This is a genomic window from Pseudomonas sp. B6001, from assembly GCF_013386015.1.
GTDB lineage: Bacteria > Pseudomonadota > Gammaproteobacteria > Pseudomonadales > Pseudomonadaceae > Aquipseudomonas.
This window is the reverse complement of sequence record NZ_JACAOX010000032.1, coordinates 1-56,892: the sequence shown is the minus strand read 5'-3', so window position 1 is coordinate 56,892 and position 56,892 is coordinate 1. Positions and strand designations below refer to the sequence as shown.

The window sequence follows — 56,892 nt, the reverse complement described above, 5'->3', positions numbered from 1 at the left end:
AGCGAGCGCCACGTCGGGCGCAACCAGGGTCATCCGGTCAGTTTGCAGGGTTGTGGGCAGCGGCGCCTGCTGTTCAATGGTTTGCACCCACACGAATCCTTCGTCTTCACTGGGTGGCTCGAGCATGCTGAACACGCTTTTCAGCGCGTCCTCCGGCACCTTTTTGTCGGCATTGCGTTGGGCATTTCGCGATAACGCCAGCTCCAGCGGTGCGCTCACCAGGATGCCGATCACCGGGACTGCATAATCCCTCGCGATGGACAGCAGCTCCTGCCGATGACGCCGCGCCGGCAAAGCAGCATCGAAGACGATTGCGCCGTGCCCCAACCGCTCAAGGTTTTCCGCCACCCAGCGAGACTTGCCCGCCCCCTGCACGCCCATGACCACGTACACATGAGTGCCCTTTGCCGCCTGTGACAGCTCGTGCCTCAACCGCGCATACGCGAGCTGCCATGCCTGTCGATTTCGTTCAGGCGTGAATTCCCTGCCGAACTCGGTTTCCAGATAGTCGTCAGGGTTGATCACCAAGGGCAAGTCCATCGACCGATCCTCCATCAAAAAGGCACGTCACCCAAAATCGTCGCGCGGTGCATCACCCGCCTTTGCGGTCGGTAATCATCAATCGCGTAATGCTGGGTAATGCGGTTATCCCAGAACGCTACATCATTCGCCTTCCATCGCCAACGCACGGTGAATTCCGGACGGCTCACGTGGCTGAACAATAACCGCAACAACGCATCACTTTCCGCCGCCTCAAGCTCATTGATCCGCGTGGTAAAGCCTTCATTCACAAACAACGCCTTGCGCCCGGTGGCAGGATGCGTCCTGACCACCGGGTGTGACAGCGGCGGGTGATCCTTCCGGGCTTTTTCGTAGCGCGCCAATGCTTCGGGCGTGCTGCCGAAGCGCTCGGTGGGAAATGATTTGGTCAATTCGTGGGTGGCGGTCAGGCCGTCGAGCAGTTGCCTGACGGGGGCCGATAACCCTTCAAACGCAGCCACGCCATTGGCCCACAACGTATCCCCGCCGAACGCAGGCACTTGCCTGGCCGCCAACACGGAGCCCATCGCCGGTGCGGCGAGGAAGGTCACATCGGTGTGCCAGATGGCGTTGTCGCGGACATCGGTCACGGCGGTGTCGATCAGCAGCAGTTCCGGGTGCCGGTCAACGTGCGGGTAAATCGGATGCCGGTGCAAATCACCAAACCGCGCGGCAAATGCCACGTGCTGCCCGGGGGTAATGGCCTGGTTACGGAAGAACAACACCTGGTGCTGCAGCAGTGCTTGCTCCACCCAGTCGTGTTGTTGATCCGTCAGAGGCAGGGCCATATCCAGCCCCTCAACCTCCGCGCCGATGGTAGGGCCAAGGGGATGAAGCGTCAGGCCCATGATTATTCTCCGATGAACTTGTCGCTGACGAAGGCGGAATAGTCAGGCAGGACCTTTTCGATTTTTCCCTGCTCTTTCAGAAATTCGGCGGTCTTGCCGATTTCCCTGGCGGTGCCACCGGCGAGGTATTGCGCGCTTTTTTGTTCGGCGGCTGTCGGGAACGACGAGCCTTCGAGCAGCTCGGGAATGTCCGCAGCGTTGGCGCCTGTGAGTCGGGCGATGCTCTTCACGGGGGCAGAATCAGCGGTCCAGTCTTTTTTATGCGCGGCGTAATCGGCAATCGCCGCCAGGCTGACCCTGGCAAAATCGGCAACGACCTTCGGATTCTTTTCAGCGAAATCCTTGTGCGCTACCCACACCTCAAAGGTCGGGGCGCCCCAGTTGGAAACTTCGGCAGCATCCGTGAGGATCTGGCCGGTCTTACGGATTTCACCCAGGGCAGGCGACCAGGTAAACGCCCCGTCGATATCGCCACGGGCCCAGGCGGCGGTGATTTGTGCCGGTGTCAGGTTGACGATGTTGACTTTGCGCGGGTCCAGGTTCCAGTGCTTCAGCGCGCCCAGCAGGCTGTAATGGGAGGTCGACACAAAGGGCACGGCGATGGTTTTGCCGATCAGGTCATCAGGGGTCTTGATCCCGCTGCCGTCGCGAACCACCAGGGCCTCGGAACTGCGAATCTGCGCGCTGACAATGAACGCCACCAGCGGCATGTTTCGCGAAGCCGCCGCGGCCAACGGGCTGGAACCCAGGTTGCCGATCTGCACATCACCGGAAGCCATGGCGGCCAGGACGGCCGGGCCCGCGTCGAATCTGCGCCAATCGATCTTCTGGCCGATACCTTTTTCATATTCGCCATCGGCGATGGCGCGTTTGATCGGGTCGATGCCGTTGATGTAGCCGATGGTGAGGTCAGCGGATTGAGCGCTTAGGGAGAGGACAGCGAGGCCCACGGCCGAGAGGAGGTTGCGGGCCAGTTTCAGCGTGTTCATTTTTATAGATTCCTGAGCGGATAAGACTTGAACAGCGCGGACTCCGGCTCTCCAAGGGTCAACTCAGTTAGATGATATTGATCTATAAAAAATAAAATAAATAATTTTATGGAATTAGCTTAGAGCTTCTGCAGGAGCGATCAAGCTCGCTCCTGCAGGGTCATGTCACTCTTGAACATCCATGAACTCTTTGGCCCAGCTCACGTAGGTGTCGGGGAACGTGTAGGTGTGGGTCAGTTCGCTGGCGGTCAGGTTTGACGTGCTGCGCGTGAGGTTGCGCTGTTCGCGAAGGCTGTCGTAGGTGGCCTTGATCGAGGCGAAGTACGCGCCGTGCCCGGCAACCACAATCCGCACACCCAATTTGGCCAGGCGTTCGTTGTCATTGAGATGCGGGTTGGCGTAGGTCACCAGCATCAACGGGACCGTCAGGCCTTCGGCGATCTGTTCAAGGTGGTCGAAGTCACGGACACCCACCATGCAGATGCCGTCTGCACCAGCTTCTTGATACGCCTTGGTGCGATGGATAACGTCTTCCACTGGCAACACGGCGGCGTTGGTCCGGGCGATGATCGAAAGCTGCGGATCGACCCGTGCCTCCAGGGCCGCCTTGACCTTGCCCACGCCCTCTTCCGTGCTGATGAGGTCGGTGGATTTGCGCCCGAACTGCGCGGGCAGCAGGGTATCTTCAATGGTCAGCGCCGAGACGCCAGCACGCTCCAGTTCCTGGACGGTGCGCATCACGTTCAGTGCATTTCCGTAGCCGTGGTCGGCGTCGGCGATCACCGGAAGCTGCGCCACCCGGCCGATGCGGGTGGCCTGCTCGACGAACTCACTCAGGGTAATCAGCGCGAAGTCCGGTGCAGCCAGGACCTGTAATGACGCCACCGAGCCTCCCAGGATGCCGACTTCGAAGCCCAGGTCTGCAGCGATCCTGGCGGACATCGGGTCGAACACCGAGGCGGTGTGAAAGCAGTGTTGGGAGGCCAGCAGCTCGCGAAACGAGCGCCGTAGATCCTGGTGGGAAATTTTCGACATGTTCACTCCTCACTGTCGCCGTATACGCGGGAACGACCAGTGCCAATTCAAAAGTAAGGCTAGCGTATCACGCCGGAAAAAGATGGTTGATGACGTTTGAGAAACTTATACATCACGCTTGGCGGGGGGAAGCCCGCCGCCATTATTTCAACCGTCCCGCCTCACCCAGCCAGGTTGACGCGCCCTGTTGCAACCATTCGGTGGCGGCGGGATTGTGTTTGACCCGGCTATCCAGGAACGCCACACCCATGGCCTGAATCGCGGCCACCTGCTTGGGGTCCGGCGCCGGTTCGCCCGCCATCGGGCCGCCGCCGCCAGGTTTGGCGCCGTGCTTGTGCCCTCGACCCTTGGGCGCGTCGCCAGACGAAGCACTGCCCTTGTCGGCCTTTTTCGCCGGCCGGCTGAACAGCTCGCTCCCGGACAAGGTCTTGTGCGTCGCACTGTTCAACTCCAGCTGAACACTGCCCGCCGCTGTCACCGACTCGCCCAACACCTCTCGCTGACGGTAAGAGCTGACCCAGTTGAACGGGTCTTCATCCTGCTGGCCGGTCATCGACAGCACGGGCGCCGTTATCCGGGCAAACACGTCCGGCCGGGCATCGGCGTCCACATAAGGGCTGAGCAGCAACACCGCCTTGGGTTGAATCCCGACGCCCGGGGTGGCCCCGGGCTCCAGCGCCCCGGCGAGTGCTTCTGCGGTCTGCGCGCCAAAATCAAAGCCGGCCACCACCACCTGGTTCCAGTCGATGGCCGCCAGTTGCGCGTCGCCTTTGGCGGCCCGTGCCCGAACTTCGTTCAGGACTTTCTGCAAGGTCGACAGCCTGTCACGCAGGGCGGCGGCGGAGTAATGACTGCTCGCCATCCCACGAAAGTCACCATATACCGCCTGCTGCGAGGCAAAGATCGACTGATCATGGGCGGGCTCCTGAACCGACAGCACCGCATAACCGGCCTGCGCCCAAGCCTTGCGCCACGCCACCCCGCCCGAGGCCGGCTCACCCAAACCCGGCAAGTAGATAATCAGCGGCAGGCGCTCATGGGTCACCGGTGCCAGCCACGCAACGTTCACCGATTGCTTGTCGAGCTGCCAGGTCGCGCCCCAGCCGGACGTTTCATAATGGGACGGTTGATACGCGGTGCTCAGTTCCTTGTTGACCCGCTCGCTGAATTCGGCCCGCGGGTTTGGCGGATCGCCCGCACACCCCGCAATCAATCCCAGGCTGCCCACCAGGGCGCTCACCGCCAGCCAGTACCGAGGTTGAAGGTTCATTCGATTCACACCGCCGTTCAGTTCAAGGTAACTGGCAGCCTAACCGACCCGCCGGCGAACGCAGCACCCGCGCAGGTAAAGAATGGGTAAAGCGTGACGGCACGATGGCCCTCTTCGCGGGTCTTTGTTTTATCAAAGCCGGAAAAATTTCAAGGAGACGCCTGTGAGCATCAGAGACAATCCCGAGGACTATCAGGATCTCAAGCGGGCCGTCGGTTTGCTGGAGTCACCCTCCCTGACGGCCAGGCTGTCCGGCATGATCGGCTCCCCGATTGAAAGCGCGGTAAAGGCATTGCCGGGGGTGGTTTCCAAACAGATCAATGGCGCGGTGGCGGCAGCGCTGCATTCATCCGCCGGCGCGGCGCTGAAAAGCCTGGACAACAGTCCGAGAAAACCGGCCTCGACCCGGCTGCACAAGGCTTTTGCGGCCACCTCGGGCGCCATCGGCGGGGCCTTCGGTTTCGCGGCGCTGTTTATCGAGCTGCCGATCTCCACCACCATCATGATGCGCGCGGTCGCCGACGTGGCGCGCAGCGAGGGTTTCGACCTGGGCGACTTTTCGACCAAACAAGCCTGCATCGAGGTGTTTGCCATGGGTGGCACCAGCCAGGCCGACGATGCAACGGAGACCGGTTACTACATGACCCGCAGCTTCACCACCCAGGCCATGCAACAACTGTCCAAGGAACTGGCGGGGATCGCCGCCAAGCAGGGCTCCAAGGCCATCAGCAGCTTGTCCCCGGGCCAAGCCGGGAAATGGCTGGCGATCCTCATCGATAAAGTCGCGACACGTTTTGGCTTTACCATTTCCAGCAAGTTCGCAGCCCAGGCCGTTCCGGTGATGGGCGCCTTTACCGGGGCGACGATCAATACGCTGTTCACCCACTTCTACCAGGACATGGCGCGGGGGCACTTCATCGTGAAACGGCTGGAAGAGAAATATGGTTTTGAGCCCATCAAGGATGCGTACATGGCCATCAAGGCGGCGCCCCGGGTGAACTAAAAGCGCGGAAATGCCGGAAAAATTTTTAATGCCGTGCATCCACTTCGCTGCCCCGCGCGTACATTCATCCGCAGGGCGCAAGAATTAGGGAGATACGCAGGAAGAGATCACCCGGACGCCATACCCTTGAGCTATCTGATGAATAGAAAAACAACATCATAATGATGGCACTGTCTGATACCTTGTTGTACGAACATAACCACTTTGAGGATTGTCATGGGCGAAGGCGCTCCTATTCCGCCGAATGAAATTGAACGGCTAAAAGAGGTCGCGAAATTTTGTCCAACCGACAGCGATAGTGATGATGTATTTGAAAAGATCGTCGAGATGGCGTCTGCCTATTACAACGCCCCCATCGCACTGATTTCAATTGTCGATAAACACCGGCAATGGTTCAGGGCACGGGTGGGAATTACAGAAACGCAGACACCGCGAGAAGTGTCTTTTTGCGCCTACTCTACCCTGGACAACGCCCTGCTGGAGGTGTCGGACGCAACGCTGGATGCCCGCTTCAAAGACAATCCCCTGGTCACGGGGCCGCCGCATATTCGTTATTACGCGGGCGCGCCATTGATCACGGAGGATGGCTTTACCCTGGGAAGTCTCTGCATCATTGATACCGTCCCCCGCCCTCCCATGAGCGAGCGTGACAGTGCAATGCTCAACGACTTTGCCGAGCTGGTCATGATGCGCATACAGGGCATGCGGTCCCGCAACTTCGTAGACCAACCGACTGGGCTATTCAATCGACTCAGGCTTGAGGAAGATATACGTCAAGCGCTTAAGCTTGAAAACGCGTGCCATGTGTACGCAGTTGACATTATTTCGCCAAAGTTTCTCAACGATATTGTAAAGGCCCTGGGCTACAGCTTTGCCGGAGACCTGGTTCTGGCGATCAAATCTCGCCTGCAAAACCTGTTACCCGCGCAGTGCCTGCTTTACAAAATCAGCCCGACGCGGTTTGGCTTCATCCTTGAGGAGAATCAAACCACCGAGCACATCTGCGAAAGTATTCTCAAGGACTTCAAAAAGCCTGTTGAATGCCACGGCATCCCCATCCTCATGCAAGTCGGGATTGGCGTGCTGCCCATTCACCACTCCGGCCAGCAAGACTGGCTGCGCCTGCTGGTGAGTGCGGCAGATGAGGCGCGTGACCGCAAGCTGGGCTGGTCTCTTTATGAACCCCAGTTTGATGCAGCTCAACAACGCGCGTTCATGTTGCTGAGTTCGTTGCCGGAAGCGGTCAGCTGCGACAAACAGTTCAGCCTGGTGTATCAGCCCAAAGTCAAACTGCCCTCGGGAAGCTGTGATTCGGTAGAGGCATTGCTACGCTGGACCCATCCGTTGCTTGGCCCCATCAGCCCTGCCGAGTTCATCCCCCTGGCCGAAAAAACCGCGTTGATACCGTCCGTTGGATTATGGGTGCTCAACGCAATCATCCGGCAAGCCGCAGCCTGGAAAGCACAAGGCGTGCGCCTGCGAATAGCGATGAACATTACCGTCAGCGATCTGGAAAGCTCCGAGTTCGTGGACGCGATGATTCATGAGCTTCACCGGCATGACCTTGACCCTGCCGACTTTGAACTTGAGTTTACCGAAAGCATGTTGATGACCAACCCTGAGGAAGTCATCCGGCAACTGCAGCGCGTTCGGCAGATTGGCATAGAGGTCGCGGTTGATGATTTCGGCACGGGCTACAGTAACTGGGCGTACCTGAAGGAACTGCCGGCCACTACCGTCAAGCTGGATCAATCATTGATCAGCGGGCTGGGCAGCAATCAAAATGACAAGCAGTTGGTTAAAACCCTGATAGGCCTGGCGAAAGGGCTCGGCTACCGAGTCGTTGCCGAAGGCGTAGAAAACCAGGAAATCCTCGACCTCTTGATACAGTGGGGATGTTCCGAAGCGCAGGGCTACCTGATAGCAAAGCCCATGACCGCAACGGACCTGGAAACCTGGATAAGCCCAGGCCGCTAGCGAACAGGCCCACAGCGTGGGCCTGTAAACGTCAGGCGCCAGTGTCAGGCCAGTTCAAAGCGATCCAGGTTCATCACCTTGGTCCAGGCCGCCACGAAGTCCTCGACGAACTTCTCCTCGGCGTCGGCACTGCCATAGACTTCGGACAGCGCCCTCAACTGGGCATGCGAACCGAACACCAGGTCGACCCGGGTGCCCGTCCACTTGATGGCACCGGTCTTGCGGTCATGCGCCTCAAAGGTATCGTGGCTGCCGGTGACTGGCTTCCATTCAACGCCCATGTCCAGCAGGTTCCTGAAGAAGTCATTGGTCAGGGTTCCCGGGCGCTCGGTGAACACCCCGTGCTTGCTTTCCCCGACATTGATACCCAAGACCCGCAGTCCGCCCAACAGCACCGTCATTTCGGGTGCGGTCAATGTCAGCAGTTGCGCCTTGTCGATCAGCAACGCTTCGGCCGACACCTTGTAGTGCCCCTTCTGGTAGTTGCGAAAGCCATCGGCGACCGGTTCAAGGAAACCGAACGACTCGACATCCGTCTGCTCCTGGGAAGCATCCGTGCGCCCTGCCGTGAAAGGCACCGTGGTCTGGCGGCCGGCATTTTTGGCCGCCCGCTCAACCCCCACGCTGCCCGCCAGCACGATCAGATCGGCCAGGGAAATCCTTTTGCCTCCCGTCTGTGCGGCATTGAAGTCGCCCTGAATAGCTTCGAGACGCTTCAGTACGCCCGACAGTTGCTCAGGCTGGTTGACCGCCCAGTCCTTCTGCGGAGCCAGGCGCAGGCGCCCGCCATTGGCTCCCCCGCGTTTATCGGAGCCGCGGAAGGTGGACGCCGCTGCCCATGCCGTCGAAACCAGCTGCGAGACCGTCAGCCCCGCGGCGAGAATCTTTTGCTTGAGCGCCGCCACATCCTGCTCATCCACCAGTGGATGATCGACCGCAGGAATCGGGTCCTGCCACAGCAACTCTTCCGCGGGGGTTTCCGGGCCGAGATAACGCGCAAGCGGGCCCATGTCGCGGTGGGTAAGTTTGAACCAGGCACGGGCAAAGGCGTCTGCCAGTTGGTCCGGGTTGGCCAGGAAACGTCGGGAGATCTGTTCGTACGCCGGATCGAAACGCAGCGCCAGGTCCGAGGTCAGCATGCTCGGCGCATGCCGCCTGCCGGCGTCATGGGCATCCGGAACCTTGCCGGCGCCGGCACCGTTCTTCGGCGTCCACTGGTGGGCGCCCGCTGGGCTCCTGGTCAGTTCCCATTCAAAGCCGAAGAGGTTTTCGAGGTACTCATTGCTCCATCTTGTCGGCGTCGAAGTCCAGGTCACCTCCAGCCCGCTGGTGATGGTGTCACCGCCCTTGCCACTGCCGAAGCTGTTTTTCCAGCCCAGCCCCTGCTCTTCCAGGCCAGCCGCTTCCGGTTCCGGGCCGACGTTATCCGCCGGACCTGCGCCGTGGGTCTTGCCGAAGGCGTGACCGCCGGCGATCAGGGCTACGGTCTCTTCGTCATTCATCGCCATGCGACCGAAGGTTTCACGGATATCCTTCGCCGAGGCGACCGGATCCGGAACACCTTCAGGCCCTTCCGGGTTCACGTAGATCAAGCCCATCTGCACAGCGGCGAGGGGATTTTCCAGGTTGCGCTCACCGCCCCCGGTGCGGCTTTCTTCGTTGCCATGGTTCTGCGGTTCAGCCACCAACGGACCATCACCCGGCTGCTGCATTTTCTTTTGCACGCCGTAACGCTCTTCTCCCCCCAGCCACGTGGTCTCGGCGCCCCAGTAAACGTCCTCGTCCGGCTCCCAGACATCCGGGCGACCACCGGAGAACCCGAAGGTCTTGAACCCCATCGACTCCAGCGCAACGTTACCGGTGAGTACGATCAAATCGGCCCAGGAAATCCGCCGGCCGTACTTTTGCTTGACCGGCCAGATCAGGCGACGCGCCTTATCCAGGCTGACGTTGTCAGGCCAGCTGTTGAGCGGTGCAAAGCGCTGCTGACCGGAACCGGCACCGCCGCGACCGTCGGCGGTACGGTAGGTCCCGGCGCTGTGCCAGGCCATGCGAATGAACAGCGGGCCGTAATGGCCAAAGTCCGCAGGCCACCAGTCCTGGGATTGCGTCATGACATCGCGCAAATCCTGCTTGACCGCTTCGAAGTCAAGGCTCTTGAACGCCTTGGCGTAATCGAAGCCCTGACCCATGGGGTCGCTGAGGGAGGAATGCTGATGCAGGATCTTCAGGTTCAGTTGCTGGGGCCACCAGTCTCGGTTCGTGGTGCCGCCACCCGCAGCGTGGTTGAAAGGGCATTTCGATTCAGTTGACATGCTTGGCACACCTTTTAGTGACGTTTTCAAAGATTAGCCTCGTTCGCAGAAAACTCTAATAGCTGCAACGTTATCCCCTGATAGACCTGTTCTTGGGATTGAAAGCCGTCCTGGGGCCCCGCCCTGCATAAGAGCCACTGGGATCTCAAGACCAGAAAAAGCCATCCGCTCGACCTTTTATCGCGCGAACCCATCTTCAGTTTGCTTGCAGCTCTTGCGCTTGCGGTATTATGGTATACCATCATACATAAACCAATCAGCACCCAGGTGGAGCAGCCATGAGTTTTGAAATCCGCAAGATCGTCAGCTATGTAGAAGAAACCTTTATTGAAGGCGGCAAGGCCTCCGACACGCCAGTGACTATGGTGGGCCTGGCTGTCGTCCTGAAAAACCCGTGGCTGGGTCGCGGTTTTGTCGAAGACCTGAAACCGGAAATCCGTGCCAACTGCTCGGATCTCGGCGCACTGATGGTGGAGCGCCTGATTGGCATTATCGGTGGTGCAGACAACATCGAAGCCTATGGCAAGGCCGCCGTGGTCGGTGCCGACGGTGAAATCGAACACGCCTCGGCAATCATCCATACCCTGCGCTTTGGCAACCACTACCGCGAAGCGGTCAAGGCCAAGAGCTACCTGAGTTTTACCAACAAGCGCGGTGGCCCGGGCACATCGATTCAAATCCCGATGATGCACAAGGATGACGAAGGGCTGCGCTCGCACTACATCACCTTGGAAATGCAGATAGAAGATTCCCCGCGTGCCGACGAGATCGTGGTGGTCCTTGGGTGCGCCGACGGCGGCCGCCTGCACCCACGCATCGGCAACCGTTACATCGACCTGGAAGAGCTGGCAGCCGAGAAAGCCCAGTAAGCAAGACCGGTCACCCAAACAAAAAATATGCAGGAGCGCTCCATGATTCAGCTCACCGCTGATCGCACCCCGGCTGGCACCAGTTATCTGGCGACCGGCCAAGGCCAGCCTGTGGTTTTGATCCACGGCGTGGGCCTGAATAAAGAAATGTGGGGCGGGCAAGTCGTTGGCCTGGCCACGAATTATCGCGTGATCACCTATGACATGCTGGGCCATGGCGCCAGCCCACGCCCGGCTGCCGGCACCCCGCTGCTGGGGTATGCCGACCAGTTGCTGGAACTGCTCGACCACCTGCAACTGCCTCAGGCAACGGTGATCGGGTTTTCCATGGGCGGCCTGGTTGCGCGGGCGTTTGCCTTGCATTACCCCGAACGCCTGCAAGGCCTGGTGGTGCTCAACAGTGTGTTCAACCGCAGCGCCGAACAGCGTGCCGGGGTGATCGCACGCACTGCCCAGGCCGCCGAGCATGGCCCGGATGCGAATGCCGAAGCCGCGCTGTCACGCTGGTTCAGCCGCGAGTACCAGGCAGCCAACCCGGCGCAGATCGCTGCGCTGCGTGAAACCCTGGCGGGCAACGACCCCCAGGGCTACCTCACCACGTACGAGCTGTTCGCGACCCAGGACATGTACCGCGCCGACGACCTCAAGGGTTTGCGCGCGCCGACCCTGGTCGCCACCGGTGAACTCGACCCGGGCTCGACCCCGGAGATGGCCCGGCAACTGGCCGATCGCATTCCCGGTGCGACGGTTGCAGTGCTGGCCGAGCAACGGCATATGATGCCAGTGGAATCGCCGCGGCTGGTCAACCAACTGCTGCTGGGCTTTCTTGACACGGTGTACACCCAAAAAAATCCAATAAAGGGGATCGTTGCATGACACTCGCACGCTTCCAGATGTGCATCGGCGGTGAATGGGTCGATGCCCTGTCCGGCAAGACTTTCGACAGCCTCAACCCGGCCCTGGCCGAACCCTGGGCGCAACTGCCCGACGCCGACGAGACGGATGTGGAGCGCGCCGTGCAGGCCGCGCAAAGCGCCTTCGACAGCCCGGCCTGGCGTGGCCTCACCGCTACCGCGCGGGGCAAACTGCTGCGCCGCCTGGGAGATTTGATTGCCGAAAACAAGGAACAACTGGCACAGCTCGAAAGCCGCGACAATGGCAAGCTGATCCGCGAGACACGCGGTCAGGTCAGTTACCTGCCGGAGTTCTTCCATTACACGGCAGGCCTGGCCGACAAGCTTGAGGGCGGCACCCTGCCGCTGGACAAGCCGGACCTCTTCGCCTACACCGTGCACGAAGCCATGGGCGTGGTGGCCGCGATCATTCCATGGAACAGCCCGCTGTACTTGACCGCGATCAAACTCGCGCCGGCCCTGGCAGCGGGTAATACCATCGTGATCAAACCGTCGGAGCACGCCTCGGCGACCATCCTCGAACTGGCGCGCCTGGCCCTGGAGGCTGGCATTCCGCCGGGCGTGGTCAATGTGGTGACTGGCTACGGCCCAAGCACCGGCGCCGCCCTCACCCGCCACCCTTTGGTGCGCAAGATCGCCTTTACCGGCGGCGCAGCCACGGCGCGGCACGTAGTACGCAGCAGCGCCGAGAACTTCGCCAAGCTGTCGCTGGAACTGGGCGGCAAGTCACCGAACATCATCTTTGCCGATGCCGACCTCGACAGCGCCATCAATGGTGCGATTGCCGGGATATACGCGGCGTCGGGGCAAAGCTGTGTGTCTGGCTCGCGCCTGCTGGTGCAGGATGAAATCTACGACGAATTCGTCGAGCGCCTGGTAGAGCGCGCCAAACGCATTCGCATCGGCAACCCGCAGGACGACGCCAGTGAAATGGGCCCCATGGCCACCGCACAGCAACTGGCCGTGGTCGAAGGCCTGGTGGCGGATGCCATCGCTGAAGGTGCGCGCCTGCGTACCGGTGGCAAGCGTCCGCAGAACCTGGGCGAAGGCTGGTTCTATGAGCCGACCCTGTTCGAGTGCGACCGCAACTCGATGAAGATCATGCAGGAAGAAGTGTTCGGCCCGGTGGCCTCGGTCATCCGTTTCAAGGACGAAGCCGAAGCCCTGGCCATCGCCAACGACTCTCAGTTCGGCCTCGCCGCCGGCATCTGGACCCGCGACCTCGGTCGTGCCCACCGCCTGGCCCGCGACGTGCGTTCGGGGATTATCTGGGTCAACACCTACCGCGCCGTCTCGGCCATGGCGCCCATTGGCGGCTTCAAGAACAGCGGCTATGGACGTGAAAGTGGCATCGATTCGGTACTGGCTTACACCGAGCTGAAGACGGTGTGGATCAACCTTTCCCAGGCGCCCATGCCTGATCCTTTTGTGATGCGTTAAGAGACCCCGACCATGATCGAACCCGGCATTTACAAAGACGTCATGAGTTCATTCCCGTCCGGGGTGACGGTCGTCACTACCCTCGACCCGGATGGCGGCATCGTCGGCATCACCGCCAGCGCATTCAGTGCGCTGTCGATCGACCCGGCACTGGTCCTGTTCTGCCCCAACTATGCATCGGACACCTATCCGATCCTGCGCGACAGCAAGCGCTTTGCGATTCATTTGCTGTCCGCCGACCAGACCGCCGAAGCCTATGCCTTTGCCAGCAAGGGCAAGGAAAAGGCCAAGGGCATCGAGTGGCACTTGAGCGAACTGGGCAATCCGCTGCTGGCCAAGGCCACGGCGATCATCGAGTGCGAGTTGTGGCGCGAATACGACGGTGGCGATCACGCGATCATCGTCGGAGCGGTGAAAAACCTGATCCTGCCCGAGCAACCGGTCACACCGATGATCTACCACAAGGGCAAGCTGGGCCCGCTGCCCACCCTGGCCTGAGGAGCTGATTGATGAGCGACGACAAGTACCAACGGGGCCTGAAAATCCGTACGCAAGTGCTGGGCGAAGCCTATGTGCAACGTTCGATCGAGAACGCCGACGACTTCACTCGCCCCCTGCAGGAGATGGTCACCGAATACTGCTGGGGCCATGTGTGGGGCCGTGAGGGTTTGTCGCTTAAAGAACGCAGCATGATAAACTTGGCGATGATTTCGGCCCTCAATCGGCCCCATGAACTCAAGCTGCACGTGCGCGGCGCCTTGCGTAACGGGCTGAGTCGTGAACAAATACGCGAAATTCTGCTTCAGGTCGGCATTTATTGCGGGGTTCCCGCCGCCGTGGACAGTTTCCGACTGGCCCGTGAAGCCTTCGCCGAAACCGACGCCGAGGCCTCCAGTTAACCGCAACATTCAGAGCAGCCCCCATGAAACGCCTGCCACTCGACGACAGCTTCAAGGTCAATCACAACCCGGTCACCCTGCGCGAAATCGTGCTGGCAAAACTGCGCAGCGCCATCATGAACTTCCAACTGCTGCCGGGTGACCGCCTGGTGGAACGCGACCTTTGCGACCGCCTCGGCGTCAGCCGCACCTCGGTGCGCGAAGCCTTGCGCCACCTGGAGTCCGAAGGCCTGGTGGAGTTCGCCGATGCCAAGGGCCCGCAAGTGGCGATCATCACCCTGGCCGATGCCGTCGACATCTATGAACTGCGTTGCGTGCTCGAAGGCTTGATCGTGCAGTTGTTCACCCTGCGCGCCAAGGCCAAGGACATCAAGGCACTGGAAAAAGCCCTCGAGGAAAACCGCAAGGCCCTCAAGGACGGTGAGCTGCAACAGGTCATTGATTCGGTACAAGGATTCTACGACGTGTTGCTCGAAGGCTCCGGCAACCACGTGGCGGCCACCCAACTGCGTCAGTTGCAGGCACGTATCAGCTACTTGCGCGCGACCTCGGTATCCCAGGAAAACCGTCGCGGTACCAGCAACCAGGAAATGGAGCGTATGGTCCAGGCGATCAAGAGCGGCGACCCGCTCGCCGCCCACCAGGCCTGTGTCGACCACGTGCGCGCCGCCGCCGCCGTGGCCCTGGATTACCTCAAGCGCAAGCAGGAAGAGACCGGCAAGATCCCCGAGATCACACTGCCCATCGCCCTCAAAGAACCGCGCATAGGTCACTGACCATGCCCAGCCCCAGTTTTTGCCCGACATGTGGCAGCAGTGACCTCGGTCACCAGCTGCCACCGGGTGATACCCATGAGCGCCTGATGTGCCGGGGCTGCGGCTACATCCACTACATCAACCCGAAGATTATCGCCGGCTGCATCATCGAGCAGGACGGCAAATATCTGCTTTGCCAGCGGGCCATCCCGCCGCGTCCTGGCACCTGGACGCTGCCGGCCGGCTTCATGGAAGGTGGCGAAACCACTGAACAGGCCGCACTACGCGAAGTCTGGGAAGAAAGCGGCGTACGCGCGGAGATCCTCTCGCCCTACTCGATTTTCAGCGTGCCGAAGATCAGCGAGGTGTACATCATCTTCCGCGCCATCGCGCTGCAGATCACCGGCCAGTTCGGGCCGGAGACCCTCGACTACAAGTTCTTCGCGCCCGAGGACATTCCCTGGGACAGCATCTACTACCCGGCGATCCGGCAGATCCTCGAGCGTTATATCGAGGAACGCCAGGCTGGGGTGTATGGCATCTACATCGGTAACGACGACAGCGGCAAGATTCACTTCATCCGCTGATCGTCAGACCCGACACGGATCAAAAATGTGGTGTATGCCTGATACCCCTAAGGCACCAGCCCTTCCACGATGATGATCTGCGCCTCGCCCGCCCCTTCACGACGCGCCTTTGCCTCCTGATACTCCGCAGACTCATAACAGGCCAGCGCCTGCTCGTAGCTGTCGAACTCGATCACCACATTACGTTGCCTGGCAGGCCCGCCTTCCATCGCGGCGCTGCGCCCGCCCCTGGCCAGGAAGCGCCCGCCAAACTTCGCGAAGGCCGCAGGCGCGCGCTGGGTGTACTGCGTGTACTGCTCTGCATCGGACACATTTACATGGGCAATCCAGTAAGCCTTCATCGTGACATCCTCTTGCTTGGTTTTGTGGTATACCATAATACATACAACCAATAAATCGAGCAGCCACCATGTCTTTCAACAACATCGCAGACATCATCGAAGACTACCGCCAAGGCAAAATGGTGCTCCTGGTGGACGACGAGGATCGGGAGAACGAAGGCGACCTGTTGCTGCCCGCGGTGTGCTGCACCGCCGAGACTATCAGCTTCATGGCCCGGGAAGCGCGTGGCCTGATTTGCCTGACCCTCACCGACGAACACTGCCAGCGCCTCGGCCTGCAGCAGATGGTGCCGAGCAATGGCAGCGTGTTCAGCACCGCGTTTACCGTGTCCATCGAAGCCGCCACCGGCGTGACCACCGGCATCTCCGCCGCCGACCGGGCGCGCACGGTGGCCGCGGCCGTGAATGCCGATGCGGGGCCGGCCGACATCGTGCAACCGGGGCATATTTTCCCGTTGCGCGCCAAGGATGGTGGCGTGTTGACGCGCGCCGGGCACACCGAAGCCGGTTGCGACCTGGCGCGCCTGGCCGGGCACACACCAGCCTCGGTGATCGTCGAAGTGATGAACGATGACGGCACCATGGCACGTCGCCCTGACCTTGAGGTGTTCGCGCACAAGCATGGGATCAAGATCGGCACCATCGCCGATCTGATCCACTACCGCCTCAGTACCGAGCGCACCGTAGTGCGCATCGGCGAGCGCGACCTGCCCACAGTGCACGGCACGTTCCGCCTGATCACCTTTGAGGACCGCATTGATGGCGGCGTGCACATGGCGATGGTCATGGGGCAGTTACACCGCGACACGCCCGCCCTGGTGCGCGTGCACGTGATCGACCCGCTGCGCGACCTGGTGGGCGCCGAGTATAGCGGCCCCTCCAACTGGACCTTATGGGCCGCCCTGCAACGCGTCGCCGCAGAAGGCAGCGGCGTGGTGGTGGTGCTGGCCAATCATGAATCCTCCCAGGCCCTGCTCGAACGCGTCCCGCAGTTGACCCAGACGCCGCGCCAGTTCAGCCGTTCGCAGTCGCGGATCTATTCGGAAGTCGGCACCGGCGCGCAGATATTGCAGGACCTTGGCGTCTGCAAGCTGCGCCACCTTGGCCCTCCGCTGAAATACGCCGGGCTGACAGGCTACGACCTGGAGGTGGTGGAAAGCATTCCGTTCACCGAATGACGGATAACCGGTAAGGCAAAGTGCTTGCACAAAGCTTGGAATACCATAATATGATATTCCATCGACCGAGTACTTTTGCCAAGTGCGCATGCCAGGGATAGCGCCAGTAACAAGCCTTGGTACGGTCGACTTTTGAGGCTTCGCAATAGAGGCTTCGAGAGACCTACTGCTCCCGATAGGCGGGCATTACCAGGCCCGCTCAATAACAAAACAAATGAGGGCGTGAAAATGGTGTTGAACAAACGTGCAACCGCGATGCTGTTCGCGGGTTTGCTGGCCACGGCCACTCACGCGGCCCTGGCGGCCGAAAGCGTCAATTTCGTGAGCTGGGGCGGTAGCACCCAGGATGCGCAAAAGCAGGCGTGGGCCGATCCTTTCAGCAAGGCCAGCGGGATCACTGTGGTGCAGGACGGTCCCACCGACTATGGCAAGCTCAAGGCCATGGTCGAGAGCGGCAACGTGCAGTGGGACGTGGTAGACGTGGAGGCTGACTTCGCCTTGCGCGCCGCCGCTGAAGGGCTGCTCGAACCCCTGGATTTTTCGGTGATCCAGCGCGACAAGATCGACCCGCGGTTTGTCTCCGACCATGGCGTCGGCTCGTTTTTCTTCTCCTTCGTACTCGGCTACAACGAGGGCAAGCTCGGCGCTGGCAAGCCACAGGACTGGGCCGCGCTGTTCGACACCAAAACCTACCCCGGCAAACGTGCCCTCTACAAATGGCCAAGCCCTGGCGTGCTCGAACTGGCGCTGCTGGCTGACGGCGTTCCCGCCGACAAGCTCTACCCCCTGGACCTGGACCGCGCCTTCAAGAAACTCGACACCATCAAGAAAGACATCGTCTGGTGGGGCGGCGGCGCACAGTCCCAGCAACTGCTGGCCTCGGGCGAAGTCAGCATGGGTCAGTTCTGGAACGGCCGCATTCATGCCCTGCAGGAAGATGGCGCACCCGTAGGCGTAAGCTGGAAACAGAATCTGGTGATGGCGGACATCCTGGTCGTGCCTAAAGGCAGCAAAAACAAAGGCGCGGCGATGAAGTTCCTGGCCAGTGCCAGCAGCGCCAAGGGCCAGGCCGACTTCTCTAACCTGACCGCTTATGCACCGGTGAACATCGACAGTGTGCAGCGCCTGGACTCAGTGCTGGCGCCCAACCTGCCGACGGCGTATGCCAAGGACCAGATCACCCTCGATTTCGCCTACTGGGCCAAGAACGGTCCGGCCATTGCGACACGGTGGAATGAATGGCTAGTCAAATGAAAATGACGGCAACCACGCCGACCGGGAGCGCCCTCGGCGTTGCTGGCGCAGTTTCCTGCAAACCAGGTGCGCCATCCCTGGCGCAGCGCTGGCGGGGGTCGAGCAACCTGATCCCGGCGCTGCTGTTCCTCGGCCTGTTCTTCCTCGCGCCGCTGATCGGCCTGTTGCTGCGCGGCGTGCTGGAGCCCGTACCGGGCCTTGGCAACTATGAGCAACTGTTCGCTAACTCGGCATACGCCCGGGTACTGCTCAATACCTTTTCGGTGGCCGGCCTGGTGACCCTGTTCAGCCTGTTGCTGGGCTTCCCGCTGGCCTGGGTGATTACCCTGGTACCACGCGGCTGGGGGCGCTGGATCCTGAACATCGTGCTGCTGTCGATGTGGACCAGCCTGCTCGCCCGCACCTATTCATGGCTGGTATTGCTGCAAGCCTCCGGGGTGATCAACAAGGCACTGATGGCGATGGGCATCATCGACCAGCCGCTGGAGATGGTGCACAACCTGACCGGCGTGGTGATCGGTATGAGCTACATCATGATCCCGTTCATTGTGCTGCCATTGCAGGCAACCATGCAGGCCATCGACCCGATGATCCTGCAGGCCGGCTCCATCTGCGGTGCCAGCCCTTGGACCAACTTCTTCCGGGTGTTCCTGCCGCTGTGCCGACCGGGGTTGTTTTCCGGCGGCTTGATGGTGTTTGTGATGTCCCTCGGTTACTACGTCACCCCGGCGCTGCTCGGCGGCGCGCAGAACATGATGCTGCCTGAGTTCATCATCCAGCAGGTGCAGTCGTTCCTCAACTGGGGCCTGGCGAGTGCCGGCGCCGCATTGCTGATCTTTATCACGCTGGTGCTGTTCTACTTCTACCTGAAGCTTCAGCCGGAATCCCCGGTTGGCGCCAGCAACGCGAGGTAAGCCGTCATGCTCCTGACTTCCAATGCCATGAGCCGCAGGATGCGCCTGGGCCTCTACACCACCACCGGCATGATTGGCCTGTTCTTGCTGTTGCCGATCGTGTTCATCGTGTTGCTGTCGTTCGGCTCGTCCCAATGGCTGGTGTTCCCGCCACCGGGCTGGACGCTGAAATGGTACGGCCAGTTCTTCTCCAATGCCGACTGGATGAACGCGGCGGTAGCGAGCCTCAAGGTTGCGGTACTGACCACCGTGTTCGCCGTGGCGCTGGGCCTGCCCACCGCATTTGCCCTGGTGCGTGGGCGATTTCCTGGCCGCGAGTTGCTCTACGGCCTGTTCACCCTGCCGATGATCGTGCCGTTGGTGATCATCGCGGTGGCGGTGTACGCACTGTTCCTCAAGCTCGGCTATACCGGCACGATGTTCGCCTTTGTAGTGAGCCATGTGATTGTCGCGCTGCCGTTCACCATTATCTCGATCATCAACTCGCTGAAGCTGTTCGACCAATCGATTGAAGATGCGGCGGTGATCTGCGGTGCATCGCGCCTGCAGGCCGTATTCAAGGTGACATTCCCGGCGATTCGCCCGGGAATGGTGGCCGGCGCGTTGTTCGCCTTTCTCGTCTCATGGGACGAAGTGGTGCTCAGCGTGATGATGGCCAGCCCGACCCTGCAAACCCTTCCCGTAAAAATGTGGACCACCCTGCGCCAGGACCTGACGCCTGTGATTGCCGTCGCCTCGACGTTGCTGATCGGCCTCTCGGTGCTCGTCATGGTCATCGCCGCCGCCCTTCGCCGGCGCACAGAAACCCGCGCTTGAGCGCCCAGGAGCAAGACATGAGTGCAGTGATCCAAGATACCGCGCAAAACCATGGCCAACCCCTGGTCAGCTTGCGCAACCTGAACAAGTACTACGGTGAATTTGCCGCCGTGGATAACATCTCGCTGGACATCAAGGACGGCGAATTCCTGACCTTCCTCGGCTCCAGCGGCTCTGGCAAAAGCACCACCCTGTCGATGCTCGCAGGCTTTGAAACGCCAAGCAGCGGCGAGATCCTGGTGAGCGGCCAATCCCTGGTCAATGTGCCGCCGCACAAACGCGACATCGGCATGGTGTTCCAACGTTACTCGCTGTTCCCGCATTTGTCGGTGCGCGACAACATCGCCTTCCCCCTGGCGATTCGCAAACTGGCCAGCGCCGAGCGCGAGAAGCGCGTCGACGCCATGCTCAAGCTGGTGCAGCTTGAGCAATTTGCCCATCGCCGCCCTTCGCAACTCTCCGGCGGCCAGCAGCAACGCGTCGCCATCGCGCGGGCGCTGGTGTACGAGCCGCGCATCCTGCTGATGGACGAACCCCTCGGCGCCCTCGACAAAAAACTGCGTGAAGACCTGCAGGACGAACTGCGCCAATTACATCGGCGCCTGGGCATCACCATCGTCTACGTAACCCACGACCAGGAAGAAGCCATGCGCCTGTCCCAGCGCATCGCGATTTTCAGCCACGGCAAGATTGTCGGCCTGGGCAGTGGCTACGACCTGTACCAGAACCCGCCAAATGCGTTTGTAGCCTCGTTCCTCGGTAACTCCAACTTCCTCAAGCTCAAGGCGCAGGGGAATGCGGTGGCATCGTTTGAAGGCCAATCGCTGTCGATCCGCCTGACCAGCGGCTTGCAAACCGAGCAGGAGGTGCTGTTGATGGTACGCCCGGAAAAAGCCTTGGCGCTGAGTGTCGAGCAAGCTACCGAGCAGGCATTGGCGGCGGGTTGGAATGAGGTGTCAGCGATTGTAGGCGAGGTGCTGTTCCTCGGCGAAAGCCAGACCTGCACCGTGAAAACCCTTGGCGGCACCTCGATGACAGTCAAGGCGTTGTCTGCTGCGGGCATGCCACTCAAGGCCGGCGACCCGGTGCGCGTGCGCTGGGCCACGGCGGATGCCTGCGTCTATACCGCATGGGCTGAAAGCGATCTGAACAAGGCCGCCGGCGCCCATTGAGTCACCCTTGGGCCGCCACAACGTCGGGTTGTGGCGGCCTTTTTTTGCCTGCTAACATTGGACCTGGCCGGATGTCATTGATCATCAAGCCAGCTTGCTACAAGGATACGGCTGCATCGGCAGGCCTTAACTGCAGATAAAAAAATGCCCGGCATTGGCCGGGCATTTCAGTTCATTCGATGATCAGTCGGTATAGCCCAACTTTACCGTCCTCATCTTCCGGCTATGCTCGCGCGTCGCCAGGCAGTAATACAGCGGACACGTCACCACCAACCCCACCAGCCACGACAGGTCTGCGCCCTCTACCAGATTGGCCCATGGCCCCACGTACAGCGACGTATTGGCAAACGGCAGTTGCACGATGATGCCGATGAAATACGCCACGATCGCATGCAGGTTAAAGCGTCCGTAAACCCCGCCGTCCGCCTGAAAGATCGACGCAATGTCATAGGCGCCACGCTTGATGATGTAGAAATCGATCAGGTTGATCGACGCCCACGGCACCAGCACCAATAGCAGCGCAAGGATCAGGCCGATAAATTGCGAGATGAAGTCCGCCGACGCGCCCAATGCCACCACGCAGCATCCGGCCAGCACCACGCTGGACAGCACCACACGCACTTTGATGCCGGGTGTCCACTGGCTGGCGAAGGTCTGGATCGAGGTGATGATCGACAGCACCGCACCATACAGATTCAGGGCGTTGTGGCTGATGATATTGAGCAGAAACAGCACCATCAGGATCGACCCCAGCCAGCCGGTGGCTTGCTTGACCGCGACCATCGCCTCAGTGCCTTCGGGTGTCGCCAGGGCGGCGACCAAGCCAAAGGAGAACGACAAAATGGTGCCGAGAGTGGCCCCCAGGTAGGTGGCGACAAAGGGTCGGGTGATGCCGATATCAGCCGGCAGGTAGCGCGAATAATCGCTGGTATAGGGGGAGAAGCTGATCTGCCAGATCACTCCCAACGACACCGTCGCCAGCCAGCCGGCCGGATTGAAGCCGCCACGGGTGAGGAAGTCTGCCGGCAGGTCGTGGGAAAAAATGTAGAGGAAACCCGCCAGCAATGCGCTGCCCATCACCCAGGTGCCGATGCGGTTCAGGGTATGGATAAAGCGATAGCCGATCACGCCAATGGCCGTGGCGCTGAGCGCGCCGATCAGGATGCTGGCCGGCACCGGTACCGACGGCACGATGCCGACGATGGACTTGCCCGCCAGCACAATGTTGGAGATGAAAAAGCCAATGTAGATCAGGGCCGCGAAGAAAACGATCAGCAGCGCTCCGTAGCGCCCGAACTGACCCCGGCTCTGCACCATCTGCGGGATGCCCATGCGCGGGCCCTGGGCCGACGCGAGGGCAATGACAATACCGCCGAGCATGTGCCCGAGGGCAATCGCCAGCAGCCCCCACACCAGGTTGAGATGGAACACCTGAGTCACCATAGCGCCGGTGACGATGGGCAGCGGTGCAATGTTAGTGCTGAACCATAGGGTGAACAGGTCGCGGGCCTTTCCATGGCGCTCCGCGAGGGGGACGTAATCGACCGTGTGATTCTCGATCAGGGGATCTTGCCGGGACATCTGGGGCATGGAAATGAACTCGCGTTTGTCTGATCTTATAGTTGTTTGACGCCAAACCGGGGGAGCTCTCTGGCCACCCCCATACGAACACCATATTATGGTATTCCAACATTTTCACAAGACTGATCCGTAGTCCTGGCACGCATCTGATCCGCTATTGTGCCACACGGCCCCTCTTCATTCAGCGGGCTAACCCCCGTATTCATTGGCTATAAGACCAAAGGTCAACGTTCATCGGCCGCCTGAAAAAGCCCTTGATTAGATTGTATTACGGTATACCATCAGACCTACAAATCTATAAAATCCGCTTCACCCTACGAGGACCGTCCCATGATCGATGCCGCCATCTACAAACAAGTGATGGGTTCGTTTCCGTCCGGAGTCACCGTGATCACCACGCTCGATGATGACGGGCAGATAGTCGGACTTACCGCCAGTGCGTTCAGCTCGTTGTCCATGGAGCCGGCCCTGGTGCTGTTCTGCCCCAACTACAGTTCCGACTCCTATCCGGTGCTGATCAAGAACCAGCGCTTTGCCATTCATGTGCTGTCCGGTGGGCAGCAAAGCGAAGCCTATGCTTTTGCGCGCAAGGGCAAAGACAAGGCGCAGGGCATCGAATGGACGTTGAGTGAACTGGGCAACCCGATCCTCGCCAATGCCACGGCGGTGATCGAGTGCGAGTTGTGGCGTGAGTATGAAGGCGGTGACCATGCAATCATGGTCGGTGCGGTGAAGAACCTGATCGTGCCCCGGCAGAACGCCGGGCCACTGGTGTATTGCCACGGCAAGATGGGCGCCCTGCCCGCCATTGCCTGATCGTTACCGTTGCAGGCGCCCGGCAGCCCGGGCGCCCACCGGTCAGGTGCGGAAGCGGCTGACCAACTGATTCAACGTCTGAGACAACGTCGTCAATTGCTGCGCATCCTGGCGCGTGGAATCAGCCAGGCTCGCCACCAACTGTGCATCCCCGTGAATCTGGCTGATGTGCCGATTGATGTCTTCAGCCACCTGGTGCTGCTCTTCGGCAGCCGTTGCGATTTGCGTATTCATGTCGCGGATCACGTCCACCGACTCGCGAATCAACCCAAAACTGGCCCGTGCGTCGTTGATCGACACCACCGTTTCCTGGGACACCTCCAGGCTGGCATGCATTTGTTTACCCATCTGATGGGTACGCCGGGCGAGGTTGCCCAGCAGCCCGTCGATCTCGCCGGTGGAGTCCGAAGTACGCTTGGCCAGGGCCCGCACTTCGTCTGCCACCACGGCAAAACCACGCCCCTGTTCACCGGCTCGGGCGGCTTCGATGGCAGCGTTCAGCGCCAGCAGGTTGGTCTGTTCGGCGATGGAGCGGATGGTGCCGAGTATCGACTGGATGTCGTTGCTGTCTTTTTCCAGTTGCTCCATGGACTGGGCGGAGTGGCCGATTTCCTCACTCAGGCGCCCTACGCTGCTCACTGCTGCGTCGATCTGCTGCTGGCCGGTGTGCGCCTGGCGCTGTCCGTTGTCGGCAGAGTCGGCGGCCTGGCTGCAGGAGCGCGCGACTTCATTGGAGGTGGCGACCATCTCATGAAACGCGGTGGACACCATGTCCACGGCCTCCCGTTGGCGTGAGGCGACCTCAGCCATTTCCACCGAGACCTCCATGGCACTCCCCGAACTGCTGTGGATCTGCCCGGCCGCCTGGCCGATGCGCTGGATCAGCGTGCGGATCGCTTCGAGGAACTGGTTGAACCAGCCGGCCAGTTGTGCCGTCTCGTCTCGCCCTTTTACCGGCAGGCGCGCCGTCAGGTCTCCTTCGCCCTGGGCGATGCCTTCCAGGCCGCTGGCCACACCACGAATCGGCTTGACGATCAGCCCGGCAAACCAGGCGCCCACCACTGCAAACAACACGGCACACACCAGGGCGATCGCCGCGATCAGCCAGGTCAGGCGCGCCGCGCCGGCCATCACTTCACTTTCCCGCACCACCCCGACAAACCGCCAGCCCAATGCCCTGGACGGCCAGACAAACGCCATGTAGCGCTCGCCTGCCAACTCGACCTGCACCAGGCCCTGCCCAGCCTCGCTCAACTGCCGGTAACCCTCGCCCAACTCACTAAGTTTCTTGAAGTTGTGAGACGGGTCATTCGGGTCCACCAACACGGTGTTATTGGCTTCCATCAACATCAGGTAGCCGCTGTCACCCAGCTTGATCTGTTTGACCAGGTCGGTCAGTTGCTTGAGGGAAACATCGATGTTCACCACCCCGCTCGCGTTGCCCTGGCGGTCATTGAAGCTTCGCACCGTACTGACCAGCACCACGTCATCGGCGGCCCAGTAATACGCCTCGGTGCGCAGGGTCTTGCCCGGTTGCGCCATGGCCGTCTTGTACCAGGGCCGGGTGCGCGGGTCGTAGCTCGCCAGCTTCGGGTCACCCGGCCAGAATACATAGCCGCCATCTTCAGTACCCAGTGACAGGTAGGTGTAGGCCGAATGACTCTTGGCCAGGCCCTCGAACAGCTTGAACAACTGCTGATCGCGCTCGCCGAGTGCGACTTGGGCGGCGTCGCTGGCCAGATAGCGTTTCACATCGCCGTTGATACTTTGCAACTGCGGATGCGCCGCCAGGTAGGCGACGTTCTGACTGATACCTTCAAAAAACAATTGCATGGCATTGTCGACTTGGCGAATCTCGCGTTCGCTGCCGTCGATAAAGCCGTCCCGTGCCTCATGGCGCACGTTGAGGATGATCATCACTGCCACCAGAATGACTGGCAGGCTGGCGATCACCGCAAAGGCCAGGATCAATTTTTGTTTTATGTTCATCTAGCTCGCCTTCCTTGTGAAGTGAATGTGCGACCGTTGGAGAGAAAAGTTTTGCAGATATTCCGTATTATGGTATACCAACAATCAATCCGCCGAATAGCCTTCATCACTGGCAAGCTTCACATTGGCGAGAGCACCTAAGGGCCCGCAGTCGACAGGCCGATCACAATAGATCCGAGGTAAGCGTCATGAAATTTTCCCTGTTCGTGCACATGGAACGCTGGGATGAAAGTGTCAGCCATCGCCAGTTGTTCGAAGACTTGACCGAACTGACCCTGATGGCGGAAGCCGGTGGTTTCAGCACCGTCTGGATTGGCGAACACCACGCCATGGAATACACCATCTCGCCCAGCCCGATGCCGCTGCTGGCTTACCTCGCGGCCAAAACCACCACCATTCACCTGGGCGCCGGTACCATCATCGCGCCGTTCTGGCACCCACTGCGGGTGGCAGGCGAATGCGCGCTGCTCGACGTGATCAGTAACGGACGCATGGAAGTCGGCCTGGCCCGTGGTGCCTACCAGGTGGAGTTCGACCGCATGGCCGGCGGCATGCCCGCCTCATCCGGCGGCCAGGCGCTGCGCGAGATGGTGCCGGTGGTACGTGCGTTGTGGAAAGGCGACTATGCCCATGACGGCGACATCTGGAAGTTCCCCACCTCCACCAGCGTGCCCAAGCCGATCCAGCAGCCCAACCCGCCGATGTGGATTGCCGCACGCGACCCGGACTCGCATAACTTTGCGGTAGCTAATGGCTGCAACGTGATGGTCACGCCGTTGATGAAGGGCGACGAAGAAGTCCTCGACCTGAAAAATAAATTCCAGGCTGCCCTGGACAACAACCCGGATGTGCCACGCCCACAACTGATGGTGTTGCGTCACACCCACGTGCACGCGGTAGACGACCCTGACGGCTGGAAAGTCGGGGCCAAGGCAATCGCCCGATTCTATCGCACCTTTGATGCCTGGTTCGGCAACAAGACCGTGCCGGTCAACGGCTTCCTTGACCCGAGCCCGGAAGAAAAATTCGCCGGGCGTCCGGAGTTTGAACTGGAAAGCCTGCACAAGACCGCAATGATTGGCACGCCTGAAGAAATCATCCCGCGCATCCAGTACTACCAGGAGCTGGGTGTGGACGAGTTCAGCTTCTGGTGTGATAACAGCTTGCCCCACGCGGAGAAGAAAAAATCCCTTGAGCTGTTTATCAAGCACGTGGTGCCGGCATTTCGCTGAGGGTAATGCCTGAACCGCACACAGCGCCGGCACTTGCCGGCGTTGTTGTTTCGGGTGGCGGGAATGCGGCATGTGCTTCGGGTCGAGGAGATGTATACGATGCCGGACCGGGGTGCTCCGCCCAAAAACCGCTGTGCCCACTGCCCGTATTCCATGTACTCAAAAATGTACTAAAAAAAGTGGCTGGAGACGGATTTCAGTAGTTTTGCGTAGAAACGAAAAAAGACGCCGAAGCGTCTATTCCTTAAATCCCAGGCAAAAAAAAGCCACTCTATTGAGTGGCTTTTTCTTTGTGTTTGGAGCGGGAAACGAGACTCGAACTCGCGACCCCGACCTTGGCAAGGTCGTGCTCTACCAACTGAGCTATTCCCGCGTCTTGGTGATGCGCATTCTATAGAATCCTCATCACCCGTCAACCCCTTGATTCAAAAAAGTTTTATTTCTTTTCAACCTCGGTGCGCAGATGCGGCCAGGCGGCGCGCAAATATTGCAGCATGGACCACAAGGTCAGGCCCGCGGCGATCAGCAGCAAGGCGTAGCCCAGCAATACCCAGAAGGAGAAATCCGACGGGTTGGCCAGCAGGATCACCAGGGCAAGCATCTGCGCCGCGGTTTTCCATTTGCCCATGTTGGACACGGCCACGTGGGCTCGGGCGCCGATTTCGGCCATCCACTCCCGCAGGGCGGAGACCACGATCTCGCGACCGATGATCACGGCCGCCGGCAACGTCAACCAGAGGTTGCCGTGTTCCTGCACCAGCAGCACCAGGGCGACCGCTACCATCAGTTTGTCGGCCACCGGGTCCAGGAACGCGCCAAACGGCGTGCTCTGTTCCAGGCGACGGGCCAGGTAACCGTCCAGCCAGTCGGTGGCGGCCGCGAAGGCAAACACCGAACTGGATGCCATGTAGCTCCATTCGTACGGCAGGTAAAACAGCAATATGAAAATCGGTATGAGCAGGACGCGTAGTACGGTGATCAGATTAGGGATATTCATCGGCACAACTGGCTACGAGGTGAGAAGGCATTCTACTCGCTGTGCAGATTTGCATAAATCAACTCTGCGAGCTTTTTACTGATACCGGGAGCTTTGGCTATTTCTTCGATGCTGGCACGGGACAGCTCCTGCAAGCCACCAAAATGTTTTAACAAGTCCCGCCGCCGCGTTGGCCCGACCCCCGCCACCCCTTCCAGGGTTGAGGTACGCCGGGTCTTGCCACGTCGGGCGCGGTGGCCGGTGATGGCGAAACGGTGGGCTTCGTCGCGGATCTGCTGGATAAGATGCAGCGCCGGGGAGTCGCCCTTCAAAGTGAACTCATGGGCGGCATCATTCAAGTACAAGGTTTCAAAACCGGCCTTGCGGGTGGCCCCCTTGGCCACGCCGAGCAGGATCAGGTCGGGCACCGCCAGTTCATTGAGCACGTCGCGGGCCATGGATAGCTGACCCTTGCCACCGTCCACCAACAGGATGTCCGGCAGCTTGCCCTCGCCGTCCTTCAGTTTGCTGAAGCGGCGGGTCAGGGCCTGGTGCATGGCGGCATAGTCATCGCCCGGAGTAACGCCTTCGATGTTGTAGCGCCGGTAGTCGGACTTGATCGGTCCTTCAGGCCCGAACACCACGCAGGAGGCCACGGTGGCTTCGCCGCTGGAATGGCTGATGTCGTAGCACTCGAGGCGCTGGGGCGGCTCGTCAAGGTTGAGGACTTCGGCCAAAGCGTCAAACCGTGCGGCGACGTGCTGGCGGTTGGCCAGACGTGCGCCCAGGGCCTGTTCGGCATTGGTCACGGCCAGTTGCTGCCAGCGGGCCCGGGTGCCGCGTACGCGGTGGCTGATGTCCAGCTCGCGGCCGCGCAATTCGTGAATCGCTTCGATCAGCGCCGGGAAGTCCTCATGCACCACGTTGACGATCAGCTCGCTCGGCAGGTCGCGCTCGGGGCTGCTGACGTAGTACTGGCCAAGGAACGCCGCCATGACTTCGGCGACCTCCTCTTCTATACCGGTCTGGGGGAAGAAGTTCTTGCTGCCCAGCACCCGGCCGCCGCGCACGCTGATCAGGTGCACACAAGCACCGCCCGGGTTGACGAAGGCGGCGATGACGTCGACGTCACCGGTGCCGCCCTCCATGCTCTGCTGGTCCTGCACGCGGCGCAGCAGGGAGATCTGGTCGCGCAGTTCGGCGGCGCGCTCGAAATCCAGGGTGCTGGCCGCTTGCTCCATGGCGCCGGACAGTTCATCGGCCAGGGCATTGCTGCGGCCTTCTAGGAACATTACCGAATGGCGCACGTCCTCAGCGTATTCCGCCGGCTCAACCAGGCCTACGCATGGCGCCTTGCAGCGTTTGATCTGGTACTGCAGGCACGGACGGTTGCGGTTCTTGTAGAAACTGTCTTCGCACTGGCGAACGAAAAATGCCTTTTGCAGCAGACTCAGGCTTTCGCGAATGGCGCCGGCGCTGGGGTAAGGCCCGAAGTACTTGCCCTTCTGCTTCTTGGCACCGCGATGGATGCTCAGGCGTGGGAAGTCGCCGTCCGAGAGAAACACGTACGGGTAGGACTTATCGTCACGCAGCAGGATGTTGTAGGGCGGCCGCCATTCCTTGATCAGCGTCTGCTCAAGGAGCAGCGCCTCGGTTTCATTGGCGGTGATGGTGGTTTCCACCTGGGCGATACGCGCCACCAGTGCCGCCGTCTTCGTTGCCAGGCCGGTCTTGCGGAAGTAACTCGCCAGGCGGCTCTTCAGGTTCTTGGCTTTACCAACGTAGAGCAGGCGCGCTTCGCTGTCGAACATGCGATACACGCCGGGACGGCCACTGCAGGTTGCAAGGAACGCACTCGGATCGAATTGGACCTTTATTTCAGGAGCTGTCATTTCAGGCGCTGGCGTCTACCATGCCGTGGCGTACCGCCAGCAGGGTCAATTCAACATCACTGCTGATGGAAAGCTTTTCGAAAATCCGATAACGGTAGGTGTTCACGGTTTTCGGCGACAGGCACAGCTTGTCGGAGATCGACTGGACTTTCTGACAGCCGACAATCATCAGGGCGATCTGGATTTCGCGCTCCGACAGCGCATCGAACGGCGAGTCGCTGGTGGGCTGGAACGACTTGATCGCCAGCTGCTGGGCAATCTGCGGGCTGATGTAGCGTTGGCCGGCAAATACCAGGCGAATGGCCTGGACCATTTCCGCCAATCCCGCGCCTTTTGTCAGATAGCCAGCCGCGCCCGCTTGTAGCAGCCGTGTAGGAAAAGGATCTTCCTCACACACGGTCACTACCACGACTTTGATATCCGGATGGCTGCGCAACAACTTTGTAGTGGCGCCAAGACCGCCGATCCCAGGCATCTTGACGTCCATCAAAACCACATCGGGCTTCAACTCCCGGGCCTTGATCAGGGATTCCTCCCCTGACTCGGCCTGGCCGACTACTTGCAGGCCATCGATGTCAGCCAGCATTCGTGTAATGCCTGTACGAACGAGATCATGGTCATCGACTACTAGCACCCTAATCAAGCAGACACCTCGCGATATGGTCTTATAGGTTGCTGAACACCTTAGCAAAAAACCACGGCGCAGACCTAGCTGCAAGCGTCATATATATAGAGTTTCAATGCACAACGGGCCGCCGCCGAGTGGCGGGCGGCTCAATTTCCTGGGTAAAAGGTCAGGAATCCGGGGCCGATGACCGGTTTTTTCCATTGGTGGAGAGTGAATGCTCGGCCAGGGTAGAGGTCAGGCGATGGATTGCATCCTGGTCTTCCTTGAACATCGCACGGTAGTTGCCCAGCACTTTTTCTTCGATTTGGCTCAGATTTTCCAGTTGGGTCGGCGTCGGCGTGCCGGTCAACACGTACAGGATATCGACACCTTTTTCTGCCACGCGGGACAAGTAATCGGCCTTGGGCGCACGGCCGCCATTTTCGTATTTCCCCTGTGCGTTAGCTTCTACACCTCCTATTTCACCAAAAGTTTTCTGCGACAGGCCAAGTCGCTCTCTTTCTTGCCTTAACCGGAAACCGATTCCACTCATTTGGATGTATGATCCTATTTGGCACACCCCAAGAGGTGACACACTCATCTCGTTTTACACAAACTTGAACGGTTTTGAACTATGCCCGGTATTCGCACTGCTGCACAAGCCAAGGCTTGGCTGGAACATCAAGGTAAGTCTGTTCAAGCGTTCGCCCGGGAACATGGCGTGGACCCGGCAACCACTTATCAAGTGCTCGCTGGGCGCAAAAAGGGACGGCGGGGAGAAGCCCACAAGGTCGCGGTCCTGTTAGGCATGAAGGACGGGATCATCCCGGTTGAGGACGAAACCGTAAGGCAAGATCAGGAAGTCATTTCTTGAAGTCAGTATGCGCTTATTAAAACCAAGTGCCTGTTTTCCCAAAATTGGCAGTACTCACACCTGATCACGGCCGGCAATTGCGCTCCATGCGCCAGAAGCAATCCTCCGCATCTACGATTTCCAGGCCCTTGCGTTGATACAGCCGTCGCGCCGGGTTGGTCTTGAAAACGGTCAACCGTAAAAGACCCAGCCCTTCCGCGCGCGCCTTGTACACCATCTGCTCGATAACCCAGCCGCCAGCCCCTTGATGACGAAACGCCTCAAGGATGTGCAATTCGCGGATATACAACGCTTTGGGGTCACGACTCAGACTGATGAAACCCAGCACCTGGGTATCGCGACAGATCAACCAGTTTTCCCGACCCGCCCAGGCGCTATCGAACCCGGCATCGGACCAGGACAAGTCGTATTGGCGATAATAGTTGCCCATGGCCTGATGGGTCAGGGTTCGGGCGAAGGCCAGGTGCTGGCTGGTTGCAGCCTGTAGTTGAAACGCCATGTGCCTGCGCCTCCTAAATCGCCACCTGTTCCCCGCGCCATTGGCCAGCGCTGCTGCGACGTGCAATCACCAACGAATCGCCCACACCAGGGGCGACTGCGATCAAAGTGCCGTCAGCGCCCCAGATCGCACTGCGTCCGGCGCAGGTCCAGCCACCGGTCGGGCCACCGTGATTGGCCATCAGCACCAGCATTTGGTGCTCGGCGGCGTAGCCTTGTAGCAACGTCGTATCGGGAGCGTAGCCACCTTCGCTGATCAGCACACCCGCAACGTAGATATTCGCCCCGGCTTCGGCTGCCTGCCGTGGGTGGCTGGGGTGGGAGAAGTCTGCACATACCGCCAGGGCAATCCGGTCGTTACCCCATTCAAGGGCGGCCCCGCCCTGCCCTGCAGCAAAGGCCGCTTCTTCACCGGGATGCAGATGCTGCTTGGTATAGACCGCCACCGAACCATCCGGCCCCAGCACCAGCGCGCCGATCAACACCTCACTGCCGGCCCCCAGGCGAATCGGCATGCCCACCACCGCGGTAATGCGCAACTCACGGGCCATCTCCCGCAGCGGCGCCACTACTTCATCGTCAGGCGCAATCGCCAATCCGGCGGCCAACGCTGGTTCGTACCCCGTCAGCGACAGTTCCGGAAACACCAGCAATTGCACACCATGCTCTGCCGCCGTGCGCATGAATGCCAAGTGACGCGCGATATTTCCGGGTACGTCGCCCGCAATGGAAATGGATTGGGCAGCAGCAATCGTCAAGGCCGTCATGGTCGCATCCAGGCAATCATCGTGAAGTCCGTGCAGCATATCGACACTTGGGTCATAGCCGTAAGTACCCAACCTCAATAGAAATTACTGATTGAATCCACCCGCTCGCCTCAGTTAAGCTCCCCCCATCATTTGGAGACTCACCATGTTGCAACTCACCCACACTCAGGTTTGCCCTGCTGCCAGCGCCCAGCGCTCGGTCGTGGCTGCCCGCGTGAGCGGTTTGAGCGCACTGGTCAGCTTTTATTTTGGGTATTGGTTTAGCCACTGGCGCGCCTGATACCTGAAATCGGCGCCCACTACTCAAGGGGTCGCCTACCAGAGAAATCTAACCCCCGGTCGGCTCCCCGACCGGGGGTTTTGTTTTTTCAGCCCTTATTATTTTTGCCACACACCGAACACTTAAAGGACTCACGCCATGAACTACGCCACCTATTACCGCTACGACACCTCCACCGCCTGGCGATTTAGCAAGCTCCGTTCGGGACAGCCTGCCGCCTCCGATCGGTCACCTATTGGTGGCAAGCCAGCACACGTAGCCAATACGGCCAATTGTCGAACACCCCAGTAGGGCAGAGCGTGCGGGAACAGCCCGCCGCTTGCCCAGGAAGCCCGAATATGAACGCCTCGATCGCCGCTCTGCCTGTTTCCACCCTGTCCTGCGCCAATGAAGCGCTGACCCAGCGTTTGCCCAGTGCCCTTGAGCTCAAGCACCAACTGCCCCTGAGCCCATTCCTCAATGAACAGATCCACGCCCATCGCCAAACCGTGCGCGCCATTCTCCAGGGTGAAGACTCACGCCTGCTGGTGATTGTCGGCCCGTGCTCGATCCACGACCCGGAATCGGCCATGGAATACGCGCGCAACCTGAAAAAACTGGCCCATGAAGTCAGTGACCAGATGCTGCTGGTGATCCGCGCCTACGTCGAAAAACCCCGCACCACCATCGGCTGGAAAGGCCTGGCCTACGACCCACGCCTGGATGGCAGCGACGACATGGCCGCCGGCCTGACCCTGTCCCGGGAACTGATGCGGGAAATGCTGCGCCTGGGCCTGCCGGTCGCCACCGAGCTGCTGCAACCGATGGCTGCCGGCTACTTCGATGACCTGCTGAGCTGGGTCGCCATTGGCGCGCGCACCACCGAATCGCAGATTCATCGCGAAATGGCCAGCGGCCTCGGCATGCCCGTCGGCTTCAAGAACGGCACCGACGGCGGCGTGGCCATCGCCTGTGACGCCATGCGCTCCGCCGCTCACCCGCACCGTCACTTCGGTGTCGACAGCCAGGGCCATCCGGCGATCATCCAGACCCCGGGCAACCCCGACACTCACCTCGTGTTGCGCGGCGGCCATCGTGGGCCGAACTACGATCGCCAGAGCGTGGCCCAGGTTCACGCCGACCTTGCCAAGAGCAAAGTCGCGCCGCGGATCATGGTCGACTGCAGCCACGCCAACAGCGGCAAAGACCCGCTGCGCCAACCGGCGGTGTTCAACGACGTGCTGGAACAGCGCCTGCAGGGCGACACCTCGCTGATCGGCATGATGATCGAAAGCCACCTGTTCGAAGGCTGCCAGCCATTGAGCCCGTCGATGAAATACGGCGTGTCGATCACCGATGGCTGCCTGGGCTGGGACGGCACGGAACAGCTGCTGCGCAGCGCTGCCGAGCGGTTGCGGGTACACAATCGCGCCTGACAAATGAAGACCAAATGTGGGAGCGGGCTTGCTCGCGAATGCGGTGGTTCAGCCAGCACATGCATCAACTGGCACACCGCTTTCGCGAGCAAGCCCGCTCCCACACTGGATCTTCATTCACTTGACTAAAGTGGATAAAGAGCCTCATCAAACTGCGCCAACTTCGGAAACACCAACGGCTGGTCATCCGCCAGCCCTTCCAATCGCTGCTGGTAACTGTGCAGGAAAGTCTGCCGGGCCTCGGCGCTGATATACGGCACATGCCACGCCACAAACGGCTCCAGCACCTCAAACCCGACATACGCCAGCGTGCCACGCAGGATCGGCCGCAGCATGTCCTCCAACGGCCCGTGAATCGCACCCTCGCCAAACATATGCTCGCGCCCGCCAAGGGTGACCGTGACCAGCGCTTTCTTGCCGGCGAGCCCGCCCTGATCATAAAACCGCTTGCCGCCGTAGCACACGCCCGACACCAGCACCCGGTCAATCCAGCCCTTGAGCATCGCGGGCGCCGAGAACCAGAAGATCGGGAAATTGAGGATCAGCAGATCGGCCCACAGCAGCTTGTCCAACTCCTGCCGGATATCCGCCGCGATGGATTGGCTTTTCACCCCCAGGCGCTGCTCCAGGGCATACACCAGGTAGTCGGGGTTCTCCCGAGAGGTGAAGTCCGAGGCGCTGGCTACGGGATTCCAGTGCATCGCGTACAAATCACTGACCTGTACCTCATGCCCCTGCGCTTGCAGGGTAGCCGTGGCCTGGTCACGCAAGGCCGCGGTAAACGACTGCGGCTCGGGATGGGCGTGGACAATCAACACCTTCATAAAAACTCCTCAAGAAGTAAGCGCGGCCCGTTCGGCCAGCAAATGGTCGAGCCAGTCGGGGTCCATTTCCGGCTCCGATGAAAACAGCAGGCCGGTGTAGTCCTGATACGGCGGGGTGAAGATCGCGCTGCGGCTGCCCTGGTCCACCACCCTGCCCCGCTGCATCACCACCACTTCGTCGGCGATGGCGCGCACCGTGGCCACGTCATGGGTGATAAACAGGTAGGCCACGCCCAACTGCTGCTGAATGCGGTTGAGCAGTTTCAGCACGCCCTCGGCCACTAACTGATCCAGGGCCGAGGTCACTTCGTCGCAGATGATCAATTGTGGGTCGGCCGCCAGGGCGCGAGCGATGCAGATACGTTGCTTCTGGCCGCCGGACAGCTCACGGGGCTGACGCTCCATGAAGGTGGCCGGGTCCAGCTCGATCATCTCCAGCAACTCGGCGACTCGGGCGCGCATGGCCTTGCCCTTGAGGCCGAGGTAGAAGGTCAGCGGCCGGCCGATGATGTCGACGATGCGCTGGCGCGGGTTCAGCGCGGTATCCGGGATCTGGTAGATCATCTGGATCCGCCGCAACTGCTCCTTGCTGCGCCGGCGAAAGTCCGCCGGCAACGCTTCACCGTCATACAACACCTGCCCCGCCGTGGCTGGCAGCAACCCGGTAATCAGGCGTGCCGTGGAGCTTTTGCCACTGCCGGACTCGCCGATCACCGCCAACGTCTGGCCGCGATACAGGCTCATCGACACGTCATGCAGCACCGGCTGATGCCCGTAGCTGGCGCATACCTGGCGCACTTCCAGCAACGGCACCTGCTGCTGTGGGCAAGCCTTGGGCTCGGTGCGAAAGCTGCGCACCGCCCACAGGGATTTGGTGTAGTCCTGCTGCGGGGCGCTGAGCATGGTGCGGGTCTCGGCCTCCTCCACCAGCTTGCCGTGGCGCAGCACCATGATGCGGTCGGCCATCTGCGCGACCACCGCCAGGTCATGGCTGATATACAGCGCGGCGCTGCCGAAGGTTTTTACTGCATCGCGAATCGCCGCCAGCACTTCGATCTGAGTGGTGACGTCGAGGGCAGTGGTGGGTTCGTCGAAGATGATCAGGTCGGGGTGACAGGCCATCGCCATGGCGGTCATCACCCGCTGCAGTTGCCCGCCGGAGACCTGATGCGGATAACGCTGGCCGATGGTTTCCGGATTGGGCAGGCGCAGCACGCGGTACAACTCCACCGCCTCGCGTTCAGCCTGGGCGCGGCTGATGCCACCGTTGATCACGGCGGTTTCCACATGCTGGTCAATCAGCCGGTGGGCCGGGTTGAACGACGCGGCAGCGCTTTGCGCAACGTAGGCAATCCGCAGTCCTCGCAGCTTGCGCAGCGCTTCTGGCTTGGCCTGCAACAGCTGAATACCGTCAAAGCACACCGAGCCACCGGTGATGCGACAACCATCGCGGGCAAAACCCATGGCCGCCAGGCCCAACGTTGATTTACCCGCGCCAGACTCACCAATCAGCCCCAGTACCTCACCCCGTTGCAACGTCAGGTCGATACCCTTGATCAACGGATGCCAGGCGTCTTCGTAATGCCCTTCAATCTGCAGGTTGCGGATTTCCAGCAGTGGCTTGTCCATCCTCAACACTCCTTCAGGCCGCTGGATTTATGCAGCATCCAGTCGACGACAAAATTCACGCTGACGGTGATCAACGCCACCGCCAGGGCCGGCAGCAACGGGCTGATGTCGCCGAAGGTAATCAGCACCGCATTGTCGCGGACCATGCTGCCCCAATCGGCGGTGGGTGGTTGAATGCCCAGGCCAAGGAACGACAGCGCGCTGATAAACAGGAACACGAAACAGAACCGCAGGCCGAACTCGGCAATCAATGGCGCGGCGGCATTGGGCAGCACTTCGCGGGTGACCAGCCACCACAGCCCTTCCCCACGTAAGCGCGCGGCTTCGACGAAGTCCTGCACCACCACGGTCATCGCCACGGCCCGGGACAGGCGAAACACCCGGGTCGAATCCAGCAGTGCAATCACCAGCACCAGCGAGGTGGCATTGGTGCCCACCACGCTGAGAATCAGCAAGGCGAAGATCAGCTGCGGGATCGCCATCAGAATGTCCACCACCCGCGACAACCCTTGATCGACCCAGCCGCCCTTGATCGCCGCAATCAAGCCGCTCAAGCCACCCAGTAAAAACGCCAGCACCGTCGTCAAAAAAGCGATGCCCAGGGTGTTGCGCGCGCCATACACCAGGCGGCTGAACATGTCCCGCCCAAGGTTATCGGTGCCCAGCAGGAACTGGCCGCTCCAGGGCGCAAACCCGTCGCCCACCACCTGGGTTTCGCCATAGGGCGCGAGCAGCGGTGCAAACAACGCCACCAGCACGTACAGCACGATGACCAGCAGGCCGAACTTCGCGCTCAATGGCGCCCGGGCCAGTTGTGTGAGAAGGCTCATGGTCTACCCCTTGGGATGCATCAGGCGTGGGTTGGTGGCGATGGACAGCACATCGGCGCCGGTATTGAGCAGGATGTAGGTGGCGGCAAAGATCAGGCTGCACGCCTGCACCACCGGGATATCGCGCTTGGACACCGAGTCCACCAGCAACTGGCCGAGGCCCGGGTAGACAAACACCACCTCCACCACCACTACGCCCACCACCAGGTACGCGAGGTTGAGCGCGATCACGTTGACGATCGGCGCCAGGGCATTGGGCAACGCGTGGCGCCAGATAATCCGCGACTGGCTGATGCCCTTGAGCCGGGCCATTTCGATATACGGGCTGGCCAGCAGGTTGATCAGCGAGGCGCGGGTCATGCGCATCATCTGCGCGATCACCACCAGGCTCAGGGTGGCCACCGGCAACACCGAACGTTCGAGAATGGTGGCGAATGAGGCATCCGGCGCCAGGTTGGACAGGCTGGGAAACCAGCCCAGCTTGACCGAAAACACCAGGATCAGCAGGTAGGCGACGAAGAACTCCGGGAACGACACCGCACTCAGGGCCGAGGTGTTGAGCTGGCGGTCGAACCAGCTGTTGCGGTACAGCGCGGCGAGCATCCCCAGCACCAGCGCCAGGGGCACCGAGACCAACGCCGCCAGTGCCGCCAGGCGCAAGGTGTTGCCCAGGCGTGCGCCGATCAGTTCGGCGATGGGCCGCTGGTTGGCCAGGGAAGCGCCGAGGTCGCCGTGCAGGAGGCGCAGCAGCCATTGCACGAACCGGCTCAGGGGCGGCAGGTCCAGGCCCAGTTGGGCGCGAAAGGCGGCGACGGTTTCCGGCGTGGCGGACTGGCCGAGCATGGCCTGGGCGATATCACCGGGGAGCATGCCGACCGCCAGGAAGATGATCACCGAGACGGCGAACAACGACAGCAGGCCAAGGGCGAGACGTTGGAGTACCAGTTTGAATAGGCTATTCATGTTCGGTTCTCATGAGTTGGGCATGTGCTCGAAGGCGACACAGGACCAATGTGGGAGCGGGCTTGCTCGCGAAAGCGGTGTGTCAGCCAATACAGATAGAGACTGATCCACCGCATTCGCGAGCAAGCCCGCTCCCACAATTGATTTGTGGCGTTTCTGAAATCTTCACGCCTGCCACCATCGCTCGATCAACCGCAACCCATCCAGTTCCCCATACGGCGCCGTCAGCGGTCCATGGCTGACGCGGTTCGAGCGGGCCGCCACGGAGCTGGCGAACAACGGCACAATCGCCCCGCCGTCGTCCCGGCACAGGCTCTGCATTTCGTTGTACATCTCCTGGCGCAGCGGCGCGTTCATCTCACCTCGCGCTGCGTTGAGCAACTGGTTGAAGCGGTCGTTATCCCAATGGGTTTCGTTCCACGCCGCCCCCTTGGCGTAGCCGATGCTGAACATGCGGTCGGCAGTCAGGCTGCTGTACCAGAACGAGGTGGTGAACGGCTGCTTCATCCAGATGTTGGAGAAATAGCCATCCGCCGGCTCGCGCACCACGTCGATATCAATCCCGGCCTGGCGCGCCTGCTCCTTGAACAGCACCGAAGCATCCACCGCGCCGGTGTAGGCGGCATCGGAAGCTTGCAGGCGCACCTTCAGCGACTCCACACCGGCCTTGCGCAGGTAGAACCGCGACTTGTCCGGGTCGTAGGTGCGCTGCTCCAGGGCGGCGTTGATGAAACGGCTGCCGGGCTGGATCGGATGGTCGTTGCCCACCAGGCCATAGCCATGCAGCACCGAGGCCAGCAGGGTTTCGCGGTTGATCGCATGCTTCATCGCCATGCGGATGTCGTTGTTCTTGAACTCGTTGCTGTCGCACAACATCGGGAAGGTGTAGTGCTGGGCGCCCTTGGTTTCTTCGATGACCAGCGTGGGATTGCGCTTGAGCAGGGCTACGGTTTTCAGGTCGACCTTGTTGATCACGTCGACTTGCCCGGTGACCAGCGCATTGACCCGCGCTGCGCCGTCGGCAATCGCCAACAGCTCGGCGCTGGCGAAGTGTGCCCTGCCCGGCTTCCAGTAATCAGGGTTGCGCTCCAGGTCCATGCGTACGCCCGGCTCGAAGCTTTTCAGGCGATAACCGCTGGTGCCGATCCCGGCCTGCCAGTCGGCGGCGCCGTCCTTGGCGGGCATGATCACCAGGTGGTAATCGGCGACCACATAGGCGAAACCGGCATTGCCCGAGTGCAGTTCGAACACCACTGCATCGCTGCCCTTGGCGCTGACACTGGCCACATCGCCGATCACCGTCTTGGCCGCCGAGGTGGAGTTGGCTGCCAGGTGATGGTTGATCGAGGCCACCACGTCGTCAGCGGTCAGGCTTTTGCCGTTATGGAAGGTCACGCCCTGGCGCAGCTTGAAGGTCCAGATGCGCGCGTCGGGCGTCGACTCGAAGCTTTCGGCCAATTCGGGGATAGCGCTGCCGTCCACCGCGATTTCCGTGAGGGTGTTGTACACCGCCGAAAAGCCGACGAAGGTGAAGGTGTCGACCCAGGATCCCGGGTCGCGGGAGTCGGTGGTGCTGCCGCCGGCCAGGCCCATGCGCAGCACTCCGCCCGGCTTGGGCGTGGCCTCCTCGGCAAAGGCCTGCAGCGGCAGGCCCATGGAAAACGCGGCGGCCACGGCACCGGCTACGGCGCTGTGCTTGAGGAAGTCCCGCCGGTGCATCGCTTGAGTCATTTTGTTGTTGTTTTCGCTCATGGTGTTGCTCCTCTAAAGGTTCACACAGGCATGCTTCAACTCGATCAAGGTCACGCCGTTGCGCTTGAAACCGTTACGCAAATCCGTCTGCAGCTCATCCAGGTTCTGTGGCTCGCTGACCGTGCAGCCGAACGCCCGCGCCAGCGCGGCGAAGTCCGGGTTGCGCGGCAGTACGCCGATGGGTTCGATGTCCAGGTTCAGCATGTCGTCGCGAATCTGCCCCAGGGCGTCGTTGTTCCAGAGCAACACCACCAGCGGGCTGTCCAGTTCTTCCACGGCCGTGGCCAGTTCCTGGGCGGTGTAGAGAAAGCCGCCGTCGCCCACCAGCACCAGGCCGGGCCGTTGCGGTGCGCCGAACTTGGCGCCGATACCGGCCGGCAGGCCATAGCCCAAGGTGCCGTAGCCGGTAGGATGCAGCCAACTGCGGGTGGCGTTGCTGGGGAAGGCGTAGTTACCGGTGTAGGCCAGTTGGGTCATGTCACTGCTGATGAAGGCATTGGCGGGCAACTCGGCGGCCACGCGGTCGAGAATCGCCTGGTGAATGCGTTGCAACGGACCATGGCCGCTGCTGACTGCCTGGCGTAACGTCGCGACCGCAGCGGTGGCGGCATCCGCGTTGCGCGGCGTGGCTGGCAAGCGTTCCAGCAAAGCCAGCGTCGTTTGCTGGGCATCACCGTGCAACGCGACGGCGCAAGGATAGAAATCGTTGAACTTGCGCGGGTCGATATCCACCCGCAGCAGCTCGCCATTAATCGGCAGGCGTTCACGCCAGAAGTCGGTATCGGCCATTTCGGTGCCGATGGCCAACACCACATCCGCCTCGGCGATGAGCTGCCAGCCGGGCTCGACACACAGGGTCGAACCGGCATTCAGCGGATGCTCCACCGGCAACAATCCCTTGCCGGCGACACTGCTGAAAAACGGCGCCGCCAACTGCGTACTCAAGCGCTGCAAGGCATCGGCCGCCAACAGTGCACCACCACCGGCAATGATCATCGGGCGCTTGGCCGCGGCCAGTTTTGCCACTGCCTGATCAAGGCTTTCAGCCGATGGCAAACCGCGTCCGGGACGGCGCACCACCTCATTGCTCCAGTCCCGTTTGATCGGCGCCGACAGTACATCCAGCGGCACCGAAATATGCACCGGGCGCGGTCGCTCACTGTCGAACACCGCGTAGGCCCGCGCGATCAACTCCGGCAAATCCTCGGCACTCAACGCCACCGCTGAAAACGCAGTGATGGGCGCGGTCATCGCCCGCTGGTCCTGGGTTTCATGCAGGCAGCCCCAGCCCTTGCCGAGGCTGGCGGTGTGGTTGACGCTGGAAATCACCAGCAGCGGAATCGAGTCGGCATACGCCTGGCCGATCGCCGTCGCGGCGTTGGTCACCCCCGGCCCGGTGATGATGAAACACACGCCCGGCTTGCCGCTGACCCGCGCATAACCGTCGGCCATAAAGCCGGCGCCCTGCTCATGGCGGGTCAGCACATGCCGAATACCGCTGCCCGGCAAGCCTCGATACAGCTCCAGCGTGTGCACGCCGGGAATCCCGAACACCGTGTCGACACCATAGTTGGCCAGCAATCGCACCAGGGCCTGGCCGCCCGTCAAGGTTTTGCTTTGCATCGTCATCTCCTTCACGCCTGGGCGAGACGGATCAATGCATCGACCGCCGTGGCGCCCCGGGCATTGACCAGCAATGGGTTTACATCGAGTTCCAGCAATTGCCCGGCGTTGGCGCAGGCGTAGTCGGCCACCGCACGAATCGCCGCCACCAGAGCTTCCATGTCGGCCACTTCGCGTCCGCGAAAGCCTTGCAGCAATGCGGCGCTGCGCAGGCTGAGCAAGGCGTTGCGGATTGCGTCGTCGGTGGTCGGCAACAGCAGGCTGCGGCTGTCCTTGAGCAACTCCACAAGGATTCCACCAGCGCCGATCACCAGCGCAAGGCCGAAGTCGTTTTCGCGCTTGATGCCCACAATCAGCTCGGCCAGCGGCGGCGTAGCCATGGACTCCAGCAGCAGCTGATCGAACGGCACATCCGGCGCATAAGCGGCGATTTGCTCGCGCATATGAGCCAGGGCAGCAGTCAAGGCGAAGCCGTCCTGCAGGTTGAGCGCCACGGCGCCAGCTTCGGTTTTATGCGGCAAGTCGGCACTGACGGCCTTGAGTACCAGCGGGTAACCCAGCACTTTGGCATCGGCTATGGCCCGCTCGGGAGTGCTCAAGACACCGGCTGGCGTGGTCAGGCCGAAAGCCCGTAAAGCCTGCTTGGAATCCCACTCATCAAGCGACTGTCCGTGTTGCTCAAGCGCTTGCGGGCACAGCGGCACCAGTATCGACTCACCCCGCGCCAACAACGCCCGGCGATTGTTTTGATAGTCAGCAATCCGGCCCCAGGCCGCCAGCGCATCTTCCACGCCTTGCAACGCGGCAACGCCCTGGGCATGCAGACGCTCGCGAGCGTGGGCCGGGAGCAATTCGGGAAATGCAGAGGTGACAAAGCCAGTCTTGCCGTGGCGAGTCAGCGCACTGCAAAACAGCTCCAGCAGCAGGTCGCACTCCTTGCGCTCACCGGTAAATTCCGCCGGGTAGTCGAGCACCAGCATTGCCGCATCCGCTTCGGTGCGCAGTGCCGTGTCGAGCATCGTATTAAGCGCGTCGCTGTTGCCCCAGATGGCCGTGGTGAAATCCAGCGGGTTGACCAGATTGGCGTAGCTGGGCAGCACCTGCGCCAACTCTTCACGCTGGCCTTCGTCGAGCTTCGGCAGGCTCAAATCGTTGCGCTCGGCGTAGTCGGCAATCAACCCGGCATCACCACCGGAACAGGCCAGGGCGATCAGGCTGTTGCCCGCCGGCAGATTACCGCAGGCCGCCGCTTTCAGGGTCTCGACAAAACTCACCGGCCCGCTGACCCGGATCACACCCAGGCGCGCGAACAGACTGTCGTACAGCGCATCGGAACCCGACAACGAACTGGTATGACTCAAAGCCAACTCGGCGCCGATCTGTGACACCCCGGTTTTCAGGGCGATGATCGGAATGCCTTTCTCCAGGGCCTTGTGGGCCGCACGGGCGAACCCCGGCACATTCTTCAAGCCTTCCAGGTGCAAGCCAATCGCTGTAACGCGCGGCTCGTCGAGCAGCACGTCCATCAACTCGGCAACCCCCAACTGCGCCTGGTTGCCCACCGACGCCATATAGGCCACCGGCAGCGAACGGTCGCTCATGGACAGGTTGTAGGCAAAGTTGCCGCTCTGGGTCAGCACCGCAACGCCCTTCTCGACCGGCTTGCCGCCATGGGCCACCGGCCACAACGCCGAGCTGTGCAGGTAATCCAGCAGGCCATAGCAATTGGGGCCCAGCAGTGCCATCTCGCCAGCGGCCTTGAGCAGTTGTTGCTGCAAGGCTTGGCCCTCGGCGCCGGTTTCGGCAAACCCGGAGGCGTAGCAGATGGCGCCACCGGTGCCAATGGCCGCCAGTTCGGCGACACAGGTCAGGGTCAGCTCGCGATTGGTAGCGATAAACACCGCGTCCGGACCGCACGGCAAATCGGCCACGCGACGTACGCAGGGAACGCCATCGAGGCTGTCATGTTGCGGGTTGACCAGCCACATCTGGCCGGCAAAACCACCCTCGGCGCAGCGCTTGAGGGCACGGGCCATGCTGCGCCCACCGACGAATGCCAGGTGACGGGGCGCCAGCAGGCGCTTGAGATTGTCGCGAATAGCCTGGGACATAAGCGTTCTCCGACCCGATCAACGCAACAGTGGCCGCAACAGTTCGCGGGCAATAATGTGGCGCTGGATTTCCGAAGTGCCTTCCCAGATCCGCTCGATCCGCGCGTTGCGCCAGATGCGCTCCACCGGGCCTTCGTCCATCAAACCCATGCCGCCGTAGATCTGCACCGCTTCATCGGCAACCTTGCCCAGTACTTCGCTGGCAAACAGCTTGGCCATGCCGGCCTCGCCGTCGGTCATGGTGCCCTGGTCCATTTTCCAGGCGGTGTTCAGGGTCAGCAGTTCGGCCGCACGGATTTGCGTGGCCATGTCGGCGAGCTTGAACGAGATGCCTTGATAGGTGCCGATGGGCTGGCCGAACTGCTTGCGGTCGGCCGCCCATTGCAGGGAAACGTCCAGCGCACGCTGGGCCTGGCCGACGCAGTTGGCAGCCACCATCACCCGGCCTGCGGTCAGCCAGGCATTGGCGACTTCCCAACCTTTGCCGACTTCGCCGAGGACTTTGGAGGCTGGTACGCGGCAGTCGTCGAAGAACATTTCATAAGTGTGGTAGCCGCGGTTGCTGACGCACTTGGGGCCCCGGCGAATGGTCATGCCCGGCGTGCCACGGTCCACCAGGAACGAGGTCACGGCATTGCGTTGGCGACCGTTGTGTTCGTAGGTGTCGGTAACGGCAAACACGATGGCGAAATCCGCGTGGCCGGCGTGGCTGATGAAGTGCTTGCTGCCATTGAGCACAAAGTCATCACCGCTGCGCACGGCGCGGGTCTTGATCGCATTGGCGTCGGAACCGGCACCCGGTTCGGTCAGGGCAAAGCAGTCGATCTTCTTGCCCTGCACGCACGGCAACAGGTACTCGCCAATCTGCGCGCCGGTGCAGGCCATGAGGATTTTCGACGGCCGGGCGACAAACACATGCAGCGCCCAGGAGACTTTCGACAACTCACGCTCGATCAACGCCTGTGACAGGTAATCCAGGCCGCCACCGCCGACGTCTTCCGGCATGTTGAAGGCATAGAAACCGGCAGCGATGGCCTTGTCACGAATCTGCGCGGCAAGCTCCGGCGAAACTTCATCGGCGCGGTCCACCGCCTCCTCGTGGGGCAACAACTCCTTGGCAACAAAACTGCGTACCGCGTCCACCAACATGTCTTGTTCTTGGCTGGGCTGGAAATTCATGGCGCTACCTGTCGATCGTTCGAGGGTGTTTTGAAGGGGAATCAGTTGCCGGAGAAGTTCGGTGGGCGCTTTTCCATCGAGGCGCGCAGGGCTTCAGCACCGTCGGCGCTGCGTCCACACAGCAGGCCGGCGGCGAGTTCCGCCTGGAGCTGCTCGGGCAGGCTGCGCCCGGCGCCTTCGCGGATGAGGGTTTTGGTCTGGGCAAACGCAAAGGTCGGGCCGTTGGCCAGGCGCGTGGCCAGCTCGGCGACGTGGGTATGCAGTTGCTCGTCGGCAACGACTTCGCCCACCAGCCCGGCGGCCAGGGCGCGGTCGGCGCTCCACAATTCATCGAGGAACAGCAGGCGCTTGGCTTGCTCGCTGCCGATCAGGCGCGGCAGATGCCAGCTGGCGCCGGCGTCCGGCGAGTAGGCCATGCTGGTGTAGCCGGCCTTGAAGCGTGCCGATTGCGCGGCGACGCGCAGGTCGCAGCACAGGGTGAGGTCCATGCCGGCACCGACCGCCGTGCCATTGATGGCGGCGAGGGTAGGTTTGTCGAGGGTGTGCAGGCGGGTCATCAGGGCGTGGGCGGTTTCGGTCCAGCCGTAGGTTTCGAGGGCGCCACGGGCTTCGGCATCGGCCCATTCGGCAAGGTCGGCACCGGCGCAGAAGCTGCGACCGCTGCCGGTCAGTACCACCACGCGCACAGCCGGGTCGCGGTTGAAACCGTCCAGCAAGGCATGCAGGTGCTTGAGGGTCGGGATGTCCAGGGCATTGCGCTGGGGGCCGCGATTGAGGGTGATCCAGGCAACGCCTGCCTGCACCTGAGTGAGCACGGACGGATCTGTAGTCATGGAATCCTCGAATTATTTTAATTGGCTTGAGGGGTGCGACATGGGGCGATACTAAACGAGTGTTCAGTAAGGAGGCAATCGGGTAACTGCAAATATTTTTCGAGGGGAAAATGCCGGCCCGGACATTGCGTCCAGGCGGCGCGGAATCGTCCGTTCAGGGTTTGATCTGGAAGCGCTTGCGCCCGCCCGACTGCAAGCCATCGACCCAGGCTTCGCAGATCTGGATGCCCTGCTCCGGGGTGAAGGTGCCGGGATTGAGCCCCGATTCCAGCCACAAGCCGTCGAGCAAGGCGCTCAAGGCGATGGCCGCCAAATCGGCATCGAACTGCTTCCAGCCCTCCTCACCGGCCATGTCCACCAAGGCCGAACGCATGATGGTGCGGTACTCGCCATAGGAGTGTTCGTGGGCCTGGTTGATCGCCGGGGCCGTCTTGACCGCCCCCCAGAACACCAGCCAGGCATCCAGCAGTTGCGGGTCGAGCAATTCGGGGGAGAACGAGCCGCGGAAGAACGCCGACAGCCGCTCCCGCGGACTGGGCGGCGCCTTGGCCATCGCATCCCGCAGCAGGTCCATCACCTGCCGGGTGATTGACCGATAGGCCTCGGCCACCAGCTCATCCTTGCCCGAGTAGTGATGACTGATCAGCCCCACCGACACCCCGGCCTCGGCGCTGATCTTGCGGATCGACGCGCCCTGGAAGCCGTCGCGCTTGAGGCAGGCCAACGTCGCCTGCACCAGATTGGCCTTGCGCAACTCCGGTTCCATGCGGGAGAAACGGGATTCCTGGGTCATGAGGCGGTGTCCTTGGGTTGAGTCGGCTGGACGACTCTACCTCACTCCCGGAACCCCGGCGACACCCGATCCAGTAACCGCAGCAATGCCGCCCATGCCAGTTGCATGGCGTCCGGGTCTGCCAGTTCGCCCTCTTCCAGTGGCCGGCCTGGCTCATTGAACTGCCGCTCGGTGTATTCACACACGTGCGCAGGCGGCAGGATCAGCTTGCCGCACGCCTGGGCGGCGATCTGGATATCGCAGGCCTTCTCCAGGTAATACATGCGCAGGAACGCCTGGCTGACCGTCTCCCCTACCGTCAACAAACCATGGTTGCGCAGCATCAACACCGGCTTGTCGCCGAGGTCGCGCACCAGTCGCTGTTGCTCGTCCATGTCCAGCGCCACGCCTTCGTAGTCGTGGTAGGCGACCTTGCCGTAGAACTCCATGGAAATCTGGTTCACCGGCAACAGCCCGCATTCCAGGGCCGCCACCGCACAGCCGGCGCGGGTGTGGGTGTGCAGCACGCACTGCGCATCTTCGCGGGCGCCGTGAATCGCGCTGTGAATCACAAACCCCGCCGGGTTGACGCCATGGGCCGAAGCCTCGACCGCACGTCCGTCCAGGCCGATCTTCACCAGGCTGGAGGCGGTGATCTCCTCGAACATCAGCCCATAGGGGTTGATCAAAAAGTGATGCTCGGGCCCCGGGATACGCACCGAGATATGGGTGAAAATCAAATCGCTCATGCGAAAGTGCGCGATCAGCCGGTAGCAGGCGGCAAGCTCTTCGCGCAGCTGTCGTTCGGTGGCCCCAGGCATTTTTATTCTCCAGGCGGGTGGGTGATGTGGTTGACGCTAATCCAGTCACCAGTAAAAAAACAAGTTGATTTTTTACTGAGGCTGACCTCCTATAGAAAAATAATAACAACAGCGCCTGGAGTATTCGCACCATGTCGCCCCATGCCTTTCCGCATCTTTTTGAACCGTTGGTACTGCGTGGCAAACGCCTGAAAAATCGCATCATGTCCAGCGGGCACGACACCTCGATGCCCACCGACAACCAGGTCAACGAGCAGTTGATCGCCTACCACCGGGCACGCGCCGAAGGCGGCGTGGGGTTGATTGTGTTGCAGGTGGCCGGGGTGCACGACAGCGCCCGCTACACCTCTCATGTGCTGATGGCCACCGATGACAGCTGCATCGACGGCTATCGCCGACTGGCCGAAACCTGCCACGCCCACGGCACCGTGGTGCTGTCGCAGATTTTCCATCCAGGGCGGGAAATCATGGAGTCGGCCGCCGGTTTGCTGGCGGTGGCTTACTCGGCTTCCGGGGTGCCCAACGAACGCTTCCGGGTGATGCCGCGCGCCCTTGACCAGACAATGATCGACGAGATCGTCGCCGGCTACGGCGCTGCGGCAAGGCGCCTGTATCAGGCCGGGATTGACGGTGTGGAAGTGGTCGCCAGCCATGGTTACCTGCCTGCGCAATTTCTCAACCCGCGGGTGAATCGCCGCACCGACGGCTACAACGGCGAGCTGGAACAACGCCTGCGTTTCCTGCGGGAAATCATCGCCACGGTGCGTGCCGAAACCGACGAGCACTTCATCATCGGGCTACGCATTTCTGCCGATGAACGCGACCCCGAAGGCCTGACCGAAGAGGATTCCCTGGCCGCCGTGCAACAGCTGCAATCACACCTGGATTACGTGCACATCGTCGCCGGCACCTCGGCCTCCCTCGGCGGCGCGATCCATATCGTGCCGCCCATGGCGATTGCCCCGGCGTACCTGGCGGCAGAAGCGGCGACGTTCAAGACGCACCTGTCGATTCCGCTGTTCGTCACCGGGCGCATCAACCAGCCCCAGGAGGCCGAATTGATGCTGCAACGCGGCCAGGCCGATGTGTGCGGCATGACCCGCGCACTGATCTGCGACCCGCGCATGCCGGCCAAGACCTCAAGCGGCCATGCCGAGGATGTACGGGCGTGCATCGCCTGCAATCAGGCGTGCATCGGCCACTTCCACAAAGGCCTGCCGATCTCCTGCATCCAGCATCCCGAGACCGGCCGCGAATTGCAGTTTGGCCAACTGCAACCGGCACTGCGACGCCAGCGGATCATGGTCGCCGGTGGCGGCCCGGCAGGGATGAAAGCGGCAGCGGTGGCGGCGCAGCGCGGACATGAGGTGACCTTGTATGAAGCCAGTGCCCAATTGGGCGGCCAAGTGCTTCTGGCGCAGTTACTGCCCCGGCGCAGCGAGTTCGGCGGGGCCAGTACCAACCTGCAGCGCGAGATGGAACTGGCCGGGGTCCGCGTGGTGCGCAACACCCGCGTCGACCGCGCATTGGTGGAACGCGAACAACCTGACCGGGTGATCATCGCCACCGGCGCCGAGCCCTACTGGCCGGCCTTCGAACGCGGCGGCGAGCTACAGGTGGTGGATGCCTGGCAAGTGCTGCGCGATGAGGTGCAACTGGGCCGTTCGGTGGTCGTCGTGGACTGGCGTTGCGACTGGATCGGCCCGGGCATTGCCGAGCGCCTCACCCGTGCCGGCCATCAGGTGCAACTGGCGGTGAACGGCACCCATTGCGGGGAAAACCTGCCGTTGTACGTGCGTGACCAACTGGCCGGCGAACTGCATCGGCTGGGCATTCCGATCATCCCTTACGCCCGTTTGTACGGCTGCGACGACACTACCGTCTACCTGCAACACACCGCCAGCGGCGAGCCGATGCTGCTGGAAAATATCGACACCCTGGTGTTGTGCCAGGGCCACCAGCCGGTGGACACTCTGGGCGCAGAACTGGAAGGCCTGGTGGCGTTCACGCGGATCGGCGATTGCCTGGCGCCGCGTACCGCCGAAGAGGCGATTTATGAAGGATTGAAAGTAGCGTGGGACATTTGAACGACCAACCGCCACAGCTGTTTCTCGGCACCCGCATCCGCGGCTTGCGCAAGGCCCGGGGCATGACGCTTACCGAATTGGCGCAGATGAGCGAATTGACGGCCGGCTATATCAGCCAACTGGAACGCAACCTCGCCTACCCGTCGATCCCGGCCTTGTTCAACATCGCCCGCAGCCTGGGGGTGACGATCCAGTGGTTTTTTGCCAGTGAGACCACGCCGGCAGCGGAGGATGAAGGTTTTGTGGTGCGCAGGAACAATCGCCAGAGCATTCACTATGAGGACGGGATCGTCGACCAGTTGCTGACGCCCCTGCCCAATCATCAATTGGAGATGCTGCACTCGCGCTTTCCACCGGGCACCTATAGCCAGCAGAGCTATAGCCATGAGGGTGAAGAGGCGGGTTATGTGTTGAGCGGAACGTTTGAGTTATGGGTGGGCGAGCGGCATTTTCAGCTGGCTGAAGGCGACAGTTTCAGCTTCCCCAGCAGTGAGCCCCATCGGTATGGCAACCCCGGAAAGGTGGATGCGGTGGTGATTTGGGTGATTACGCCGCCGACGTTTTAGACCGTTGGGGCAACTAAGGACGTTTCCTACGATACGCGGGGAGTTCTGGATGGGGGCCATCAGTAGTCGGTAAAAACGGCTCTTGCTATAAAACCGACTACTTTTTTATGAGGGTGCCGGTCATGTTTGAGTCGTTTGCTTGGTTCAAGAAACCCACTGAGGAAGATCTGGAAAATATCAGGGCTATCAAGCGGTACAAAACCATGAGGATAGTGGGTGAGTGGGGTATTTCTGTCGACCCGGCGGAAATCGCCAACTCACCCGAGTTCAAGGAACACAAGCGCAAGATACGTGAACTGATATTCAAATAACCCATGGGGCTACTACTGATACTGCCGTTACTGGTGAGTGGCTATTTGGTGTGTTTGAAACACCCCGGCCATTACTGCCGCCTCCACCGCTTTGAGGGCCAGTTACTCTATCTACAGGTCGCAAGATTAGGCTGGACCTGCCTCGTACTGTCGTTCGTACTGACCACTTTGATTCTTTGCCTGTCCAAACAGCCGCTGCAACTGGCTGGCCAGACAATCCCCATTGATTACAGTGCTTATCTGGGCAAGCTGCTGATAGAGCTGGATATTGCCACCGAGAGAAATCATGGCCTCTGGGTATTTTTGCTCCAGGTCGGCCTGACAGCCATGATCATTCCCTACTGCTGGGCGCGATTATTTGTGCGTTGGCGTCGACGAAGACTGCAACTTGCTTCAGAGGAGGAACTGAACCAGCAATTGATGCTCGAGCTTCTAACGGGGCGCCCCCTCAGGACCCTACTCAGGGAATCCATTGCGCGCGGCTCTCAATGCATGTTCACGCTCAACGATCGGAATGTTTATGTGGGCGTTGTTTCATCCATCTGCGAGCCGAATGAGTCCGAAGGTATAGATCACGCCTTCAGTCTGATTCCGACCTGCAGCGGCTATCGCGACAAGGACACCTTGGAAATCATCCTCGATACTGAATACCCGGATGCGTCAGACGCTATTTCCATCATGCTGCTCCAGGAAGCGGTGGTATCAGCCACCCGCTTTGACCCTGCGACGTGGATGTCTTTCCAATCCCGCATACGGGCGAAACCCCAGCCTATCCGGAGCTATCGTCGTGAGTCGGCACGCAGGAAAAAGACGCCAGGTGCCTGCGCCTGAGGTCCTCCCGCCAAACAGTAAACCTTCCAGCCATTCCCACATCTACCCGCCGGTTTCAGTGCACACAAAAACGCAACACTGAACTGCACCGATTGTGATGGCCGCTTCACACCGGGGTTTATATAGTCGTTCCTACTGCAACCCGCCATGAGCCAGCCGGCCCATCACAAGGAAGCGTTCGATGACTGACCTGCATACCCTTACGGCCGCCGAACTGCTGGCGCAATTTGCCAGCCGGCAACTCGCGCCCATCGACTACTACGACCAACTCCTGGCCCACATCGACCGCTGGGAGCCGCAGATCAACGCGCTCTATGCCTTCGACCCGCAACAGGTGCGTCAGCAGGCCCAGGCCTCCACCGAACGCTGGAACAAGGGCCAATCCAACGGCGCCCTTGATGGCGTACCGGTGACTCTCAAGGAATTGATCGCCACCGAAGGCGTGCCCATTCCCCTCGGCAGCGCGGCCACCCGCCTGACCCCGGCCCTCAGGGACGCACCGCCCGCAGCCCGCATGCGTGAAGCGGGCGCGATAATCCTGGCCAAGACCACCAACCCGGACTTCGGCATGCTGTCTTCCGGCCTGTCGAGCTTCCACGGCATCACCCGCAACCCGTGGAACACCGCCAACAACACCGGAGGTTCCAGCTCCGGTGCCGCCGCAGCGGCCGCCGCAGGTTACGGCCCGCTGCACGTGGGCACCGACATCGGTGGCTCGGTGCGCCTGCCCGCCGCCTGGTGCGGCCTGGTGGGATTCAAGCCGACCCTGGGGCGCATCCCCATCGACCCGTACTACACCGGCCGCGCCGCCGGGCCCATGACCCGCACCGTCGACGACTGCGTGCTGTTGATGCAACACCTGGCCCGCCCCGATGCCCGCGATGCCACCAGCCTGCCGCCGCTCACCACCCAGTGGAGTAACCAGCCGCTCTCGGTCAAGGGCCTGCGCGTCGGCCTGATGCTTGAACCCGGCGCAGGCATGCAGCCTGAAGGCTTCGTCTGTGAAGCCGTGGAGCAAGCCGCGCGGCTGTTCGAAGCCCACGGCGCCAAGGTCACGCTGATCCCGCCAATCATGGACCGCGCACAACTCGATGGCCTCGACCATTTCTGGCGCGCCCGCCAGTGGGGCGATTTGTCGGCCCTGAGCAGCGAGCAGTTCGACAAGGTCTTGCCGTACATCCGCGACTGGGCCGCGCCGGGCGCCGAGATCAGCGGCGTACAAGCCGTAAAGGGTTTCAACCAGACCTTTGAAATGCGCCGCCGCGCCGCGCAGGTGTTCACCGAACTCGACCTGGTGCTGTCCCCCACCAACCAGGTCAATGCGTTCCCGGCCGAGTGGCCATCACCGAGCAACAACCCGCAACTGCCGTTCGAACACATCGTGTTCACGGTGCCGTGGAACATGGGCGAGCAACCGGCGTTGTCGATCAACTGCGGTTTCGCCGCCGATGGCATGCCCATCGGCCTGCAGATGATCGCCCCGCGTTTTGCCGATCAATGGCTGCTGCAAATCGCTAAAACCTACGAGAGCTGGCGTGGCGCAATCCACCACTGGCCGAATCCTTCCTGACTTTTGACGCTGTAAGAACTGCCCACCCACACGCCAGCTCCGGGCCCTCTTGGCCTGGAGCTCGGACGACCTATAACTAAAATCGAGGGGCTGGTATGCACACTGAGCAATTGACACGATCCGATCCTGATCACGCACCCGAAACACCGTCCCCGGACGCCGGCAAAAAGAGCATCTTCGCCGTGGTCCTGGGCAACGCCGTGGAGTTTTTCGACTTTGGTGTGTACGCAACCTTTGCGGTGATGATCGGCCACACGTTCTTCCCGTCCGACAGCGCTTTCGTCAGCCTGATGCTGTCGGTCACGGCGTTCGGTATCGGCTTTATCGTCCGGCCCCTGGGCGCAGTACTGATCGGCGCCTACGCCGACCGCGTCGGGCGCAAACCGGCGATGCTGTTGACCCTGGTAATGATGGCCGTGGGCACCGGCAGCATCGCGATATTGCCCGGTTACGAGACCATCGGTATCGCGGCGCCGATCCTGCTGGTACTCACCCGCATGATCCAGGGCCTGGCCTGGGGCGGTGAAGCCGGCCCCGCCACCACCTACATCCTCGAAGCGGCGCCACCCCACAAACGCGGGACCTACGCCTGCTGGCAAGTAGTCGCCCAGGGCGTCGCAGCCATGGTGGCCGGGCTGGTAGGGTTCACCCTGACCAAGGTCATGTCCCCGGAAGACCTCAACAGCTGGGGCTGGCGCGTGCCGTTCGTGTTCGGCCTGCTGGTGTTGCCGATCGGCATCTACATCCGCCGCAACCTCGCCGAAACCTTCCACGGCCACGGCGAGCAGACCAGCACCGGCGACCTGGTACGGGAAGTCTGCGGCAAGCACCGGCGCGCACTGGTGCTGGGGTTGCTGATCCTTTCCGGCAGCACCATCACCCAGTACTTCCTCAACTACATGACCACCTTCGCCCTCACCGAACTGAAGCTGCCCACCAGCATCTCGATGCTCTCGACCCTGGTGGCCGGCGCAGCGATGGCCGTGTGCGCGGTGGCCGGCGGCATGCTCTGCGACCGCTTCGGGCGCCGTACGATCCTGATGACACCGCGGGTGGTGTTGCTGTTGATTTTGTTCCCGGCCCTGCAACTGATGACCGAGCACCCAAGCCCGGCGACCTTCCTGCTGACCCTGGCGGTACTCTCGGGCCTGCACGGCATGAGTGGCGCGGCGCTGATCGTGTTGCTGGTGGAAAGCTTCCCGAAATCCGTGCGCTCCACCGGTTTCTCCATCGTCTACGCCTTCGGTGTGGCGGCGTTTGGCGGCACCGCGCAGATCATCATCACCTGGCTGATCGGCACCACCGGCGACCCGATGTCGCCGGTCTGGTACCTGCTGATCGCCAACCTGGTGTGCCTCACCGCCGCCTGGTTCGCCAAGGAAACCCGTCCGCCGCTGCCCGGCAGCCCGGCCCGCGAAACCCGGCTCACAGAAGCTTCGGTTCGCTGAATACCTTTTCCCACTGTCCCGCGTCTTTTCGCCACCGACCGGCAGCACCTGAAGGCCTGCCGGGACGGTCGCCTTACGTCTGATTTGTATGGGGATTTACCATGTATCCACGTCTTTTGCTGGCCGTCACCCTGGCGTCCAGCACCCAGGCTTTCGCCCAGGAAAACGCCCAGGCCAGCGCACCGGGCTTCCTCGAAGGCAGCACCCTGGACCTGAACCTGCGTCACTACTATTCCAACCAGCACACCCAACGCACCACCCACTTGAGCATCAAGAAAGCCGGCGGCGTCGAGCCCACGCGTGTACGGGAAACCTGGGTGCAGACCAGCATGCTCAAGTACAGCTCCGGCTACACCCAGGGCCTGATTGGCGTGGGTGTGGACGCGGGGATCTTCAGCGCGGTCAACCTGGAACGCGGCCACGGCAAGGTGGCCAATGGCGGCGACCGGGTGCTGGTGGACGGCGACGGCGATGCGATTCCCACCTGGAGCCGCCTGGGGGTGGGCGACGTGCGTTTTCGCCTGTCCAGCACCGAGATCAAGGCTGGCCGGCTGATGACCGACAATCCGATCCTGCGTTACAAGGACAACCGCGCCCTGCCCTCCAGCTTCCAGGGCGTGGGCTTGTTCAGCAACGAATTCGACTGGCTATCGGTGCAGGGCGGCAGCTTCGAGCGGGCGATTCCACGCACCGGCACCGGCGCCGAAAAGCTCACCACCACCTTCGGCAACCGCGCCTACAGCGGCGCACGCATCAGCTACCTGGGAGCCACGGTAAAACCGGGTTACGGGCTGGAAGCCAGCGTCTACGCGTCGCGTTTCGAAGACATGTGGGACCAGACCTACGTCGGCCTGACCCACCGCATCGGTGACAAGAGCGACATCGCCTTGAAGACCGCCTTCAACTACTACCACACCAGCGACTCGGGCGACAAAAACCTCGGCTACATCGACAATAACGCCGCCAGCCTGGCCTTCACCGCCACGCACCTGGCCCACAGCCTGACCCTGGCCTGGCAGCAGGTATTCGGCAACGAATACTTCGACTACGTGTGGGAGTCCACCGGCAACTACATGGCCAACTCGCTGTACTCGGACTACAACGGCCCCAACGAAAAGTCCTGGCAGTTGCGCTACGACCTGGACTTCGCCGCCTACGGTGTGCCCGGCCTCACCGCCAGCCTGTGGCACGCCAAGGGTTGGGACATCGACGGCACCCATTACGATGGCGACCGCAACGGTCACAACACCGGCTACAACGTGCGCAGCCTGGATGGCGCCAAGCACAACGAAAACGGCTTGATGCTGGCCTATGTGATTCAGTCCGGAACACTCAAGAACACCGTACTGCGCACCATCGTCTACAACCATCGCGCCAGCGGCGGGCAGATTGACGGCAGCTACGATGAGTTCCGCCTCGTCGCCAATGTGCCGATCAACATCTTCTGAGGCTCAGGCTCAGTTCAGCGAACAACGCTGCATCGCCCCCGCCAGCATTTCCTGGCACTTGAGCACCGCCACCGAGCGGGGGCGGTTGCGGTACACGCAGAGGTCGATGCGGATGCGGCCGAGGTCTTCATCGGCGATCGGCACGGCGACCAGGCCGTCGCCCAGGTCCCGCACGTCTGCCTCGACCTGGGGCAAAATCAGCACCGCTGCCCGTTGCCGGGCCAGGCTCTTCTGCACTTCCAGGGAGCTGGTGGTGAACACCGGTTCGAGGGTGACGCCGCGTTTTTTTGCCGCCACTTCCAGGGCCTGGCGCACGCCGTAGGCCGAGTCGGGAATCGCCAGGGGCTGGCCTTGCAGTTCGCTCAATTCGATGCTGTCGCGCTGGGCGAAGGGGTGTTCGGCGCTGACCAGCACCCGGTGCCATAACTGGCAGTGGGCGGTGACTTCGACGTCGGCGCGCTCTTGCAGGTAGAACGCCAGGCCCAGGTCCGCCTCGCCGCTGCACAGGGCGTCGAGGGTGGCCGAGGCGCTGGCGATCACGATGTTGAAGGTGACCTTGGGGTGGGCGCGGTAGAAGGTGGCGAGCACCGGGGCGAGCACGGTGGAAACGATACTTTCTGACACATGGATGCTGATGTTACCGGCCACCTGGCTTTGGCGGCTGGCGATGACTTCGCGTACCTGGTCGAGGCCGCGCAGGGTTGAGGTGACTTGTTCGGCCAGGCACTCGCCCTCGGCGGTGAGGCGGATGCCGCGGGGGCCGCGCTCAATCAGGGCGGCGCCGAAGAAGTGTTCCAGGTGTTCGATCTGGCGGCTGACGGCGGTGGGGGTGACGTAAAGACGTTCGGCGGCCTTACGCAGGGAGGCGCAGCGGGCGACCTCGTGGAAATATCGCAAGGCGCGTAGTTGCATGGGGGGTGCTCCTTTTTTGGGGGGGTGGATTGGGGAGGACGCAATTACTGCGCCATGCGGGTGTACATATCCGTTTCTTCGGTCACGGCGTCCTGCCGGTTTACTCGCTCTGCACTACCCGCGTTCGCTCAGATCAAGATCAAAAGCAAATCTGCTTTTCTGTGGGAGCTGGCTTGCCTGCGATGCAGACAACTCGGTGCATCAGGTACACCCAGTTGATGCCATCGCAGGCAAGCCAGCTCCCACATTTGACCGTGCCCGCTTTAGCTTTTGATTTTGCTTCTAAACACTCAAGCCGGCCGGTAGGCCGCTGTGCTGTAGTGAGCCCCAATATCTGCG

The 56,892-nt window shown here is 61.4% G+C and carries 53 protein-coding genes, 1 tRNA gene and 2 pseudogenes (1 of these 56 only partly in view); 26 read left to right on the top strand and 30 right to left on the bottom strand.

Annotation, left to right across the window (positions count from 1 at the left end; translation table 11 throughout):
- From HX821_RS27205 to HX821_RS27185, 5 genes are all read right to left on the bottom strand, one after another.
- Positions 1-540, bottom strand: partial view of a GNAT family N-acetyltransferase gene (locus HX821_RS27205; RefSeq protein WP_177036938.1) — the 5' portion only. Its footprint begins 474 nt before the window's first position; only the first 540 of its 1,014 coding nucleotides appear in the window; its start codon is at positions 538-540; its stop codon lies beyond the left edge, outside the window.
- A gap of 14 nt (positions 541-554) precedes the next feature.
- Positions 555-1,388, bottom strand: coding sequence for a taurine dioxygenase (gene tauD, locus HX821_RS27200; RefSeq protein WP_087694292.1), 834 nt, complete (start codon positions 1,386-1,388; stop codon positions 555-557).
- Positions 1,389-1,390: 2 nt separating this feature from the next.
- Entirely contained in the window at positions 1,391-2,377 is a 987-nt protein-coding gene (tauA, locus tag HX821_RS27195) for a taurine ABC transporter substrate-binding protein (protein ID WP_177036935.1), read from the bottom strand.
- Between the two features lie 165 nt (positions 2,378-2,542).
- A complete protein-coding gene (locus tag HX821_RS27190; protein WP_003208921.1) occupies positions 2,543-3,412 on the bottom strand; it encodes an oxaloacetate decarboxylase in 870 nt (289 codons plus the stop codon).
- Between the two features lie 142 nt (positions 3,413-3,554).
- A complete protein-coding gene (locus HX821_RS27185; protein ID WP_177036934.1) occupies positions 3,555-4,682 on the bottom strand; it encodes an alpha/beta hydrolase in 1,128 nt (375 codons plus the stop codon).
- 163 nt (positions 4,683-4,845) lie between these two features.
- Between HX821_RS27185 and HX821_RS27180 the strand changes: the two genes are divergently transcribed.
- Positions 4,846-5,685, top strand: coding sequence for an EcsC family protein (locus HX821_RS27180; protein ID WP_177036932.1), 840 nt, complete (start codon positions 4,846-4,848; stop codon positions 5,683-5,685).
- Between the two features lie 216 nt (positions 5,686-5,901).
- Entirely contained in the window at positions 5,902-7,662 is a 1,761-nt protein-coding gene (locus HX821_RS27175; RefSeq protein ID WP_008436073.1) for an EAL domain-containing protein, read from the top strand.
- A 44-nt stretch (positions 7,663-7,706) separates the two neighbouring features.
- On the opposite strand, the gene katG is transcribed toward HX821_RS27175, so the two are convergent.
- Positions 7,707-9,977, bottom strand: coding sequence for a catalase/peroxidase HPI (katG, locus tag HX821_RS27170; protein ID WP_177036930.1), 2,271 nt, complete (start codon positions 9,975-9,977; stop codon positions 7,707-7,709).
- A gap of 278 nt (positions 9,978-10,255) precedes the next feature.
- Between katG and HX821_RS27165 the strand changes: the two genes are divergently transcribed.
- Genes HX821_RS27165 through HX821_RS27135 form a run of 7 tightly spaced genes read left to right on the top strand, consistent with a single transcriptional unit; the run spans position 10,256 to position 15,441 of the window.
- Positions 10,256-10,846: an amino acid synthesis family protein gene (locus HX821_RS27165; RefSeq protein ID WP_087694298.1), complete on the top strand. Its 591-nt coding sequence runs from the start codon at positions 10,256-10,258 to the stop codon at positions 10,844-10,846.
- A 42-nt stretch (positions 10,847-10,888) separates the two neighbouring features.
- A complete protein-coding gene (locus HX821_RS27160) occupies positions 10,889-11,722 on the top strand; it encodes an alpha/beta fold hydrolase (protein WP_102368700.1) in 834 nt (277 codons plus the stop codon).
- Positions 11,719-13,200, top strand: a complete 1,482-nt coding sequence (locus HX821_RS27155) for an aldehyde dehydrogenase (protein ID WP_087694300.1) — start codon at positions 11,719-11,721, stop codon at positions 13,198-13,200. Before HX821_RS27160 ends, HX821_RS27155 begins: the two co-directional genes overlap by 4 nt.
- A 12-nt stretch (positions 13,201-13,212) precedes the next feature.
- Positions 13,213-13,698, top strand: coding sequence for a flavin reductase family protein (locus HX821_RS27150; RefSeq protein ID WP_010567340.1), 486 nt, complete (start codon positions 13,213-13,215; stop codon positions 13,696-13,698).
- Positions 13,699-13,709: 11 nt separating this feature from the next.
- Complete coding sequence (locus tag HX821_RS27145; protein ID WP_087694301.1) at positions 13,710-14,099, top strand: carboxymuconolactone decarboxylase family protein; 390 nt, start codon at positions 13,710-13,712, stop codon at positions 14,097-14,099.
- 23 nt (positions 14,100-14,122) lie between these two features.
- Positions 14,123-14,875, top strand: a complete 753-nt coding sequence (locus tag HX821_RS27140) for a GntR family transcriptional regulator (RefSeq protein WP_087694302.1) — start codon at positions 14,123-14,125, stop codon at positions 14,873-14,875.
- A gap of 2 nt (positions 14,876-14,877) precedes the next feature.
- Positions 14,878-15,441 (top strand): NUDIX hydrolase, encoded by a 564-nt coding sequence (locus HX821_RS27135; RefSeq protein WP_087694303.1) that lies wholly within the window; start codon positions 14,878-14,880, stop codon positions 15,439-15,441.
- A gap of 47 nt (positions 15,442-15,488) precedes the next feature.
- On the opposite strand, the gene HX821_RS27130 is transcribed toward HX821_RS27135, so the two are convergent.
- Entirely contained in the window at positions 15,489-15,782 is a 294-nt protein-coding gene (locus HX821_RS27130; protein WP_087694313.1) for a DUF1330 domain-containing protein, read from the bottom strand.
- A gap of 68 nt (positions 15,783-15,850) precedes the next feature.
- Between HX821_RS27130 and ribBA the strand changes: the two genes are divergently transcribed.
- The 5 genes from ribBA to HX821_RS27105 all read left to right on the top strand — a co-directional run bounded on the left by ribBA (position 15,851) and on the right by HX821_RS27105 (position 21,116).
- The gene (gene ribBA, locus HX821_RS27125) at positions 15,851-16,960 is read left to right on the top strand and encodes a bifunctional 3,4-dihydroxy-2-butanone-4-phosphate synthase/GTP cyclohydrolase II (protein ID WP_087694304.1); all 1,110 of its coding nucleotides are present in this window, start codon (positions 15,851-15,853) and stop codon (positions 16,958-16,960) included.
- Positions 16,961-17,188: 228 nt separating this feature from the next.
- Positions 17,189-18,214, top strand: a complete 1,026-nt coding sequence (locus HX821_RS27120) for an ABC transporter substrate-binding protein (RefSeq protein ID WP_087694314.1) — start codon at positions 17,189-17,191, stop codon at positions 18,212-18,214.
- On the top strand, positions 18,211-19,128 hold the full coding sequence (locus HX821_RS27115; protein ID WP_168197505.1) for an ABC transporter permease: 918 nt from the start codon (positions 18,211-18,213) through the stop codon (positions 19,126-19,128). The genes HX821_RS27120 and HX821_RS27115 overlap by 4 nt, the downstream gene beginning before the upstream one ends.
- Positions 19,129-19,134: 6 nt before the next feature.
- A complete protein-coding gene (locus tag HX821_RS27110) occupies positions 19,135-19,944 on the top strand; it encodes an ABC transporter permease (RefSeq protein ID WP_087694306.1) in 810 nt (269 codons plus the stop codon).
- A 17-nt stretch (positions 19,945-19,961) separates the two neighbouring features.
- Complete coding sequence (locus HX821_RS27105; protein ID WP_087694307.1) at positions 19,962-21,116, top strand: ABC transporter ATP-binding protein; 1,155 nt, start codon at positions 19,962-19,964, stop codon at positions 21,114-21,116.
- Between the two features lie 183 nt (positions 21,117-21,299).
- Here HX821_RS27105 and HX821_RS27100 read toward each other — a convergent pair whose 3' ends face one another.
- Entirely contained in the window at positions 21,300-22,706 is a 1,407-nt protein-coding gene (locus HX821_RS27100) for a cytosine permease (protein ID WP_087694308.1), read from the bottom strand.
- A gap of 321 nt (positions 22,707-23,027) precedes the next feature.
- On the opposite strand from HX821_RS27100, the gene HX821_RS27095 reads away from it, so the two are divergent.
- On the top strand, positions 23,028-23,513 hold the full coding sequence (locus tag HX821_RS27095; protein WP_087694309.1) for a flavin reductase family protein: 486 nt from the start codon (positions 23,028-23,030) through the stop codon (positions 23,511-23,513).
- Between the two features lie 42 nt (positions 23,514-23,555).
- On the opposite strand, the gene HX821_RS32115 is transcribed toward HX821_RS27095, so the two are convergent.
- Positions 23,556-24,284: a methyl-accepting chemotaxis protein gene (locus tag HX821_RS32115; protein ID WP_371132431.1), complete on the bottom strand. Its 729-nt coding sequence runs from the start codon at positions 24,282-24,284 to the stop codon at positions 23,556-23,558.
- A gap of 129 nt (positions 24,285-24,413) precedes the next feature.
- Positions 24,414-25,346: pseudogene (locus tag HX821_RS32110) on the bottom strand (cache domain-containing protein); the annotation flags it as partial.
- Between the two features lie 344 nt (positions 25,347-25,690).
- Here HX821_RS32110 and HX821_RS27085 point away from each other — a divergent pair.
- On the top strand, positions 25,691-26,734 hold the full coding sequence (locus HX821_RS27085) for an LLM class flavin-dependent oxidoreductase (RefSeq protein ID WP_102368697.1): 1,044 nt from the start codon (positions 25,691-25,693) through the stop codon (positions 26,732-26,734).
- Positions 26,735-27,031: 297 nt separating this feature from the next.
- Here the strand turns inward: HX821_RS27085 and HX821_RS27080 are convergent.
- From HX821_RS27080 to HX821_RS27060, 5 genes are all read right to left on the bottom strand, one after another.
- A tRNA-Gly gene (locus HX821_RS27080) sits at positions 27,032-27,107 on the bottom strand.
- A gap of 63 nt (positions 27,108-27,170) precedes the next feature.
- A complete protein-coding gene (gene pgsA / locus HX821_RS27075; RefSeq protein WP_003208929.1) occupies positions 27,171-27,731 on the bottom strand; it encodes a CDP-diacylglycerol--glycerol-3-phosphate 3-phosphatidyltransferase in 561 nt (186 codons plus the stop codon).
- A gap of 32 nt (positions 27,732-27,763) precedes the next feature.
- On the bottom strand, positions 27,764-29,602 hold the full coding sequence (gene uvrC, locus HX821_RS27070) for an excinuclease ABC subunit UvrC (RefSeq protein WP_032899474.1): 1,839 nt from the start codon (positions 29,600-29,602) through the stop codon (positions 27,764-27,766).
- A gap of 1 nt (position 29,603) precedes the next feature.
- Positions 29,604-30,245: a UvrY/SirA/GacA family response regulator transcription factor gene (gene uvrY, locus HX821_RS27065; RefSeq protein ID WP_008436066.1), complete on the bottom strand. Its 642-nt coding sequence runs from the start codon at positions 30,243-30,245 to the stop codon at positions 29,604-29,606.
- 151 nt (positions 30,246-30,396) lie between these two features.
- Positions 30,397-30,762, bottom strand: coding sequence for a helix-turn-helix domain-containing protein (locus HX821_RS27060; RefSeq protein WP_023658724.1), 366 nt, complete (start codon positions 30,760-30,762; stop codon positions 30,397-30,399).
- A gap of 81 nt (positions 30,763-30,843) precedes the next feature.
- Here HX821_RS27060 and HX821_RS27055 point away from each other — a divergent pair, with 81 nt between their 5' ends.
- Positions 30,844-31,083: a DNA-binding protein gene (locus HX821_RS27055; protein ID WP_003208935.1), complete on the top strand. Its 240-nt coding sequence runs from the start codon at positions 30,844-30,846 to the stop codon at positions 31,081-31,083.
- A 64-nt stretch (positions 31,084-31,147) separates the two neighbouring features.
- On the opposite strand, the gene HX821_RS27050 is transcribed toward HX821_RS27055, so the two are convergent.
- Together HX821_RS27050 and HX821_RS27045 are read right to left on the bottom strand one after the other, a co-directional pair.
- Positions 31,148-31,582 (bottom strand): GNAT family N-acetyltransferase, encoded by a 435-nt coding sequence (locus tag HX821_RS27050; protein WP_087694876.1) that lies wholly within the window; start codon positions 31,580-31,582, stop codon positions 31,148-31,150.
- A 13-nt stretch (positions 31,583-31,595) separates the two neighbouring features.
- On the bottom strand, positions 31,596-32,348 hold the full coding sequence (locus HX821_RS27045) for a carbon-nitrogen hydrolase family protein (RefSeq protein ID WP_177036928.1): 753 nt from the start codon (positions 32,346-32,348) through the stop codon (positions 31,596-31,598).
- Positions 32,349-32,493: 145 nt separating this feature from the next.
- Here HX821_RS27045 and HX821_RS31910 point away from each other — a divergent pair, with 145 nt between their 5' ends.
- Positions 32,494-32,628: a hypothetical protein gene (locus tag HX821_RS31910; protein WP_003208942.1), complete on the top strand. Its 135-nt coding sequence runs from the start codon at positions 32,494-32,496 to the stop codon at positions 32,626-32,628.
- Positions 32,629-32,966: 338 nt separating this feature from the next.
- A complete protein-coding gene (locus tag HX821_RS27040; protein WP_177036926.1) occupies positions 32,967-34,043 on the top strand; it encodes a 3-deoxy-7-phosphoheptulonate synthase in 1,077 nt (358 codons plus the stop codon).
- Positions 34,044-34,168: 125 nt separating this feature from the next.
- On the opposite strand, the gene HX821_RS27035 is transcribed toward HX821_RS27040, so the two are convergent.
- The 11 genes from HX821_RS27035 to HX821_RS26985 form a co-directional block, all read right to left on the bottom strand.
- Complete coding sequence (locus tag HX821_RS27035; protein WP_003208945.1) at positions 34,169-34,867, bottom strand: NAD(P)H-dependent oxidoreductase; 699 nt, start codon at positions 34,865-34,867, stop codon at positions 34,169-34,171.
- Positions 34,868-34,876: 9 nt separating this feature from the next.
- Positions 34,877-36,496 (bottom strand): ABC transporter ATP-binding protein, encoded by a 1,620-nt coding sequence (locus HX821_RS27030; RefSeq protein WP_177036923.1) that lies wholly within the window; start codon positions 36,494-36,496, stop codon positions 34,877-34,879.
- A 2-nt stretch (positions 36,497-36,498) separates the two neighbouring features.
- A complete protein-coding gene (locus HX821_RS27025) occupies positions 36,499-37,326 on the bottom strand; it encodes an ABC transporter permease (protein WP_087694880.1) in 828 nt (275 codons plus the stop codon).
- 3 nt (positions 37,327-37,329) lie between these two features.
- Positions 37,330-38,289, bottom strand: coding sequence for an ABC transporter permease (locus HX821_RS27020; RefSeq protein ID WP_177036921.1), 960 nt, complete (start codon positions 38,287-38,289; stop codon positions 37,330-37,332).
- 165 nt (positions 38,290-38,454) lie between these two features.
- A complete protein-coding gene (locus HX821_RS27015; protein WP_177036920.1) occupies positions 38,455-40,041 on the bottom strand; it encodes an ABC transporter substrate-binding protein in 1,587 nt (528 codons plus the stop codon).
- 12 nt (positions 40,042-40,053) lie between these two features.
- Positions 40,054-41,664: a 5-guanidino-2-oxopentanoate decarboxylase gene (locus HX821_RS27010; RefSeq protein ID WP_008436054.1), complete on the bottom strand. Its 1,611-nt coding sequence runs from the start codon at positions 41,662-41,664 to the stop codon at positions 40,054-40,056.
- Between the two features lie 11 nt (positions 41,665-41,675).
- Entirely contained in the window at positions 41,676-43,775 is a 2,100-nt protein-coding gene (locus HX821_RS27005; protein ID WP_134326240.1) for an acetate--CoA ligase family protein, read from the bottom strand.
- Between the two features lie 18 nt (positions 43,776-43,793).
- Positions 43,794-44,954 (bottom strand): acyl-CoA dehydrogenase family protein, encoded by a 1,161-nt coding sequence (locus tag HX821_RS27000; RefSeq protein WP_008436052.1) that lies wholly within the window; start codon positions 44,952-44,954, stop codon positions 43,794-43,796.
- A gap of 41 nt (positions 44,955-44,995) precedes the next feature.
- Positions 44,996-45,787: an enoyl-CoA hydratase/isomerase family protein gene (locus HX821_RS26995; RefSeq protein WP_023658721.1), complete on the bottom strand. Its 792-nt coding sequence runs from the start codon at positions 45,785-45,787 to the stop codon at positions 44,996-44,998.
- A gap of 154 nt (positions 45,788-45,941) precedes the next feature.
- Positions 45,942-46,580, bottom strand: coding sequence for a TetR family transcriptional regulator C-terminal domain-containing protein (locus HX821_RS26990; RefSeq protein ID WP_003208961.1), 639 nt, complete (start codon positions 46,578-46,580; stop codon positions 45,942-45,944).
- Between the two features lie 41 nt (positions 46,581-46,621).
- Positions 46,622-47,380 carry a class II aldolase/adducin family protein gene (locus HX821_RS26985; protein ID WP_177022036.1) on the bottom strand — a complete coding sequence of 253 codons (759 nt, stop codon included), beginning with the start codon at positions 47,378-47,380 and terminating at the stop codon, positions 46,622-46,624.
- A 131-nt stretch (positions 47,381-47,511) separates the two neighbouring features.
- Between HX821_RS26985 and HX821_RS26980 the strand changes: the two genes are divergently transcribed.
- The 7 genes from HX821_RS26980 (at position 47,512) to HX821_RS26950 (ending at position 55,641) form a co-directional block, all read left to right on the top strand.
- Positions 47,512-49,467, top strand: coding sequence for an FAD-dependent oxidoreductase (locus HX821_RS26980; protein ID WP_177036918.1), 1,956 nt, complete (start codon positions 47,512-47,514; stop codon positions 49,465-49,467).
- Positions 49,455-50,033 (top strand): helix-turn-helix domain-containing protein, encoded by a 579-nt coding sequence (locus tag HX821_RS26975; RefSeq protein ID WP_023658720.1) that lies wholly within the window; start codon positions 49,455-49,457, stop codon positions 50,031-50,033. Before HX821_RS26980 ends, HX821_RS26975 begins: the two co-directional genes overlap by 13 nt.
- A gap of 122 nt (positions 50,034-50,155) precedes the next feature.
- Entirely contained in the window at positions 50,156-50,344 is a 189-nt protein-coding gene (locus tag HX821_RS26970) for a hypothetical protein (protein WP_003208968.1), read from the top strand.
- Between the two features lie 3 nt (positions 50,345-50,347).
- On the top strand, positions 50,348-51,175 hold the full coding sequence (locus HX821_RS26965; protein WP_087694888.1) for a hypothetical protein: 828 nt from the start codon (positions 50,348-50,350) through the stop codon (positions 51,173-51,175).
- A 181-nt stretch (positions 51,176-51,356) separates the two neighbouring features.
- Positions 51,357-52,745, top strand: a complete 1,389-nt coding sequence (locus HX821_RS26960) for an amidase (protein WP_177036916.1) — start codon at positions 51,357-51,359, stop codon at positions 52,743-52,745.
- Between the two features lie 95 nt (positions 52,746-52,840).
- Positions 52,841-54,193, top strand: a complete 1,353-nt coding sequence (locus tag HX821_RS26955) for a citrate-proton symporter (RefSeq protein ID WP_008436037.1) — start codon at positions 52,841-52,843, stop codon at positions 54,191-54,193.
- 101 nt (positions 54,194-54,294) lie between these two features.
- Positions 54,295-55,641 (top strand): OprD family outer membrane porin, encoded by a 1,347-nt coding sequence (locus tag HX821_RS26950; protein WP_102368688.1) that lies wholly within the window; start codon positions 54,295-54,297, stop codon positions 55,639-55,641.
- Positions 55,642-55,650: 9 nt separating this feature from the next.
- On the opposite strand, the gene HX821_RS26945 is transcribed toward HX821_RS26950, so the two are convergent.
- Together HX821_RS26945 and HX821_RS31670 are read right to left on the bottom strand one after the other, a co-directional pair.
- Positions 55,651-56,553 (bottom strand): LysR family transcriptional regulator, encoded by a 903-nt coding sequence (locus tag HX821_RS26945; protein WP_003208975.1) that lies wholly within the window; start codon positions 56,551-56,553, stop codon positions 55,651-55,653.
- A gap of 139 nt (positions 56,554-56,692) precedes the next feature.
- Positions 56,693-56,892, bottom strand: a pseudogene (locus HX821_RS31670) (hypothetical protein); the annotation flags it as partial.

Bases quoted from the DNA above. Each gene is read 5' to 3' on its own strand.
- tauD (WP_087694292.1), bottom strand. From the start codon at position 1,388: ATGGGCCTGACGCTTCATCCCCTTGGCCCTACCATCGGCGCGGAGGTT.
- tauA (WP_177036935.1), bottom strand. From the start codon at position 2,377: ATGAACACGCTGAAACTGGCCCGCAACCTCCTCTCGGCCGTGGGCCTC.
- HX821_RS27190 (WP_003208921.1), bottom strand. From the start codon at position 3,412: ATGTCGAAAATTTCCCACCAGGATCTACGGCGCTCGTTTCGCGAGCTG.
- HX821_RS27185 (WP_177036934.1), bottom strand. From the start codon at position 4,682: ATGAACCTTCAACCTCGGTACTGGCTGGCGGTGAGCGCCCTGGTGGGC.
- HX821_RS27175 (WP_008436073.1), top strand. From the start codon at position 5,902: ATGGGCGAAGGCGCTCCTATTCCGCCGAATGAAATTGAACGGCTAAAA.
- katG (WP_177036930.1), bottom strand. From the start codon at position 9,977: ATGTCAACTGAATCGAAATGCCCTTTCAACCACGCTGCGGGTGGCGGC.
- HX821_RS27165 (WP_087694298.1), top strand. From the start codon at position 10,256: ATGAGTTTTGAAATCCGCAAGATCGTCAGCTATGTAGAAGAAACCTTT.
- HX821_RS27160 (WP_102368700.1), top strand. From the start codon at position 10,889: ATGATTCAGCTCACCGCTGATCGCACCCCGGCTGGCACCAGTTATCTG.
- HX821_RS27155 (WP_087694300.1), top strand. From the start codon at position 11,719: ATGACACTCGCACGCTTCCAGATGTGCATCGGCGGTGAATGGGTCGAT.
- HX821_RS27150 (WP_010567340.1), top strand. From the start codon at position 13,213: ATGATCGAACCCGGCATTTACAAAGACGTCATGAGTTCATTCCCGTCC.
- HX821_RS27145 (WP_087694301.1), top strand. From the start codon at position 13,710: ATGAGCGACGACAAGTACCAACGGGGCCTGAAAATCCGTACGCAAGTG.
- HX821_RS27140 (WP_087694302.1), top strand. From the start codon at position 14,123: ATGAAACGCCTGCCACTCGACGACAGCTTCAAGGTCAATCACAACCCG.
- HX821_RS27135 (WP_087694303.1), top strand. From the start codon at position 14,878: ATGCCCAGCCCCAGTTTTTGCCCGACATGTGGCAGCAGTGACCTCGGT.
- HX821_RS27130 (WP_087694313.1), bottom strand. From the start codon at position 15,782: ATGAAGGCTTACTGGATTGCCCATGTAAATGTGTCCGATGCAGAGCAG.
- ribBA (WP_087694304.1), top strand. From the start codon at position 15,851: ATGTCTTTCAACAACATCGCAGACATCATCGAAGACTACCGCCAAGGC.
- HX821_RS27120 (WP_087694314.1), top strand. From the start codon at position 17,189: ATGGTGTTGAACAAACGTGCAACCGCGATGCTGTTCGCGGGTTTGCTG.
- HX821_RS27115 (WP_168197505.1), top strand. From the start codon at position 18,211: ATGAAAATGACGGCAACCACGCCGACCGGGAGCGCCCTCGGCGTTGCT.
- HX821_RS27110 (WP_087694306.1), top strand. From the start codon at position 19,135: ATGCTCCTGACTTCCAATGCCATGAGCCGCAGGATGCGCCTGGGCCTC.
- HX821_RS27105 (WP_087694307.1), top strand. From the start codon at position 19,962: ATGAGTGCAGTGATCCAAGATACCGCGCAAAACCATGGCCAACCCCTG.
- HX821_RS27100 (WP_087694308.1), bottom strand. From the start codon at position 22,706: ATGCCCCAGATGTCCCGGCAAGATCCCCTGATCGAGAATCACACGGTC.
- HX821_RS27095 (WP_087694309.1), top strand. From the start codon at position 23,028: ATGATCGATGCCGCCATCTACAAACAAGTGATGGGTTCGTTTCCGTCC.
- HX821_RS32115 (WP_371132431.1), bottom strand. From the start codon at position 24,284: ATGGTGTCCACCGCGTTTCATGAGATGGTCGCCACCTCCAATGAAGTC.
- HX821_RS27085 (WP_102368697.1), top strand. From the start codon at position 25,691: ATGAAATTTTCCCTGTTCGTGCACATGGAACGCTGGGATGAAAGTGTC.
- pgsA (WP_003208929.1), bottom strand. From the start codon at position 27,731: ATGAATATCCCTAATCTGATCACCGTACTACGCGTCCTGCTCATACCG.
- uvrC (WP_032899474.1), bottom strand. From the start codon at position 29,602: ATGACAGCTCCTGAAATAAAGGTCCAATTCGATCCGAGTGCGTTCCTT.
- HX821_RS27060 (WP_023658724.1), bottom strand. From the start codon at position 30,762: ATGAGTGGAATCGGTTTCCGGTTAAGGCAAGAAAGAGAGCGACTTGGC.
- HX821_RS27055 (WP_003208935.1), top strand. From the start codon at position 30,844: ATGCCCGGTATTCGCACTGCTGCACAAGCCAAGGCTTGGCTGGAACAT.
- HX821_RS27050 (WP_087694876.1), bottom strand. From the start codon at position 31,582: ATGGCGTTTCAACTACAGGCTGCAACCAGCCAGCACCTGGCCTTCGCC.
- HX821_RS27045 (WP_177036928.1), bottom strand. From the start codon at position 32,348: ATGACGGCCTTGACGATTGCTGCTGCCCAATCCATTTCCATTGCGGGC.
- HX821_RS31910 (WP_003208942.1), top strand. From the start codon at position 32,494: ATGTTGCAACTCACCCACACTCAGGTTTGCCCTGCTGCCAGCGCCCAG.
- HX821_RS27040 (WP_177036926.1), top strand. From the start codon at position 32,967: ATGAACGCCTCGATCGCCGCTCTGCCTGTTTCCACCCTGTCCTGCGCC.
- HX821_RS27035 (WP_003208945.1), bottom strand. From the start codon at position 34,867: ATGAAGGTGTTGATTGTCCACGCCCATCCCGAGCCGCAGTCGTTTACC.
- HX821_RS27030 (WP_177036923.1), bottom strand. From the start codon at position 36,496: ATGGACAAGCCACTGCTGGAAATCCGCAACCTGCAGATTGAAGGGCAT.
- HX821_RS27025 (WP_087694880.1), bottom strand. From the start codon at position 37,326: ATGAGCCTTCTCACACAACTGGCCCGGGCGCCATTGAGCGCGAAGTTC.
- HX821_RS27020 (WP_177036921.1), bottom strand. From the start codon at position 38,289: ATGAATAGCCTATTCAAACTGGTACTCCAACGTCTCGCCCTTGGCCTG.
- HX821_RS27015 (WP_177036920.1), bottom strand. From the start codon at position 40,041: ATGAGCGAAAACAACAACAAAATGACTCAAGCGATGCACCGGCGGGAC.
- HX821_RS27010 (WP_008436054.1), bottom strand. From the start codon at position 41,664: ATGCAAAGCAAAACCTTGACGGGCGGCCAGGCCCTGGTGCGATTGCTG.
- HX821_RS27005 (WP_134326240.1), bottom strand. From the start codon at position 43,775: ATGTCCCAGGCTATTCGCGACAATCTCAAGCGCCTGCTGGCGCCCCGT.
- HX821_RS27000 (WP_008436052.1), bottom strand. From the start codon at position 44,954: ATGAATTTCCAGCCCAGCCAAGAACAAGACATGTTGGTGGACGCGGTA.
- HX821_RS26995 (WP_023658721.1), bottom strand. From the start codon at position 45,787: ATGACTACAGATCCGTCCGTGCTCACTCAGGTGCAGGCAGGCGTTGCC.
- HX821_RS26990 (WP_003208961.1), bottom strand. From the start codon at position 46,580: ATGACCCAGGAATCCCGTTTCTCCCGCATGGAACCGGAGTTGCGCAAG.
- HX821_RS26985 (WP_177022036.1), bottom strand. From the start codon at position 47,380: ATGCCTGGGGCCACCGAACGACAGCTGCGCGAAGAGCTTGCCGCCTGC.
- HX821_RS26980 (WP_177036918.1), top strand. From the start codon at position 47,512: ATGTCGCCCCATGCCTTTCCGCATCTTTTTGAACCGTTGGTACTGCGT.
- HX821_RS26970 (WP_003208968.1), top strand. From the start codon at position 50,156: ATGTTTGAGTCGTTTGCTTGGTTCAAGAAACCCACTGAGGAAGATCTG.
- HX821_RS26965 (WP_087694888.1), top strand. From the start codon at position 50,348: ATGGGGCTACTACTGATACTGCCGTTACTGGTGAGTGGCTATTTGGTG.
- HX821_RS26960 (WP_177036916.1), top strand. From the start codon at position 51,357: ATGACTGACCTGCATACCCTTACGGCCGCCGAACTGCTGGCGCAATTT.
- HX821_RS26955 (WP_008436037.1), top strand. From the start codon at position 52,841: ATGCACACTGAGCAATTGACACGATCCGATCCTGATCACGCACCCGAA.
- HX821_RS26950 (WP_102368688.1), top strand. From the start codon at position 54,295: ATGTATCCACGTCTTTTGCTGGCCGTCACCCTGGCGTCCAGCACCCAG.
- HX821_RS26945 (WP_003208975.1), bottom strand. From the start codon at position 56,553: ATGCAACTACGCGCCTTGCGATATTTCCACGAGGTCGCCCGCTGCGCC.